This window comes from Pseudomonas sp. Wu6 (assembly GCF_019891515.1).
In the GTDB taxonomy this organism is placed as follows: domain Bacteria; phylum Pseudomonadota; class Gammaproteobacteria; order Pseudomonadales; family Pseudomonadaceae; genus Aquipseudomonas; species Aquipseudomonas orientalis_A.
On sequence record NZ_JAFLXH010000006.1, the window covers coordinates 113,014 to 169,994 of the forward strand.

The window sequence follows — 56,981 nt, forward strand, 5'->3', positions numbered from 1 at the left end:
TGGTCGTGCAGGCTGACGAAGGTCAGCGCGGCAAACAGCAGCATCGCGCCCTGGGCAAAATTGAACACGCCGCTGGCCTTGTAGATCAGCACGAAGCCGATGGCGACCAGCGAGTACAGGGTGCCGGCGAGCAAACCGCCAAGCAGGGTTTCGAAGAAAGAGATCATCAATGCACCGCTCCCAGATAGGCCGCGATCACGTCGGGGTTGGCCTGTACCTGGGCCGGCGTGCCGTCGCCGACTTTGCGCCCGTAGTCGAGCACCACCACATGGTCGGACAGGCCCATGACCACGCCCATGTCGTGTTCGATCAACACCACGGTGGTACCCAGGTCGCGATTCACGTCGGCGACGAAGCGCGCCATGTCCTGTTTCTCTTCGGCGTTCATGCCGGCCATGGGTTCGTCGAGCAGCAACAGGCTGGGCCCGGCGATCAGCGCACGGCCCAACTCCACGCGCTTTTGCAGGCCATAGGACAGGTTGCCCACCAGCACATCGCGATGGGCTTGCAGCTCAAGAAACTCAAGGATGCCCTGCCCGCGCAGGCGAAACGCCTCGGCTTCACGCCGCGCGCGGGGCAGGCCGAGGGCCTGTTCGATCAGGTGGGTGCGCATATGCCGCGACAGGCCGGTGAGGACGTTGTCGAGCACGCTCATTTTCTTGAACAGCGCATTGTTCTGGAACGTACGGCCGATGCCTCTGCGGGCGGCGCCCAGCGGGTCGATCCGCTGCAAGTGTTGCGCCTCGAACACAATCTCACCGGCATCGAAACGGTAGACACCGTTGAGCACATTGAGCAACGAACTCTTGCCCGCGCCGTTGGGGCCGATCAGCGCGCAGATCTCGCCGCGCTGCACCTCGAACGACAGCGCATTGATCGCCTTGACGCCCTTGAACGACAGCGAAATATCGCGTACCTGCAAAATGGCCTGGCTCATGCAATGTCCCGTTTTAATTCGGCCAGCCAGGTGGGCTCGGCGGTGGTTTTAAGCGGCTGCCAGATATAGCCCAGGCGCTGAAACCCGAGCAGCTTGCGCACACGGTTTTTCAGCAACCGGCGCAGACCGCCCTGTGGATGGGCGATGGCCCATTCACACAGGCGTCGGCGCCAGGTGCCCTGGGCGGCGAGGCGGCTTTCGATCTCGTCGGCCAGGTGCTGCAAACGCTCGGGTGACAGCAGCAGGCCGGTGGGGGCGACTTCGCTGCGGTCGCGTCGCGCCGAGGCCAGGGTCTCCGGAAACGCCAGGCCGTGGCCGCTGTTGAGCCATTGCTCCAGCACCACGGCGAGACCGCCTTGCCACTGGGTGCCCTCCTCGCTCCACAACACGGTTTCAGCGCCGGGCTGCCACCAGCGTTGCAGGCGTTGCGCCGGGTCGGACGGGCCGAGCAGTTGAGCGAAGTCCACGCGCTGGGTGAATGCCCAATCGGCTTGCCGACCCTGGACGCAGGCGTGGCTGGGGTGGAGGCGCCAGAGCTGTTGCTCCAGGGCTGGCGGCTCCAGATTATCGGCCAGCGTCAGCACCTGCCCGCCCACGGATTGGGCAGCCAGCGCCAGCAACAGCAGGTTCGGCTCAAATGCGCCGCTGAGCGCCAGCCGCGACTGTTCGCTGAAGCCTTGCTGGCGCAAGCCATCAGTCGCGCGTTCGACGTCACGCAACACATCGATCCAGCGCCAGGCATGCCATTGGCCCTGGCGTTTGTGGCGCAGGGCAACCTGCAAGGGTGTGAGCTGCGCCCAGTGGTGCAGGCGTTCCAGGGCGGCTTTGGGTTCGGGCACGCTCATAGGGATGACTCCTATTGGATGTTTGAGCGTGCGGTGGTCCGCTGGCTGAAATGTTCAAAACGACACAGGGCAAATGTGGGAGGGGGCTTGCCCCCGATAGCGGTATGTCAGTTAAACCACTGTTGACTGACCCACCGCTATCGGGGGCAAGCCCCCTCCCACAAGGGTTTTGTGTGAACCGGACAGGTCGCGGTAGCCGGCGCCGGGGTGATTGGCGCCCAATCTCGGGCCCTCGCCAAACAGCTTCTCGCGCAACGTGCCCTGGGCGTATTCGGTCTTGTACACGCCACGCTTCTGCAGCTCCGGCACCAGCCACTCCACGGCGTCGACAAAGGTCTCGTGGGTCAGCGCATACGCCAGGTTGAAGCCGTCCACATCGGTCTCCTCGACCCACTCCTGCAGCAGGTCCGCCACCGTCTGCGGGCCGCCGACAAACAGCGGGCCGAAGCCGCCGATGCCAACCCAGTTGGCCAGTTCATTCGGCGTCCAGACCTTGTCGGGATCGGCCGTGGAAAAGGCTTCCACCGCCGACTGGATGGCGTTGGTGTGCACATGCTTGAGCGGCTCGTCGGGTTTGAACTGGCTGAAATCGATACCGGTCCAGCCGGAGATCAGCGCCATCGCGCCTTCGTAGCTGACATAGGACTTATAGTCATCGAACTTGGCCTTGGCCTGCGCGTCGGTCTCGCCGACGATCACCGTCTGCAGGTTGAAGATGAGGATTTTGCGCGGATCGCGCCCCGCCTCGGCCGCACGCCGGCGAATATCGGCGACGGTCTTTTTCAGCAGCACCTTGGACGGCGCCGCCACGAACACGCACTCGGCCTGTTCGGCGGCGAATTGCTTGCCACGGCTGGAGGCGCCGGCCTGGTACAGCACCGGCGTGCGCTGCGGCGAGGGTTCGCACAGGTGGATGCCGGGCACCTGGAAGTGTTTGCCCACATGGCGAATCTCGTGAATCTTGCGCGGGTCGCTGAACACCCGGCGCTCGCGATCACGTACTACCGCGCCCTCTTCCCAGCTGCCTTCCCAGAGTTTGTAGCAAACCTGCAGGTATTCCTCGGCATAGTCATAGCGCGCATCGTGTTCGGTCTGGGCTTTTTGCCCAAGGTTCCTGGCGCCGCTTTCCAGATAGGAGGTGACAATGTTCCAACCGACCCGGCCCTTGGTCAGGTGATCGAGGGTCGAGAGCCTGCGCGCGAACGGGTACGGATGCTCGAACGACAGCGACGCCGTCAGGCCGAACCCCAGGTGCTCGGTGACCAGGGCCATCGGTGCGATCAGCGACAGCGGATCATTGACCGGCACTTGTGTCGCCTGGCGGATCGCCGCGTCGCCATTGCCGTTGTAGACGTCGTAGATGCCCAGCACATCGGCGATGAACAGCCCGTCGAATTTGCCGCGCTCGAGGATCTTCGCCAGGTCCGTCCAGTATTCCAGGTCCTTGTACTGCCAGGAACGGTCCCGGGGGTGCGCCCACAAACCGGGCGACTGGTGGCCGACACAGTTCATGTCGAAGGCATTCAGGCGAATTTCGCGAGACATCAAAGCACTCCGTTGAGGTGGTAGTTGCCGACGATCCGGTATTTCACGCGCAGCGGGTCATCGAGCGGCGACGGCAGCGCGGTGCGGTGGCCGGTCAATTCGAACTGCGCATTGCTGGCGGCGATAAGGGCTTCGGCGGCGGCGATCTGTGCCTCGGTGACAGCCACCGGGCTCGGGTCGGTTTCGGCGCGCTCGAACAGGGCCGCAGCCACATCGACACGAATCTGTAAATCGCCGAAGCGGCTGATCACGTAAGGGTCGTCGCTGCGCTCGACAAAGCGGCGGGTGGTTTCCAGCAGTTGGCGTGCGTGGTTCAGTGTGTGGCTCAGTACGGTCATCGGGTCAGCTTCCTCAGTTCCAGGCATGGCGTGCAGGCTTCACGCCGTTGAGCACGAAGTTGCCGATCAGGTGGTATTTCCAGCGCGCCGGGTCGTGCAAGGTGTGGGTGCGCGCGTTACGCCAGAAGCGGTCGAGGTTGTGCTTGCCGGTGACCGAGCGGGTGCCGGCCAGCTCGAAGAGTTTGCTGCTGGCGAGCAAGGCCGTTTCGGCGGACAGCACCTTGGCCTGGGCGACGATCAGCGAGGCGTTGGCGACGGTGTCTTCAGTCGGTTCGGCGAGGGCCAGGTCGACCGCCCTGCCCGCCTTGGCGAGAATCGCTTCGGTGCCGTGCACACGCCACGCCAGGTCGCCAATGGCGGCAATGGTGAATGGGTCTTGCCAGCCGTGATCCTGCTGGCTGTCGATCCAGGGCCGTGCCTGGCGGGCGTGAATCTTCGCCTGCTCCAGCGCGCCCAGCGCAATGCCGGTATCGACTGCGGCCTGGATAATCTGTGAGATCGGGCCGTCGGCGGTGGGTTGATCAAACGCCAGGTGTGCGGGGATGACCGCACTCAAGGGCACGCTCACACCGTCGAGGGTCACGCCACCACTGGCGGTGGTGCGTTGGCCGAAGCCGTCCCAGCTGTCAATCACCGTAAGGCCGGGCGCATCGCGTTCGATAAAGGCAATCAGCGCCTGCCCGTGCTCGTTGTTGCCGACGGTCGGCACGATGTGCGCAAACAACGCGCCGGTGCAGTAGAACTTCTCGCCGTCAACGCGGGCGAAGTCGCCGTCGACGCGAATCTGCGTGTCGAACGTGCCGGCGTTTTTGCTCTTGGCTTCGGAAAAGGCATTGCCGAAGCGATAGCCCGCCAGCACCTTGCCGAAGTAGTGGCGCTTCTGCTCCTCGGTGCCGGTTTGCAGGAGGATATCCACCACGCCGAGATGGTTCTGCGGAATCTGCCCCAGTGAAGGGTCGGCGGCGGAGATCAGCTTGATCACCTCGGCCACGGTCACATACGAAACCTCGGCGCCGCCGTAGGCTTTGGGAATGGTGATGCCCCACAGGCCGCTGGCAGAGAACTCGTCGAGTTCCGCCACCGGCAGGCGCCGCTCACGGTCGCGCTCGCTGGCCTCCAGGGCAAACCGCGCCGCCAGCCGCGTGGCGACCTCGATGGCTTCCGCGTCCGAGCGGATGATATGGGCTGAATGTTGAGGGTGGGCTGACATGGGCCGACTCCAGGCTCCGAATGAATAACGGAGCCTTTGCAGGAGTCGTGCCGTTTATAAATCACCCTGAAAATCAACAGGCTGTAGAAACAAGCGCTGTTTTTCGCGATCTCCGGGCAGCAAAATGTTCAATTGCTGTTGCGCTACCAACAGCTGAACCGGGCGGCGTTTTTATGGAAAGCCTGCAACACGCCGCATCAGATGGTCTGGCTACCAGCGCCAAGTGGCCTGACCTCATACTTGCCCTCGACCACGCTATTGACCGCATGCTCCACCTCAGCCCTCGCCTGTGCTGCGCGCTCAGGGTTATTGGCTTCCCAGCGTTCAATATTTCGCCGCCCGAATTGATCGATAAAGGCGTTCTTCCTGTCGGCCATGATGGTGGTCATTTGTTGTGTGTCAACATTGTGTTCCGGGCTCTTGTCGCGGTACGGGAAGTCCTGACCGCCCGCCACCCAGTTTTCGGTAAAAAATTGCTGGAGTGCGGGCTCGGGCAATACCGATAATCTATAGGCGACTTCAAGAGCAGGCCCGAGCGCCTTTCCGTGGCTCTGGATATTTTTGGCCTCATAGATATCGTTTTCGGTCTTGACCATATCCTTGATGGTGGAAAGAAGCGGCCTGCTGCGCGGGATGGTGCTGATGCCCGTCAGCGAGGGCGGAAAATCGCTGGAGAAGGTGGAATCCTTGCGCTCGAACAAGCTGGTCGATTGCAACGGATTTTCCGGGCGCGCGCCCTGGGTTGCACGTTCAAAGCTCTCCGCCTTGGAAAGCCCGCCAAATCCCAACGTCCCGCTCCCGCCAAAATCAACCGTCATGCCCCTGTATTGGTCGTTGGCCGTGTCGGGTTGAAAATAACCAAAATTGCAAAATGAAAAATTCAGGTAATCCCAGTTATTAATCAACCGCGAGGCAAAGTAGTGCTGCTGCTGTTCCTGCTTGAGTTCTGGCGGCAGCAAGTCATTGAGTTTCTCCAGCACCGAAAACTTGATCAGGTTTTCAGCCTTTACTTTATCCAGCACGCCCGGCGCCTGCCGATGCAGGCCGTCAGGAAAAGCTTGATAAATATCTTCGAGACGGCTGTCCGCTTTGTTATAGGACTGAACGAGCGCATGATAAGAATCGATGACTTTCTTGACGGCTGGCGCGCTGACGAGCGACTTTTCACCTTCGGCCTTGAGTAACTCTGGCATCACCTTGGTATCTAACAGGAATGTACCGAGGTCCTTGAAGCTCGGCTCGACCTTGGACGCAACACACGCAAATTTTGACAAGTCCGCATTCGCGGAAAAGTCCCCTCTGGTGGCTTTATTAAAGTCAAAAAAACCTTCACAACCATTGCACAGCATCATCTTGGGCGCGCCCAAGCCGGTCATCGAGAACAGATTACCCATTACCACTTCTTCAGCGGCGACGTAATTGGTGTAGTAAGGGTTTTTTACGCGATATAGCTCATTATCATGTTCGATAAACTGGGCATCACGCGTGAATAAAATCCCATTACTGCTGCGCTCCACGGGCACTCCACCCGAGAGGTTGACGGGCGCCTTCGGCATCGTCCCGCGAGCGCGCTCTGTATCGGTGTTGGTTGTTGATGTACTCGAAGGCGCGGTCGTCGAGGTATAAGGAACCAATGACGGTGACGTGGAAGAAACTAACATAGCCATGACCTCTGCATAAAATAGACACACTCTAACGATCGCTTCACCCACTCAAAGTCGGCGAAGGGGATTCCAATATCAGCACAGCATTCAATTACTGACCCGACGCATGCTGTATTTACTTTTTCAAGGTTGCTTCCATGGATTGGAAACATAGGTAACAGGAATCCCTTCAAACTGCTTTTTATTCGAAGCCGAATTAAACGACACCCAAAGTCCCGAGCGCGTTTTAGGCATCATCTCCAACACCTTGCCCTTGATAGTGCCGCTGCCAAACGCCTCGTCCTCCAGCACGTCAATAATTTTATCCAGTGCGATACTGCCGGCGTCGGCCTCACCTGCCGGAAGCCGCTGATTCACCCGCACATGAATATGCAGGCCGGCGGTTGAGTCTCCGTAGATCGGGCTGTGCAAATATATTTGCACAGTGTCCTTGCCCGGTTGATAACCGTAAACCTGCTCGATGGAACGCATGCTCACTTCCTTAAAGGATTTAAGCAGGCCAAGGTGTTCTTTTTTAACATCGATGGGATTCACCAAAAACGTGCGCTTTGTACGCCTTTCATATTCGCCTACACGTTCGCGCACATTCACACCCTCACCGGTAATCAGGGGATTTTTGAAAATCTCTTGAAACGCCTGGCGATGTTCAAACAGATCAGGTGGTATCCAGTATCCCACCAGCGCAAAGCCGCCGGTATCACGAGTGCGGGCGCTCAAGTTCAAGGGCTCTGGAAAAATCTCGGGATATTTTTCTATGTATCGCGTATTGGGCATCAATACGATGCCGCCCTGCGAAGTGAACGGCGTTACTGGAAACTGCTCGGGGTGTTGCCGGAAAGCGAGGAACTTTTTGTCGTCAGCCTGCGTAAAAAAATTGTAGATGAAATCAGGCAGCACCTGATTGTGCGTATAGCGAGCGATGCGTGTTTCCAAGCCGGCCTCGGAGACGAGCCCTACTTGAGGCATGTTGTATTTATCGGCGGATTTTTTTGAGCACAATGGGGCTCGGGCCAGGGCGGTTCTATCAACGGGAGGGAGATTGACGCCTTTATCCTCGCGGTAGTTGCGATACCGTAAAGGTGTGGCGAACGTGGCCCGTTTCTTTTCTTCTGCGCCGACCACATGCTCAGCCTCCCAGCTACGCCAGTGTGGCGGGCACTCACTGTTGGACTTGACCGGACTGGCGTGCGTATTGATTAATGACGCATCATTATCTAACGGCGAAGGCGGTCTGGTCATACCAAGTGGGCTTACAGCCATGGGCATCTCCCCTTATTCCAGTGTTCTCCATCTGGAGAACTCGGGAAAAAAGTAATGCACCCAACTTGGGACGTCGCGATGACTAATCCGAGAATCGCGACAGAACTTTCGGTGTTGCTTCAAATCACCACATTGCGAACAAACCGAACAGCCCCGACGCCATCATTGCAATAGACGTGGGTTTGATCGCTGGAAAACATAAAGAACTCACCCGCCGCTATGTGTTTGTTCGTGCCATCCAGCGTCAGGGTCAAACAGCCTTCGAACACAAAGACCTGCACGCTCCAGCCTTGCGGATCAGGTTCAGGACGATAGCGATCACCCGGCTCCAGGCGCATCTCCCACAGTTCGACTTCACGCCGCGCCGTGGCCTTGGCCAGCAACACGGCTTTGCTGCCGGGGATATCACCCGCCCAGGCCAGTTCGTTGATGCGACTGTGGTCGCCGGCGTCCGGCGCCTGGATCAAATCGCTGAACGCCACCTCCAGCGCTTCGGCCACACGGTCCAGGGTGGACAGGCTGACGTTCTTTTCGCCGGCCTCGATGGCCACCAGCATGCGCCGACTGACCCCGGATTTTTCCGCAAGCGCGGTCTGGCTCAGGTCGGCGGCATGGCGCAGGCGCCGAACGTTCTGGCTGACGTGTTGCAGGACCGAAGCCCGGTGTGGATTTTCTTTGTGCACTATATTGCTCAATGGGTAGGTGTGCGCAGTATACTGCCCAGCGTGCGGCGCATTGTGCGGTCCGTGCCTTTCCCTTGCAAGACCGAGCCGCCATGACTGCCCCGAACTCCCCTTCGCGTTTCAATCGCTTCAGCAAAGCCGAATGCATCCTGGTGGTCATCACCATGATCTGGGGCGGTACCTTTTTGCTGGTGCAGCATGCGCTGACCGTGAGTGGGCCGATGTTTTTCGTCGGCCTGCGCTTTGCGGCCGCGGCGATTGTGGTCGGCTTTTTCACCGTGCACACCTTGCGCGAACTGACCCTGCTGGAAGTGAAGGCCGGGGTCTTCATCGGCATGTCGATCATGTTTGGCTACGGCTTGCAGACCATCGGCCTGCAGAGCATTCCGAGCAGCCAATCGGCGTTTATCACCGCCTTGTATGTGCCGTGCGTACCGTTATTGCAGTGGCTGGTACTGGGACGGCGCCCGGCGCTGATGCCGAGTATTGGCATCATGCTGGCGTTTACCGGCTTGATGCTTTTGACCGGGCCGGCGGGCGCTTCTTTCAATTTCAGCCCCGGTGAAATCGCCACGCTGATCTGCGCCATGGCAGTCGCCGCCGAGATCATCCTGATCAGCGCCTACGCCGGCCAGGTGGATGTGCGCCGCGTCACAGTGGTGCAACTGGCTACGGCGTCGATGTTGTCGTTCCTGATGGTGGTGCCGATGGGCGAGGCACTGCCCGGGTTTTCGTGGTTGCTGCTGTTCAGCGCGGTGGGTTTGGGCTTGACCAGTGCGGTGATCCAGGTGGCGATGAACTGGGCGCAGCAGAGTGTATCGCCGACCCGCGCCACCTTGATCTATGCCGGCGAGCCGGTGTGGGCCGGCGTGGTCGGGCGGATTGCCGGCGAGCGCTTCCCGCCGATCGCGATGGCAGGCGCGGCGTTGATTGTGGTGGCGGTGATTGTGAGTGAGTTGAAGACACGCGGACAAAAAGCCGTCGAGTTGCGCGATGAAAGGGAACAGGAACAGCAAGGGTAGGGTCCGAATGTAGCGGTGGCTTGATCGTTCCCACGCTCTGCGTGGGAATGCAGCCCCGGACGCTCCGCGTCCAAGCTCGCAACTTGAGCCCTGCGCCATGGTGACGCAGAGCGTCACAGGAAGCATTCCCACGCAGAGCGTGGGAACGATCTAATGCCAAATGAGCAATTTCAGCCTACCTTGTAGGATCCTGCCACATCTTGCCGTTTGGTGATCGCGAAAGCGGCACGTATGATGCATCCCAAACTCCCGCAGATTAGAAGCCTATGTCCCTGATAGTTCTACTGCTTCTGCCATTCATTGGCAGCTGTCTGGCGGCCTTGCTGCCGCACAACGCACGTAATAGCGAATCCCTGCTGGCCGGCCTGGTGGCTCTGGTCGGCACCGTTCAAGTCGCCCTGCTCTACCCCCAGATCGCCCACGGTGGCGTCATCCGTGAAGAGTTCATGTGGCTGCCCAGCCTCGGCCTGAACTTCGTGCTGCGCCTGGATGGCTTCGCCTGGCTGTTCTCGATGCTGGTGCTGGGTATCGGTACGCTGGTGGCGTTGTATGCGCGTTACTACATGTCGCCGGACGATCCGGTGCCGCGGTTCTTCGCGTTTTTCCTGGCCTTCATGGGCGCCATGCTCGGGCTGGTGATTTCCGGCAACCTGATTCAGATCGTGTTTTTCTGGGAACTGACCAGCCTGTTTTCCTTCCTGTTGATCGGTTACTGGCACCACCGCGCCGATGCGCGACGGGGTGCGTACATGGCGCTGATGGTCACCGGCGCAGGGGGTTTGTGCCTGCTGGCCGGGGTGATGCTGCTGGGGCACATCGTCGGCAGCTATGACCTGGACCAGGTGCTGGTGGCGGGCGATCAGATTCGCGCGCATTCGCTGTACCCGGTCATGCTGGCCCTGGTGCTGATCGGCGCCCTGAGCAAAAGCGCACAGTTCCCCTTCCACTTCTGGCTGCCCCACGCCATGGCCGCGCCGACACCGGTTTCGGCCTACCTGCACTCGGCGACGATGGTGAAGGCCGGCGTGTTCCTGCTGGCCCGCCTGTGGCCGTCGCTGTCCGGCAGCGAAGAGTGGTTCTGGATCGTCGGCGGTGCCGGCGCGCTCACCCTCCTCCTCGGCGCCTACTGCGCCATGTTCCAGAACGATCTCAAGGGCCTGCTGGCCTACTCCACCATCAGTCACCTCGGGCTGATCACCCTGCTGCTGGGCCTCAACAGCCCGCTGGCCGCCGTCGCGGCAGTGTTCCATATCCTCAACCACGCCACCTTCAAGGCCTCGCTGTTCATGGCGGCGGGCATTATCGACCACGAAAGCGGCACGCGGGACATCCGCAAGCTCAGTGGGCTGGTGCGCCTGATCCCGTTCACCGCGACCCTGGCGATGGTGGCCAGTGCCTCGATGGCCGGCGTGCCGTTGCTCAATGGCTTCCTGTCCAAAGAGATGTTTTTCGCCGAAACCGTATTCATCTCGTCGACAAAATGGGTGGAAATCATGCTGCCCGTGATCGCGACCATCGCCGGCACCTTCAGCGTGGCCTATGCGTTGCGGTTCACCGTGGACGTGTTCTTCGGCCCACCGGCCACCGACCTGCCGCACACCCCCCACGAACCGCCACGCTGGATGCGCGCACCGGTTGAACTGCTGGTGTTCGCCTGCCTGCTGGTGGGTATCTTCCCGGCGCAGATGGTCGGCTCGATCCTGGCCGCCGCCGCCTTGCCGGTGGTGGGCGGCGCGCTGCCTGAATACAGCCTGGCGATCTGGCACGGCTGGAACGCGCCGATGATCATGAGCCTGGTGGCGATGTCCGGCGGTGTGGTGCTGTACCTGATGCTGCGCAAGCAACTCAAGCGTGGCCGTTTCACCTACCCGCCGCTGATTGGCTACTTCAACGGCAAGCGCGGCTTCGAGCGTTGCCTGGTGGTGATGATGCGCGGGGTGCGCAAGATCGAAAAACGCATCAGCACCAAGCGCCTGCAAACCCAATTGTTCCTGCTGGTGACCGTGGCGGTGATCGGCGCCCTGATCCCGATGCTCAACAGTGGCCTGACCTGGGGTGACCGGCCGAAGATTCCCGGCTCCATCGTGTTCGTCACCCTGTGGGTGCTGGCGATTGCCTGCGCGCTGGGCGCCGCCTGGCAGGCCAAGTATCACCGGCTGGCAGCCCTGACCATGGTCAGCGTGTGCGGCCTGATGACGTGCATTACCTTCGTGTGGTTCTCGGCGCCGGACCTGGCCCTGACGCAACTGGTGGTGGAAGTGGTCACCACCGTGTTGATCCTGCTCGGCCTGCGCTGGCTGCCACGGCGGATCGAAGAGGTGTCGCCACTGCCCAACACGCTGCGCAAGGCGCGGATTCGCCGGGTGCGCGACTTCCTGCTGTCCACCGTGGTGGGTGGCGGCATGGCGCTGTTGTCCTACGCGATGCTGACGCGCCAGACCCCCAACGATATCTCCTCGTTCTACCTCAGTCGCGCCCTGCCCGAGGGCGGCGGCAGCAATGTGGTGAACGTGATGCTGGTGGACTTCCGCGGCTTCGATACCCTTGGCGAAATCACCGTGCTCGGCGCCGTGGCGCTGACCGTGTATGCCCTGCTGCGGCGCTTCCGCCCGTCGAAAGAAAGCATGGAACTGCCGCCGCAACAGCGCCAGCTGGCGCCGGACGTGGCCACCGACCTGGTCAACCCGCGCCAGGCCAGCGACACCGCCCTGGGCTTCATGATGGTGCCGGCGGTGCTGGTGCGCCTGCTGTTGCCGATCGCGATGGTGGTGTCGTTCTACCTGTTCATGCGCGGCCATAACCAGCCGGGCGGCGGTTTTGTCGCCGGGTTGGTGATGTCGGTGGCGTTTATCCTGCAATACATGGTGGCCGGCACGCAGTGGGTCGAGGCGCAGATGAGCCTGCGGCCGATGCGCTGGATGGGCTTCGGCCTGTTGGCGGCGACGCTCACCGGGCTCGGCGCGTTGTTTGCCGGCTACCCGTTCCTCACCACCCATACCTGGCATTTGAGCTTGCCTGTGCTGGGCGACATCCATGTCGCCAGCGCGCTGTTCTTCGATGTCGGCGTGTACGCCATGGTCGTCGGCTCGACCCTGCTGATGCTCACCGCCCTCGGCCACCAGTCGGTGCGCGCGCATAAACCGAGCAACCAGCCCAAAGCCGTCGTCAACCCACAAGGAGCTGCCGCCTGATGGAAGAAGTCATTGCAATTGCCATTGGGGTCCTGGCGGCCTCCGGCGTCTGGTTGATCCTGCGCCCACGGACGTTCCAGGTGGTGATGGGCCTGTGCCTGTTGTCATACGGGGTCAACCTGTTCATTTTCAGCATGGGCAGCCTGTTTATCGGCAAGGAGCCGATCATCAAGGACGGCGTGCCGCAAGACCTGCTCAACTACACCGATCCCCTGCCCCAGGCGCTGGTGCTCACGGCCATCGTGATCAGCTTCGCCATGACCGCGCTGTTCCTGGTGGTGCTGCTGGCCTCCCGCGGCCTGACCGGTACTGACCATGTGGACGGCCGGGAGCCCAAGGAATGAATTGGGTCAACCAACTGATCGTTGCGCCGATCCTGCTGCCGTTACTGACCGCAGCGCTGATGCTGATGCTCGGCGAGAAACGCCGCCCGCTCAAAGCCAGGATCAATCTGTTCTCCAGCATCATCGGCCTGGGCATCGCCGTATTGCTGCTGTACTGGACACAACAAGGCGGCCCCGGCTCGATCGGCGTGTACCTGCCGGGCAACTGGCAAGTGCCGTTCGGTATCGTGCTGGTGGTGGATCAACTGTCGGCGCTGATGCTGGTGCTGACCGGGATCATCGGCGTCAGCGCGCTGTTGTTCGCGATGGCCCGCTGGGACCGTGCCGGCACCAGTTTCCATGCGCTGTTCCAGGTGCAGATGATGGGCCTGTACGGTGCCTTCCTCACCGCCGACCTGTTCAATCTGTTCGTGTTCTTCGAGGTGTTGCTGGCGGCCTCCTACGGCCTGATGCTGCACGGTTCCGGCCGCGCCCGAGTGTCGTCGGGGCTGCATTACATCGCGATCAACCTGCTGGCGTCGTCGTTGTTTTTGATTGGCGCGGCGATGATCTACGGGGTGACCGGCACGCTGAACTTCGCTGACCTGGCGCTGAAAATCCCGCTGGTGCCGGAGGCCGATCGCGGCCTGCTGCACGCCGGCGCGGCGATCCTGGCCACCGCGTTCCTGGCCAAGGCCGGCATGTGGCCGCTGAACTTCTGGCTGGCGCCCGCCTACTCATCGGCCAGCGCGCCGGTGGCGGCGATGTTCGCGATCATGACCAAAGTCGGCGTGTACACCGTGCTGCGCCTGTGGACCTTGCTGTTTTCCGGCCAGGCCGGCGCTTCGGCGTTGTTTGGCGGTGACTGGCTGGTGTACGGCGGCATGGCGACCATCCTCTGCGCGGCGCTGGCGATGCTCGCGGCGCAACGCCTGGAACGCATGGCGAGCCTGAGCATCCTGGTATCGGCCGGCATCCTGCTGTCGGCCGTGGGGTTTGCCCAGCCCAGCCTGACGGCCGGGGCGCTGTTCTATCTGGTCAGCTCCACCCTGGCGTTGAGCGCGCTGTTTTTACTGGCGGAATTGATCGAACGCTCGCGCTCGGCCAATGACCTGCCGCTGGACGAGGAAATCGACGCCCTGCCCAAGGCCATGGAATCCCTGCATCCACGGCCCGGCGTCAACCTCGACGATGAACAGAAAGCCGTGATCGGCCAGGTGATCCCCTGGACCATGGCGTTCCTGGGCCTGAGCTTTATTGCCTGCGCGCTGCTGATCATCGGCATGCCGCCCCTGTCCGGGTTTATCGGCAAGCTCAGTCTGCTGCATGCGCTGGTCAATCCGCTGGGTCTGGGCAACGCGGTGGATGAACCCATCCGCCCGGCGGCCTGGGGCTTGGTGGCGCTGTTGATCCTGTCGGGGCTGGCCTCGCTGATCGCCTTCGCCCGGCTTGGCATCCAGCGTTTCTGGACCCCGGAAGAACGGCCCTCGCCCCTGCTGCGCCGCTATGAATGTGTGCCGATCTTCCTGCTGCTGGGCCTGAGCATCGCGCTGACCTTCAAGGCCGAGCCACTGATGCGCTACACGCTGGCCACCGCCAAGAGCCTGAACAACCCGGAAAGCTACGTCATGGCGGTGATGGCGACGCGTCCGGTGCCGAGCCCGGAAGCCCAGGCAGCCGCCCTGGAGGTGCAACCATGAAGCGCCTGTTTCCCGCCCCGTGGTTGTCGCTGGCCCTGCTGGGGTTGTGGCTGGTGCTGAACCTGTCCATGAGCCCCGGCAACCTGCTGCTCGGTGCACTGCTGGGCCTGCTTGCACCGCTGATGATGGCGCCACTGCGCCCGCAGCCGATCAGCCTGCGCCGTCCGGGCGTAATCCTGCGCCTGTTCCTGCGGGTGGGCCGCGACGTGATTGTCTCCAACCTGCAAGTGGCCTGGGGCGTCTTGACCTGCGGCTCACGCCCGCCGCGCGCGCGCTTCATCAAAATCCCCATCGACCTGCGCAGCCCCAACGGCCTCGCGGCGCTGTCGATGATCACGACGGTCGTTCCCGGCACGATCTGGTCGGAACTGGCGCTGGACCGCAGCGTCCTGCTGCTGCATGTGTTCGACCTGGACGATGAGGCGCAGTTTATCGAGCATTTCAAATCCGCCTACGAACGGCCCCTGATGGAGATCTTCGAATGAGCGCCCTGCTCTCCAATGCGATCCTGTTGAGCCTGTTCCTGTTCTCCCTGGCGATGGTGCTGACGTTGATCCGCCTGTTCAAGGGCCCGTCGGCCCAGGACCGCGTACTGGCGCTGGATTATCTGTACATCCTGGCGATGCTGATGATGCTGGTGCTGGGCATCCGTTACGCCAGTGACACCTACTTTGAAGCGGCGCTGCTGATTGCGCTGTTCGGCTTTGTCGGCTCGTTCGCCCTGGCCAAATTCCTGTTGCGTGGGGAGGTGATTGAATGATGCCGTTATGGATGGAAGCCGTCGTCGGAATGCTGCTGGTCCTGAGCAGCGTGTTTGCGCTGATAGGGGCGCTCGGGTTGTTGCGCATGAAGGATTTTTTCCAGCGCATGCACCCGCCGGCGCTCGCCTCGACACTCGGCGCGTGGTGCGTGGCGTTGGCATCGATCATCTACTTTTCGGTACTCAAGTCCGGGCCGGTGCTGCACGGGTGGTTGATTCCGATTCTGCTGTCGATCACCGTGCCGGTGACCACCCTGCTGCTGGCGCGCACGGCGCTGTTCCGCAAGCGCATGGCCGGTGACGATGTCCCGGCCGAAGTCAGCAGCCGCCGCTGAGCGCTGAAGAGAACACACTCCAAATGTGGGAGGGGGCTTGCCCCCGATGGCGGTGGGTCAGTTACCGATGAGCTGACTGATCCACTGCTATCGGGAGCAAGCCCCCTCCCACATTTGGAACTGTACTAGGCGAAAGATCGGATTCGCTCGGCCAATTCTGCCAGTTCGGCATCATCCGCCCGCACGTGGTCGTGGGACGAGATATAACCTTCATAAGCCTCAAAAAACTTATCCAATTTCGAGCTAAACGGCTTGAACGCACTGTCCTGCCCCGTCCCATGCATGGGAAACAACTTCGCATGCAGATGATCAACCCCATACCCTTCCAGCATCATCCCCGTACGCGCCACATCGGGAAACGCTCGGTCGATCAGCAAGGCGGTTTTCTTGGTGGCCACGATCAGATCAGCCAGCACCTCATCCGACTGCGCAATCGCATAACTGCCGTAATGTTGCTTGGGGATGACCACGCTAAAGCCTGGGGTGTTGGGGAAAATCGAGAGGAACGCCATGTGATGTTCGTCCTCCCACAGGATATGGGCTGGGGAGGTTTTCACTCCATTTGAATCACCGCCAATTTCGTCTTGGGTTTGGTCGTGTTAACCATCTAAAGCTAGGAGCGAACAAGCGTCAAACTCAATGGGCATTTTGGAAAATATCCTAAAATCTGGATATTGCCGCATCGCCACGCACGGAAATTTCTGACAGCGTTTTAGGGTTGCCGCTGGGAAGCTGGCTGCCTAATCTTCAGTGGTCGCTGTAAATTCAGCGACCGGGTTTCGCAGCCCGGTTAAACTCTAGACGCACAGCGTCCACCTCAAGATAGCGGGCGCTTTTTTATGCCTGATGTTATGGCGGCTGTGCGCGGGATACCTTCGGGTATGCCGGGTGCCTAGAGTCCCGGTCTGCGAACCTGCGTACAGCTGCCACCCCAATATCGTTTCGCAGCGATGGGTGGTGACTCCAATACTCTAGGAGCTCTGCCATGATTAAAGACAGCCCAAATCCGCCGTCAGATTCAACCGCGTTTCACACTGCCGCTCATCGAGCAATAAATCACTACCTGAACCCGTCTGAAAAACCAGATCCATCTGCTGAGGATCATGGTGTGTTTACCGTACGTGAAGGATTAGACGCCGAGACGTTGCTGGTCAACGCGTCGGAGGATCTTGCGTCGGTTCAAGCGCTGGCAAGTCATTTGGCTTTTGAGATCGAAGGCACCACGCGTAGCGTGGCCTTGGGAATTTGCCGGATGCTGGAGGGGATTCAGCTGATGGTGGATAAAACGCTAAACCTCAAAGATATACCCGTTCAAAGATAGATCTGAATCTGAAGACTGAACAAAGTGAGCACGGTCAAAAGTGGGAGGGGGCTTGCTCCCGATGGCGGTGGGTCAGTTGCTGATGAACTGACTGAACTACCGCTATCGGGGGCAAGCCCCCTCCCACATTTGGAGCGAGGTACCGATCAGGCCTGATCAGCCAACCGCCACGTCGTCCCGCCCTTCCCGTCTTCCAGGACCACACCCATCGCAGTCAGTTGGTCACGGATACGGTCGGATTCCGCCCAGTCTTTACCAGCCCGAGCCGCCAGACGCGCCTGGATCAAGGCATCCACTTGCGCCGCATCCACACGCCCTTCAGCGCCGGCTTGCAGGAAGTCATCGGCCTCCATCTGCAACACGCCCAGCACGCTGGCCAGCTCTTTCAAGCGTGCCGCCAAACTTGCCGCTGCGTCGATATCCGTCTCGCGCAGACGGTTGATCTCACGCACCATCTCGAACAACACGGCGCAGGCTTCGGGAGTGCCGAAGTCGTCGTTCATGACTTCGGTGAAGCGTGCCACGAAGGCTTCGCCGCCGGCCGGGGCCACAGCTGGCAAGCCTTTCAACGCATGGTAGAACCGCTCCAGGGCGCCCTTGGCGTCCTTGAGGTTGTCTTCCGAGTAGTTGATGGCGCTGCGGTAATGGCTGGACACCAGCAGGTAACGCACCACTTCCGGATGGTACTTTTCCAGCACGTCGCGAATGGTGAAGAAGTTGTTCAAGGACTTGGACATCTTCTCGCCATTGATGCGGATCATGCCGCAGTGCATCCAGGCGTTGGCGTAAGTCTTGCCGGTGGCGGCTTCGCTCTGGGCGATTTCGTTTTCGTGGTGCGGAAACTCCAGGTCGCTGCCGCCGCCATGAATGTCGAAGGTCTCGCCCAGGCAGCAGGTGGACATCACCGAGCATTCGATGTGCCAGCCCGGACGCCCGGCGCCCCACGGCGACTCCCAGCTCGGCTCGCCGGGCTTGGTGGCTTTCCACAGCACGAAGTCGAGCGGGTCCTGCTTGGCTTCGTCGACTTCGATGCGTGCGCCGATGCGCAGGTCTTCGATCCGCTTGCGCGACAGCTTGCCGTAGCCCATGAACTTGGCGACGCGGTAGTACACGTCGCCATTGCCCGGGGCGTAGGCGTAGCCCTTGTCGATCAGGGTCTGGATCATCGCGTGCATGCCAGGGATGTGGTCCGTGGCGCGCGGCTCCATGTCCGGCTTGAGGATGTTGAGGCGTGCCTCGTCCTCGTGCATCGCAGCGATCATGCGCTCGGTCAGCGCGTCGAACGACTCGCCGTTTTCATTGGCGCGGTTGATGATCTTGTCGTCGATGTCGGTGATGTTGCGCACATAGGTCAAGTCATAGCCGCTGAACCGCAACCAGCGGGTCACCAGGTCGAAGGCAACCATGCTGCGGCCGTGGCCGATGTGGCAGTAGTCGTAGACGGTCATGCCGCACACGTACATGCGCACCTTGTTGCCATCCAGCGGCTTGAAGACTTCTTTGGTCTTGCTGAGTGTGTTGTAGATCGTTAGCACGACAGTTCCTTAAACAGAATCACTGGCCCCACGAATCACGCAAGGTCACGGTACGGTTGAATACCGGCCGACCAGGTTTGGAGTCCTTGATATCCGCGCAGAAGTAACCTTCGCGCTCGAACTGGAACCGGTCTTCCGGCTGTGCGTCGCCCAAAGAGGGTTCGGCACGACAACCGGTGAGCACTTGCAGGGAGTCAGGGTTGATGTTGTCGAGGAAACTGGCGCTGTCTTCGGCCTTTTCAGGATTCGGCGAACGGAACAGACGATCGTACAAACGCACTTCGCACTCGATGCTGGCAGCGGCCGGCACCCAGTGGACCACGCCCTTGACCTTGCGGCCTTCAGGGTTCTTGCCCAGGGTGTCGGGGTCGTACGAGCAGCGCAGTTCGACGATGTTGCCGTCGGCGTCCTTGATCGCTTCATCGGCACGAATCACGTAGCTGCCACGCAGGCGCACTTCGCCGTTCGGCTCCAGGCGCTTGTAGCCTTTTGGCGGCTCTTCCATGAAGTCATCGCGGTCGATGTAGATTTCACGGGCGAACGGCAGCTTGCGCACGCCGAGTTCTTCTTTCTGCGGATGACGCGGCAGTTCGAGGTTTTCGACCTGATCTTCCGGGTAGTTGGTGATCACGACTTTCAGCGGACGCAGCACGCACATGGCGCGCGGGGCATTGGCGTCGAGGTCCTGGCGGATGCTGAACTCGAGCATGCCGAAGTCGACCACGCCGTCGGAGCGGTTGGTGCCGACCATGTCGCAGAAATTGCGAATCGACGCCGGGGTATAGCCGCGACGGCGGAAGCCCGACAGGGTCGACATGCGTGGGTCATCCCAGCCATGCACGTGCTTTTCATCCACCAGTTGCTTGAGCTTGCGCTTGCTGGTGATGGTGTAGTTCAGGTTCAGGCGGCTGAATTCGTACTGGCGCGGCTGGGCCGGCACCGGCAGGTTGCTCAGGAACCACTCGTACAGCGGACGATGGCTCTCGAACTCCAGGGTGCAGATGGAGTGGGTGATGCCTTCGATGGCGTCCGACTGACCGTGGGTGAAGTCGTAGTTGGGGTAGATGCACCACTTGTCACCGGTCTGGTGGTGGTGGGCATGGCGGATGCGGTACATGATCGGGTCGCGCAGGTTCATGTTCGGCGAGGCCATGTCGATCTTGGCGCGCAGTACGCGGGCGCCGTCGGGGAATTCGCCGGCGCGCATACGGTTGAACCAGTCCAGGTTCTCTTCCACCGAACGGTCGCGGAACGGGCTGTTCTTGCCCGGTTCGGTCAGGGTGCCACGGTATTCCTTGGCCTGTTCCGGGCTCAGGTCGTCGACGTAGGCCTTGCCGGCCTTGATCAGCTCGACGGCCCAGTCGAACAACTGGTCGAAATACTTGGAGGCATAGCGCACTTCACCGGACCACTCGAAGCCCAGCCACTTGATGTCGCTTTCGATGGCGTCGATGTATTCCTGGTCTTCCTTGGCCGGGTTGGTGTCGTCGAAACGCAGGTGCGTGACGCCACCGAACTCCTGGGCCAGACCGAAGTTCACACAGATCGACTTGGCGTGACCGATGTGCAGGTAGCCGTTGGGCTCTGGCGGGAAACGGGTGACGATCTGCGTGTGCTTGCCCGAATCCAGGTCCGCCTGGATGATCGGGCGCAGGAAGTTGACCGGGACAGCAGGTCCGGCCTTGGCATTCGGGGTAGGGTCGACAGTGGGCTTGCTCATAGGATCCTTGAACAGACAGGTTCGTGGCCGGATGGGGCCAGATAAAACAAAGGGCTCATAATAGCCGATGCAGTCAAGACACTGACAGGCCGGGACCGAAAACTGCTGTTTAATTACTGCTTTTCTGGCCGGGGCGGTAAAAAACCACCTCGAAATTCCTGCGGGGCACGCTAAACTGCGCGCCTTGGCCGTCGTTTAAGCCAGACAGGTAAGGTGCCCCGGGCACTCAAACCCACGAATTCCCTGAAAAGAGTAGTGAACATGACTCAAGTCAAACTGACCACCAACCACGGTGACATCGTCATCGAGTTGAACGCCGAGAAAGCGCCGATCACCGTCGCCAACTTCATCGAGTACGTCAACGCCGGCCACTACGAAAACACCGTTTTCCACCGTGTCATCGGCAACTTCATGATCCAGGGCGGCGGTTTCGAGCCAGGCATGAAAGAGAAGAAAGACAAGCGCCCAAGCATCCAGAACGAAGCGGACAACGGCCTTTCCAACGACAAGTACACCGTCGCCATGGCCCGTACCATGGAGCCGCATTCGGCCTCCGCGCAGTTCTTCATCAACGTGGCTGACAACGCTTTCCTCAACCACAGCGGCAAGAACGTGCAGGGCTGGGGTTACGCGGTATTCGGTAAAGTCACCGAAGGCCAGGACGTCGTCGACAAGATCAAAGGCGTGTCCACCACGTCCAAAGCCGGTCACCAGGACGTTCCAGCCGAAGACGTCATCGTCGAGAAAGCCGAGATCGTTGGGTGATATTGCTGATTTCAGACTTGCATCTGGAAGAGGAGCGCCCGGACATTACCCGGGCGTTTCTGGATCTGCTCCATGGCCGCGCCCGTGGTGCCCAGGCGTTGTACATTCTGGGGGACTTCTTCGAAGCCTGGATTGGCGACGATGGGATGACCGCGTTCCAGCGCTCCATCTGTGACGCGCTGCGCGAACTGAGCGACAGCGGCACCGCGATTTTCATCATGCACGGCAACCGCGATTTCCTGATCGGCAAGGCGTTCTGCAAAGCCGCAGGCGCCAGCTTGCTCAAGGACCCGAGTGTCGTGCAATTGTACGGCGAGCCCGTGCTGCTGATGCACGGCGACAGCCTCTGCACCCGCGACCTCGGCTATATGAAGCTGCGGCGCATCCTGCGTAACCCGATTGTGCTGTTTATCCTGCGCCACCTGCCCCTGGGCACACGCCACAAGCTGGCGCGAAAGCTGCGCAGCGAAAGCCGTGCACAGACGCGCATGAAGGCCAACGACATTGTCGATGTCACCGCCGAAGAAGTACCGCGAGTGATGCAGCAATTCGGCGTGCGCACCCTGGTCCACGGCCACACCCACCGCCCCGCCATTCATAAGTTGCAGATTGGCGACCAGGCGGCCAAGCGGATTGTGCTGGGGGATTGGGACAAGCAAGGCTGGGCGTTGCAGGTGGATGAGCAAGGCTTTCAACTGGCGGCGTTTGACTTCGTCAATCCGCAGTTGGCCCTTCCCGGCGCTTGATCCGCAACACCACTGATCCCATGTGAACAGAGATCAAACTGTGGGAGGGGGCTTGCCCCCGATGAGGGAGTGTCAGTTGATGCATCTGTGACTGACCCACCGCTATCGGGGGCAAGCCCCCTCCCACAGTTGATTGCGTTCCAATCTGTTCGGATCAGTGGCCGCTTGCTTCCGGCCCGGCTTTCGCGCCAAACGGCGGCTTGGCCAGCCATACCAGCAACAATCCGCAGTTGACCCTGCCTGGCGCTTGATACCTGACAACACACATCCAATGTGGGAGGGGGCTTGCCCCCGATGAGGGAGTGTCAGTTGATGCATCTGTGACTGACCCACCGCTATCGGGGGCAAGCCCCCTCCCACAGTTGATTGCATTTCAGCCCTGGGCAGTCAGTGCCCCGAAGCCGCAGGCCCGGCCTTCGCGGTAAACGGCGGCTTGGCCAGCCACACCAGCAACATCAAGCCCGCGAAGATCCACCCCATCAAGGTGAAATAGTCCACGGTGGACATCATGTAGGCCTGGCTGGTGAGGATCTGGTCCAACTGCGCATACGCTTTGTGCCCCGCCCCGCCGAGGGCCTGTATCGCGTCGCGCGTGGTCGAGTCATAAGTGGTCATGTTCTCGCTCATGTACGCATGGTGCTGGTCGGCGCGGCGAATCCAGATCCAGGTGGTGAGCGAGGCTGCGAAGCTGCCGCCCAAGGTGCGCAAGAACGTTGCCAGCCCCGCGCCGTCGGCAATCTGCTGCGGCGGCAGGTCGGACATCAGGATGCTCAAGGTCGGCATGAAGAACAGCGCCACGCCGATCCCCATGAACAGCTGCACCAGGGCGATGTGGGTGAAGTCCACCTCATTGGTGAAGCCTGCGCGCATGAAGCAGCTCAAGCCCATCGCCAGGAACGACAACCCCGCCAGCAGGCGCAAGTCGAATTTGTGCGCGTATTTGCCCACGAACGGTGACATCAGCACCGGCAGAATGCCGATCGGCGCCACCGCCAGGCCGGCCCAGGTGGCGGTGTAGCCCATCTGGGTTTGCAGCCACTGCGGCAGGATCAGGTTGATGCCAAAGAAGCCCGCGTACCCGCCGATCAACACAATGGTGCCGATGCGGAAGTTGCGGTAGGCGAACAGGCGCAGGTTCACCACCGGGTGCTTGTCGGTCATCTCCCAGATCACGAACACCGCCAGGGCAATCGCCGAGATCACTGCACCGATAATGATGAAGTTGGATTCGAACCAGTCCAGGTCATTGCCCTTGTCGAGGATGATCTGCAAGGCGCCGACACCGACGATCAGGCTCAACAACCCCACATAGTCCATCGGCTGGTAGCTGGTGACCACCGGGCGTTTCTTCAACTGCGCACGCACCACCATCACCGCAAAGATGCCGATCGGCACGTTGATGAAGAAGATCCACGGCCAGCTGTAGCTGTCGGTGATCCAGCCGCCGAGGATCGGTCCCGCAATCGGCGCCACCACCGTGACCATCGCCAATAGCGCCAGCGCCATGCCGCGCTTGGCCGGTGGGTAGACCGCGATCAGCAGCGTCTGGGTCATCGGGTACAACGGCCCCGCCACCAGTCCCTGCAGCACGCGAAAGCCGATCAACTCGGGCATCGAGGTGGAAATACCGCACAGGAACGAGGCCAGCACGAACAGCATGGTCGCCCACAGGAACAGCTTCACCTCGCCGAAGCGTCGGCTCAACCAACCGGTGAGCGGCAAGGCAATGGCGTTGCTCACCGCAAACGAGGTAATGACCCAGGTGCCCTGCTCCGAACTCACGCCCAGGTTGCCGGAAATGGTCGGCAACGCCACGTTGGCGATGGTGGTGTCGAGCACCTGCATGAAGGTCGCCAGCGACAGCCCGATAGTGGCCATCAGCAGGCTGGGTGGGGTGAACGAGGCGTTATTGCTCATCAGCGTTGCGCAGCCTTGGGAGCGGCGACGCTGTTGTCATGGATCAACTGGTTGATCATGGCATCGGCCTCGACCAGTTGGCGGTCATACACAGTGGTGGTGAACGAAGCCTTCTGCGGTGGCTGTTGCGCCAGCACCGGGCCGCTCTGGTCGTGCAGGTCCACATTGACCACGGTGCTCAAGCCCACCCGCAACGGGTGCTTGGCCAGTTCTTCGGCGTTGATATGGATGCGCACCGGCACACGTTGCACGATTTTGATCCAGTTGCCGGTGGCGTTCTGTGCGGGCAACAGGGCAAACGCGCTGCCGGTGCCGGCGCCGAGGCTGTCGACGGTGCCGCTGTACTTCACGTCGCTGCCGTAGATGTCCGACTCGATGTCCACCGGCTGGCCGATGCGCATATCACGCAGTTGGGTTTCCTTGAAGTTGGCATCGATCCACAGCTGATCCAGCGGAATCACCGCCATCAGCGCGGTACCCGGCTGAACGCGCTGGCCCAGCTGCACGGTGCGCTTGGCCACATAGCCGGTGACGGGTGCGATCAAGGTGCTGCGCGCGTTGGTCAGGTAAGCCTGGCGCAGTTGCGCGGCGGCGGCTTGCACATCCGGGTGGGACGAAATCACCGTGTCATCCACCAGGGCGTTGGTGGTTTTCAGTTGCTGCTCAAGGTTGGTCAAGGCGTTCTTCGCCGCGGTCAGGCTGTCACGGGCGTGGGACAGTTCTTCCTGGGAGATCGCGCCGCCCTGGGCCAGGGTCTTGCGGCGGTTATAGTTGTCCTGGGCGGTCTGCACGTCGGCTTTCTGCGCGTTGACCTGGGCTTTCATGCCATCGACGTTGCTGTACAAGCCACGCACCTGGCGCACGGTGCGGGCCAGGTTGGCCTGGGCACTTTGCAGGCCGACGGCGGCGTCGTTGGGGTCAAAGTTGACCAGCACCTGGCCTTCGTGGACCAGGTCGCCATCGTCGGCGCCGATGCTGACCACGGTGCCGGTGACCAGCGGAGTGATTTCCACCACGTTGCCGTTCACATAGGCGTCGTCGGTGCTTTCGTTGAAACGCCCGTACAACTCGTACCAGGCCCACACGCCGACGACACCCAAGATGACGATCAGCGCCAGGCCGATCAGCATGACTTTGCGTTTGCGCGGGTTGTTGTCCTTGGGTTGTTCAGTTGCGTTGTTGCTGTCGGCAGTGGCCATGACAAATACCTCAAATTATTCCGTGCGGGTGGCTGGGGTGGTCGCGGCGACGTTGTGGGCGTTGAATCCGCCACCCAGGGCCTGCATCAATTGAATCGACAGGTCGATCTGCGCAGCATTCAGGGTCGCCAACTGACGCTGGGCCTGCAGCAATTGCTGCTCGATGCTGAGCACATCCAGGTAATTACCGATACCGGAGCTGTAGCGTTGCACCCCGGTGTCGTAGGACTGTTGGGCGATGTCGGCGGCATGTTGCTGCGCCTGGATCTGCCGCCCGGTGTCGCGCAATTGCGACAGGGTGGTGCCGATATCGCCCAGGGCTTGCACCAGGGTCTTGTTGTACTGGGCCACGGCCAGGTCGTAATCGGCGTCGCGGGCATCGAGGTCGGCGCGCAGGCGGCCGCCGTCGAAGATCGGCAGTGATACGGTGGGTGCAATGTTGAAGAAGCGGCTGGCCGAACCAAACATCGCGTCCCCCAGCAACGATTCAGCGCCGGCGCTCGCGCTCAGGTTGAGGTTGGGGTAGAAGCGGGTCTTGCTGGCGGCGATGTCCTTGCTCGCGGCTTCCACGCGCCACCGCGCGGCGATCAGGTCCGGCCGCCGGCCAAGCAACTCGGCGGGCAACACGGAAGGCACGGCGACAGCAGCGGGTTTCAATACCGCCGGGCGGGCCAGTTCGTTGCCACGGTCGGGGCCTTTGCCGAGCAATACCGCGAGGGCGATCCTGGCGCTTTGCAGTTGTTTTTCCGCATCGATCAGTTGCGACTGGGCGCTGGCCTCCAGGCTTTCGGTCTGCTGGTACTGGTACTCGCTGTCGATACCGGAACTCAGGCGGCGCTGACTCAGGTCGAGCATCTGGCGGGTGCGCTTGAGGTCGTCCACGGCCAGGTCACGCACGATGTGCGCCTGGCCCAGGTCGCTGTAGGCCTTGGCCACGTTGGCCGCCAGGGTCAGGCGCGCGGCCTGCTGATCGACTTCGGCGGCGCGGGCCTGGCCCAGGGCGGCTTCCCAGGCAGCGCGTTGGCCGCCCCAGAGGTCGAAGTTGTAGTTGAAGCTGGCGCCGATGTTGCGCACCGTCGAGTAGGCATCGCCCTGCCCGCGCGGGTCCTGGTCCCTGGCCAGGCGCGAACGGCTGACACCGGCGCTGGCATCCACAGTCGGCAGGCGCGCGGCGTTGGCGGCATAGGCTGCTGCTTCGGCCTGATGGGCGCGGGCGCTGGCCACTTGCATGTCGGGGCTGTTTTGGAGGGCTTCCTGGATCAGCCCGTCGAGCTGTGGGTCGCCAAGGCTTTTCCACCAGTCGGCGCTGGGCCAGGCGGCATCCGACAGCGTCACGCCGCTCAAGGACTTGCCGGTTTGCAGGGTGTTGGCGTCCAGGCGTTGACCCTGCGTGTCGAGGCCGCTGTAGTTGGCACAACCGGCCAGCGTCATCGCCGCCAGCACCAGGCTGAGTGCGCGTGTGTTCATTGGTTACCTACCCGCAGGATCGTGATGGGGTCACCCGCAGCGATCAGGATTTTCTTGAGGATCCGTTCCAGGGTTTCCAGCTCGCCCGACTCGAGGACGCCGGCCAGTTGGTTGAGGGCCTGGGCGCCGATCTGCGGCAGCATGTCCGCCAGGCGCTGGCCCTCGGCGGTCAGCACCAGTTGCACCTGGCGGCGGTCCAGCTCGGAACGTTTGCGGCTGAGCAAGCCTTTCTGCTCGAGCCGGTCAAGCATGCGCGTCATCGAGCCGCTGTCCAGGGACAAGTGGCGGCACAATTCGGCCGGGGTGTCGACGCCGAACTGGGCCATGATGATCAACACCTTGAACTGCGCGGCGGTGATGCCGTGGGGTTCCATGTGGGTGTCGATGATGCGGTCCTTGAGGATCGCAGCGCGACCCAGCAACAGGCCGAGATGGCAGTTGTGGAAGTTGTCGGGGGTGAAGTGAGGCATTGAAAGTCACCTTATTACTGCCTAGGCAGTGAATGTGTGACGAGATATTACTGCTTAGGCAGCGAATGTCAAATGGAATAGTTAGGTTGCTTGGTAATTGGCCAAAAGCTTGAGTGAAATAAAGAACCAATGTGGGAGGGTGCGAAATTGCACTCCACTTGACCACCTGATTGCATAGGTACTGACCACTCGTTTGCATTGCACTTGACCAGGCGTTTGCATTCGAACAGACCACCGATTGCATCGAATTTGACCAGCACGCTTAGTAAACATGATCGGTAGAGAGCTGCCCATTGCTGCCGCTGCCGCTGGCGACAGGCAGTCATCGGCCATAAGCAGCCAGTAGCTGTCTTCCACTAATGGCATCAATACCTATCGGCTCCCTATTCAGCTGTAAATGAGCTCGCAAACCTCTCCTTTCCCCTTGAAAGACAATCCAAGAAATGCGATATGACGTTTTGCCATTACTGTCGAGAGAGGGAACCGGTATGCCAAGGGATTACGCGAAATACGTTGAAGATGTAACAGAGGACATCAAAACCTGCATAGGAGATATGGCCTGCCAGCCCATATTGTTCGTAGGCTCGGGCTTCACCAAGCGCTACCTGAAGGGTCCTAGCTGGGAGGAACTTTTGAAGGAGCTAGCGACGCGCTGTCCAGAGATCGCACGACAGTTTGCCTACTACAAACAACGCTACCCCGACTTTGTGGATATTGGTACTGAATTCTCCGACAGATACAACGATTGGGCTTGGGGGGCTGGCCAAGATCAATTTCCAAAGGAGCTGTATGATGAAACGAGCTCGCCGCAGGTCTATATCAAATACACGGTGACGAAGATTCTCAAAGAGCTTCTGACAACGGAAAAGCCAGGCCTATCGGATGAGATCGAATTGCTGAAGAAGATTCGGCCACACTCTGTAATTACCACCAATTACGATGAGCTACTGGAGGGCATCTTCCCCGACTATGAAGCTATTGTGGGACAACGGATCCTTTACGCTAACCATTCGAGTATCGGAGAGATTTTCAAGATCCATGGATGCGTCTCTCAACCCGAAAGTATCGTGCTAACGCGTACTGATTATGAAGAGTTCGTCAAGCGTAAAAAGTATCTCTCTGCCAAGCTTTTAGCTTTTTTCGCTGAACACCCGTTAGTGTTCATTGGCTACAGAGCTGAAGACCCGAACATTAAAACAATTCTTGCAGATATTGACGAGATTCTGTCGGAAGACGGCAAGCTCATCCCGAATATTTACATCCTGGAGTGGGAGAATCGTGACCTCTCTGAAGAGTACCCTCGCCGCGAGAGGCTTATTCCAGTTTCTGATCATCGTAGTGTGATCATAAAAAGTGTCGTCGCTAATGATTTTAGTTGGGTCTACTCAGCTTTCGGAGCAAATGAAGCGCTGAAGAATGTGAACCCTAGATTACTAAGGGCTTTGCTCGCCCGCACCTACCAGCTCGTGCGGACTGACATTCCCAGAAACCCTATTCAGGTCGATTACAAAGTGTTGGCTAACGTGACGGAGGCCGATGGGGAACTCGCTAAACTATACGGAATTGCCGATGGCGCCGACGGCCTAGCATTCAACCTTAACTTTCCATATACATTAACCACTCTGGGTCAGGCAATGGGATACCAAGCCTGGCATGCTTGCGATCGCTTACTGAGAACGATTACTGAAACGACTGGAATTGATCTCAAGAAATTCGATAATAAGTATCACTGCGCGATTATGAACGGGGCAGAAGTTCAGTCCCATCGCTATTCGGAAGCTTGCAAAGATATTTTGGAAAAAGTGCGATCGGGAGAAGAGTACATCGAAGACGTGGAGAAGGAGGCGGAGGCCAAGGGCCATCGTGATTGAGAGTGAAAATTGGGAAAACAGAAAAGGGGGACAGATTTATTTCTAGAAAAAAATAAATCTGTCCCCTTCTCACCGCATGGCACAATCGTTACTCATATGAACACTGAGAGAAATATATGTCTGATTCAGGAAATGTCAAAAACACGATTGATGCAGTCACAGGCCTAGTCAAAGAGGTTCCTATTTATCAAGACTTGCTGCAGCCCTCGGCTCGAGAAATTGGGAAAGGATTACACACTGTAGCTAAGACAGTGAACATCGCATTAGCACCTCTTAGCAGTCTAGTTTGGGGTTATGATCAATTCAGTAGATTTGTGACGACAAAAGTAGCGGAAAAGCTTAAGAATACACCAGTTGAAAACATAATACCGCCTAAGCTTAATGTAGCAGGGCCCGCATTGGATGCCCTTCGATACATTGGTCATGAAGAAGCACTTAGTGATTTATATGCCAATCTTTTAGCTGCAGCTATGGATAAAGCAACAGCAGAATCTTCTCACCCTGCATTCGTTGAGATAATTCGCCAGATGACGGCTGACGAAGCGAAAATAATGAAATTGTTTTTAGAAAGAAATGCTTTTCCAATAATAACTGTTCGGGCAGAAGTGAAAGAAAGCACTGCGGGATACGACCACACATTACTAATAAATTTCCTTGGTGAAGATGCGCAGTGCGAACTACCTAGCATGAGCCCTTACTATATAGACAATTTGCGACGTCTGGGGCTTGTCGAGATTCTGCCTGTATATGGCCTACACGACTCTGATGGATATAGCAGATTGGAAAATTGCGAAGAAACCCAAAAAACACTTCTCGGCATTTCAGAAAAAACCGAATATGAAGCTAGAATAATTCGCGGCGGTGTTAAAATCTCTCCGCTGGGGAGGTTGTTTCTAGATGCATGCATTAAACTAAAAGCCTAGCCGTCCGACACCCGAGGATTTGTGTACACAAATCGAGTTGCCGATTACTACCATTCGCAACCGGCAGCCTTCGGCCAAAATCGGACGCTGCGAGGATGTGTAAACGTGTCTAAATATGCCCGAAAAATTTTTCTTTGTGAATTGTGAGCTATTCGATTTGAGACTTTGAATTCATAGTATAAAATAGATTAGCCAATTTCAACGGCGCTACTTAACAAGAAACTCTAAAAATTTCGCGAGCTGAGATATCGGATAATATGCAGCCTCAGCAATAGCTACCAATGTTTTTTTCATACCAAAGACAGCTTCTATCACTGTAACCAGAGTTAAAATCAGAATCAGGAGATTCGTCTTCTGCTGAGCTATCTCTAGCTCTCCTTGCACATATATCAAATTACCCCAACTTTCATCCTTTTCATAAAAAGCATCTTTATTGTGGAGCGAATCATATTGAAATGTATGGATTTTATTGGCTTGGTCCGTAGCTTGGATGTTTACACTTACCCACGCTCCACCTTTAAATCCTATAGTCATTTTGTCCAGCTCCACCTCTATTTTCTCATTCGGGTTTAAGGGTTTAATGAGTAACGAGTTTGGCGAATCCAAAGTCACATTGTCTGATTTAGAGTGCATTGAGAAATTGGAGATTGTGAACTCTGGCGTGGGTGAGGAACCTATATTTGTCAGACGGAAATAAAGCTCATAAGGTTCACCCTGAGTAAATCTAGTTTTTATTCTACGTTGAAAAAAACGCGGATTTATTTTGCGGGGGCAAAGCTCGACTCTTATTTTATAATCTGGCTTATTTGCATCTTCCATGTTTTTACCTGTTTATGATTGGTGCCACTGTAAGCTCTAAGTATTCACTTGACAATAAAAATATATTGAATCATGTGAAACAGCGGGCTTCCCCGCCGTGGCAGTAGGCCATTATACCGTAACAGCGGTGAAAGTGGCTGAGATTTTTAGTCGTTTGATCAGCCTCCGTTCACTCAGTAGAACCACGGCAAATCGTGATTATGACCGAGATGAAATGAGCTGCGGCGGTACATAGTGCGTTGAATTACTAATATTCGACTTTGCTGACAGCGTGGGGTAAGCGGTATTGAAATGGTACAACGTAGATAAATACGTGATTCGAGAGTGCGTGTAATGTGCCGTTTTGGAGCAATCGTTGGCGTAATAGTAGAGTGCCGGAATGTAAGCTATGCCTGTAAGGTGCCGGCCGATTACCGCCGGTAGCGAACGGCAGCTAATGGCCGTTCTCTGCCGATCGTCACAACGGCGTGTGCTGGTCAAGTCGAATGCAAACGGTTGGTCAGCACGGATGCAAATGGCTGGTCAGTGGCAATGCAAATGAGTGGTCAAGTCCATGCAATTACGCAGGAGGGGGCTTGCCCCCGATGGCGGTGGGTCAGCTACAGATTAGCTGACTGAAAGACCGCTATCGGGGGCAAGCCCCCTCCCACATTTGACCCAGTTGGGTTTAGAAGTCGCGCTTGTAGAAGATATCCAGGGAGCTGGCCACGCCTGTGGCCACTTCCAGGTACACCTTCTTGCTCAGCAAATAGCGCAAGGCGATGGTGTTGGCCGGTTCGAACACCCCTACGCCGTAACGCAGGCTGAGTTTGTCGTTGATCTTGCCGCTGGCGACCACGGCAGTGCTGTTGCCGGTGCCTTGGGTATCCAGGTCGAAATCGCGGATGCCGAGTTTATTGGCGATGTCCGAGGTCACCCCGGCGCTGCCCATCAGGCCCAGGCCCAAGGCGGCTTCGGCAAGCATGTTGTTGTCTTCACCGTTGTTGGTGCGCGAACGTCCCAGCACCAGGTAGGACAGCGCGTCCTCCTGCGCCATGGCGGGCTCGGAGAAGATCTGCGTGGTCGGCTGCTCGGCGCTGCCGCTCAGGCGAATACCGGCGGTCACGGTGCGGGACGATTCGACCACCACACGCACCGCTTCGATATCCAGGAACGGTTGGTCCAACGGCCCGGCAAACAACAGCCGTGCACGGCGCACGTTGAGGCGCTGGCCGTAGGCGCGGTAACGGCCGTCGTTGAGCCACAGCTCGCCACGGGTGTCCATGTTGTCGCCGATATGCACATGGCCCTGCACTTTGGCGGTGAGGCCGAAACCGGCGAAGTTGAGTTGGTCTTCCCCCACTTCCACGTCGATATCCATGGCCATGGCCATCGGCGGTTTGCCTTCTTCGGTCTGGCTGCCGACGATCACCGTGTCATCGGACACCTTGACCGTCGAGGGCGGCAGCTCGTGCACGGTGATATCGCCGCGCGGGATGTGCACCTTGCCGGCAATCGCCAGCTTGTCGTCCTTGAGGCTGATCTTCAGGTCGGGGGCCACTTCCAGCTTGGCATAGGGCTCGACGGTGACCGGCAGTTGCGAGCCCTTGAGGCTGAGGTCGACCACCAGGGCGCGGCCCCAGTCGATCTGGCCCTTGAGGCTGCCCTGCCCGGCCTTGCCGCTGTGCCAGCCGCCGTTAAGCTGCACGCTTTCGCCGGCGATCTGCGCCTGCAGGTTCAGGCCCTCGAGGCTGATGGGCAGTTCAGGACCCGAGACTTCACCGTCCACCAGATTAACGTTGCCGTTAACCAGGGGCGCGAGCAAACCGCCGGAGATGCGGCCATTGCCGTTGAGCTTGCCGTTGAGCTTTTCCACCATCGGCACAAAGGGTCGCGCCACGGCGAGGTCCAGGCCGGTGAGGCTGAAATTGCCGGTGATCGGCTTGTTGGCCGGCAGCGGGTTGATCTGCGCCTGCAGCAGCAGTTCACCGAGCTTGCCGCCACGAAAGTTGAGCTGGGTATCGATGCGCTTGGGGTTGAGGGTGGTTTCCAGCTTCAGGGTGTCGTAGGGGAAATCCAGCCATTGGCCCTTGTCCCGCACCCGCAGGTTGCCGCCACCGGCGTCTACCGAGACCACACCCTTCGGGCCGCTGGCCGGCAGGTCGAGTTGTACGTCGGCATTGAGCCTGCCCTGCCAGGCGAAGTCTTTGGGCAGGAACGCCGCGAGACTGTCGATAGGGAATTGCTTGAGGTGGTAGCGCAGCTTCGGCTCGGGCATCAGGCGCTGGTCTTCGCCACACAGGCTGGCGCCACCGGACACCCAGCAGTGCGCGGCGAAGGTCAGCTTGCCATCGGCCAGGCGCTCGATTTTCGCCGGGGCTTGCAGCCGCCAGTCCTGGCCACCGGCTTGTACGTCACCACTGGCCAGGCGCCCACGCCAGTTGCCGTTGTCGAGGTTGCCGTCCAATGCCAGGGCCAGCTTGAGCAACGGTCCGGCCAGATCCAGTTGAACCTTCTGGTTCTTGATATCGCCCTGGGCGCTGGCGGTGAGCGTGCCGACCTGGGTCTCGCCGCTCTGGATGCCGCTGCCCTTGAGGTCAAGCCTGGCGCGCTGGGCGCTGTCCAGTGTGGCGTCGAGGTTGAGGCTTTGCAGGCGGTTGTCGGCCAATGCCAGTTGCTGGCCCTTGAGGGCAAGCTTGCCTTGGGGCGCCTGCAAGGTGCCGGCGACATCGAGGCGGCCATTGACCTGCCCGCGCAGTTGCGGCCAGAGCTGGGCCAGGCGCGCCAGCTTGATGTCGATCTGCCCGGCCAGGCGTTGCTGCAGGCTGCCGCTGCCGTTGATGCGGTTGTCGCCCAGGCGGATGTCCAGGTTGGCAAGGGTCCATTGCTGCCCCGCGCCTTCGGCCTTGGCTGCAAACACGGCGGCCTGTCCGCGCAGGCGACCCTTGAGGTCGAGGTCGGCGTTGAGCTTGAGCTGCTCGTTCTTGAATTCGCCTTTGCTGCGCAGCGGCCCGGCCAGGGTGCCGGGCAATTCGGCGACCCAGTACGCCGGGTTCAATGCCGACAGGTCCAGCGCGGTGTCCCAGGCGATACCGTCGGCAAACCGTACGTTCAGATGGCCCTCGGCCTTGCCTTGGCCGGCGCTCAATTTCAGTTCGGGCAGGAACACTTGCTTGAGGTCGCCGCTGAACGGCGTGACCACCGTGAAGGCGCCCGCCGGGCCGTCAAGGTCGGCCTTGAGGTTGCCCAGATAGTTGCCATCCTTATAGGAAACTTCACCGTTGAAGGTGCGCAAGGCCACCTGCGGTTCATCGATCAGGGGATAGAGGCGGTGCCAGGGGAAGTCCAACCAGTCGATTTTGGCATCGGCGCTGAAACCTTGCTGCCAGTCCAGGTTGGCGCTGAGCTTGAGGCTTTGCTTGTCGCCGGCATTCAGGTCGAGGCCGGCGATCTGCGCACCCTTGGCGTCGACCTTGCCTTGCAGGAGTAAATCCACCGGGCCTTTTTGCGCCGGTAATACGGCTTTGCCCAGCAATTGATAACCCGCTTTAAGGTCGCCCTTGGCGCTCAGGTCCAACTGGTTGAGTTGCAAGGTGTCGGGCAAATCGGCGCTTGGCTTGAACGCCTCGGAGGTGATGCGCAACTGCGCCGGCAGGTTTTCCGCCAGGGGTTGCAGCTCACCGCTGAGCTTGGCCGGCAGGTAGCCGCTGCTGTCGGCGTCGAGCTTGAGGGTCTTGAGCAAGTCGCCGTCGATGTTGAGCGCGACGGTCCAGGGTGCGCCGCCCGGAGCGTAGGGCAAACTGAGCGTGCCGGTGGCCTTGAGCGGCCAATCGCCTGTGGGTTGCAGCAGGCCGGCGAGGTCCAGCACCAGGTCGTCGCGCTGCAGATGAACGGAGTCGATCTGCATGCCGGCGGCGGTCCAATGCGCCGCCAGTTGCAAGCCCTTGAGTGCTTCACTGCCGTTGAACAGCAGGCTGCCGATACGAACATCGCCCAATTGGATAGCAACCGGCAACTTCAGGTTGGGCAGTTGGATCGGCCCGCTGTCGCTTTCTTCGGTACTGGGTGCAACCGTCAGGCTGACCTGGTCCACATCCAACCGGTTGATGCACAAGGTCATGCGCAACAGGCAACCCGGCGACCAGTCAAACGTCGGCGCATTGAGCTCGACGCGGCTGCCGTCCTGCTGCCACAGCAGGTGGTCGGCGCTCCACTGCCCGCCCAGGCGTCCGTGAAAATTCTCCACGCTCAAGCCCGGCACCTGGCCCAGCACCCAGCGACTGCCGGCCTGGGTACCGAGCAGCGTCCACAGCGTCAACAGCAACAGCGCGAGGACGGCGATCAATGCCAGCCCCGCTATTTTCAAACCACGCATCACAGCTCAGGCCCCATGGAAAAGTGCAATCGAACGCCGCCCGGATCTTCCAGGGCATGGGCCAGGTCGAGGCGGATCGGGCCCACGGGCGAGACCCAGCGCACCCCCACACCCACGCCGGTTTTGAGGCTGGGCATATCCAGGGTATTGAACGAGTTGCCCTGGTCGATAAAGGTCGCGACACGCCATTTTTCGGTGATGGAATATTGATACTCGGCGCTCAGCGCCACCATGTAGCGGCCGCCGATGCGGTCGCCACGGTCGTTTTCCGGCGACAGGGTCTGGTATTCATAACCGCGCACGCTCTGGTCGCCACCGGCGAAGAAACGCAGTGACGGCGGCACCGACTGGTAGCCATTGGTGGCACTGCCGCCCACTTGCGCGCGGCCCAGGAACCGGTGGTTATCCCACAAGGTGGTCAGGCCCTTGATCGTGGCGGTGCCATACAGCAGGTTGGTGTCGGAACCGAGCCCTTCCTTGGCGACTTTGCTGTCGAACATCAGGCGATAGCCGTTGTGCGGATCGATGCGGTTGTCGCTGCGCAGGTAGGAGTAGCTGATGCCCGGCATCACCAGGTTACTCAAGCCCGAGTCATTGCCCAGGCGATACTCTTCACGCTGGTATTTGAGCGAGATGACCCGGGTCCAACCGCTGGGCAACTTGCTGTGCCATTCGGGGCCGAGGGTGAGCAGCTTGCTCAAGGTGTCGGTGTTGGCGATCTCTTCATTCTGATAGCCGCCGGCAAAACGCAATTTGTCGGTGAGCGGAGGGTCCAGCGGAATGTCGTACCACAGGCCGACGTTCTGGCGCGGCGCCGACAACTCGGCTTCCCAGCCATAACTGTGGCCCTGGGGATTGACCCAGTGGCGCGTCCAGTTGGCCTTGCCCCGAGGGCCGACGTCCGTCGAGAACCCCAGGCCCAGGCCCATGGTGCGGGGCTTGCGCGTGTCCAGTTGCACGGCCACCGGAATCACGTCATTGCTTGAGGCTGCGGGGCTGGCGTCCACGCGTACGCTTTCGAAGAAGCCACTGGCTTGCAGGTTCTGGTTGAGTTCGGCGATCAGTTCGGAGTCATAGGGTGTACCTGGCTTGAACGGCACCATGCGCTGCAACAGCTCTTCGTCAAAGGGCGTGTCGCCGCTGAAGCTGACCTTGCCCATGCTGTAGCGCGGGCCGCTGTCGTAAATGAGTTCGATGTCAGCCACGCCCGCTTGAGGGTCTACGGCCAGTTTCTGGTGGGTAAAACGCCCGCTGAAAAAGCCATAGCGCGACGCCTGATTCTGGATCAAACGCTTGGCGTCATCGTAATGCCCGTGATTGAGCACCGCGCCGGGCTTGAGGTCATCACTGGCGGGCACGCGAAAGGCCTTGAGGCTCGCCGCCGGGCCATCGACGCGCAAGATCACGTTGCGCAGATGCACCGGCTCGCCGGGGTCGACGGTCAGGGTCAGGCGCGGGTTCTTGCCGCCCTTCACCTCGCTGGCGATCCGGGGCTGATAGAAGCCCAGCGCCTGGGCCGCTTTGCGCGCCTGCTCTTCGGCACCACGGCTGAATCGCAGCAGGGCTTCTTCGTCACGATCGCCAACACTGCCGATGTAGCCTTCAATGTTGGCTTTCAGCGCGTCATTTGAGGGTTTGATCCGCACGTCCAGTTCGCTTTGCGCCAATGCGCCACAGCTCGTGAACAGCAGGATCAAGCTGCTGGTAAATCTTCCTGGAAACTTCATAGGCGCGGATGCTACACGAGCGAGAGAGGTACTTTGAACTCGGATTTATCTGAATAATTCTGTCTCAGGCCGTTGCAACATGTAACGCCTGGGGATTGGGATGAAAAAACACATGCTCCAGGACAGGTCCTACGGCAATTTCACCGATTTCCTCATAGCCCTGGCGCTTGTAGAAATCCAGGTAACGGGAATTGCCCGTGTCGAGCACCACGCCCGATGAGTGCGGGTCTTCGGCGCACCAGTTATGGACCGCCTCAAGCAACTGTTCGCCATAGTGTTGACCTTGCAACTGCGGATGAATACCGAGCAACGGCAACACATGCACCGACTCACCGGGCAGGCACGCCAGCACGGCCTGATGGTATTCCAGGTAACGCCGCGTACCGCGCACGCCGGTGCTCAACCACATGCGAATCTGCCAGGCCCAGCTCTCGGTGATGCCCAGGCGCCGCTGCGGCGGCGCGATGAGGGCGACGCCAATCAAACGGTCGTTGACGAACAGGCCGATGGCCGGAAGTTTCTGAAAGAAGTGCTGCTTGACCAGCTCGCGCACTGTTGCGCGTACCCGCTGTTCATAACCTGGCCGCTCGGCTTCGAAGATGTAGGCGAAGGTCGGTTCGTGACGGTAGGCCTGGTACAACAGGGAACGCGCTTCGCGGGAATAACCGCTGTTGAGCAGGCGAATCTCGGCAACGGCCGTCGAGGTGTCAGGCATAACAATCAATCTCCTGGACGCCATTCAAAAAGATGGCGTTCTTATGGGTACGAACCTGCGCAGCGCCAGTCGTTCCCAGACATTAGCAGCGCATGCGTCCTACCGCCACGCTGGCCCCCGTCCGACTTGTCGGCTAGCATCGCCCTTTTGCCAGACTGGACCGCCGACCATGAAAATCGTCTCCTTCAATATCAACGGGCTGCGTGCCCGCCCTCATCAGCTGGCGGCGCTGATTGAAAAACACCAGCCGGACGTCATTGGCCTGCAGGAAACCAAGGTCCACGACGACCAGTTCCCGCTGGCCGACGTCCAGGCGTTGGGCTACCACGTGTATTACCACGGCCAGAAAGGCCACTACGGCGTAGCTCTCCTTTCGCGCAAGGAAGCGTTGAGTGTGCACAAAGGTTTTGCCACCGATGAAGAAGACGCGCAGCGCCGTTTTATCTGGGGCACCTTCGCCGACGAGAACGGCAACCCGGTCATCATCATGAACGGCTACTTCCCCCAGGGCGAAAGCCGCGACCACCCCACCAAGTTCCCGGCCAAACAGCGCTTCTATGAAGACCTGCAACAGTTGCTGGAAAGTCAGTTCAGCAATGACCAGGCACTGGTGGTGATGGGCGACGTGAATATTTCCCCGCAAGACTGCGACATCGGCATCGGCGCCGACAACGCCAAACGCTGGCTGAAAACCGGCAAATGCAGCTTCCTGCCGGAAGAGCGCGAATGGATGGCCCGCCTGAAAAACTGGGGCCTGGTGGACAGCTTCCGCCACTTGCACCCTGAGGTGACCGACCGTTTCAGCTGGTTCGATTACCGCAGCCGTGGCTTTGAGGACGAGCCCAAGCGCGGCCTGCGCATCGACGTGATCATGGCGTCCAATGGCTTGCTCCCGCGGGTCAAGGATGCCGGCGTCGATTATGATTTGCGGGCATTGGAAAAGCCGTCGGACCATGCGCCGATCTGGTTGGAATTGAGTTGATTCCTGACACTACTCAGTCAACTTGTGGGAGGGGGCACGCCCTGGCCCTCTTGTAGGAGCGAGCTTGCTCGCGAAAAACTCACAGGCACCGCGTTCGTTCAGTAAACACGCGGTATCGTTGACGTTTTTCGCGAGCAAGCTCGCTCCTACAGAGGGCCAGGGCAAGCCCCTTCCCACACTTAGATCTGTGGGGCGTCAGTCATATTGCTGCAATCCAACTGACTTAATCTCGCAGCACTTCCTTTGGCGCAAAAAGGTGCCGGCATGAGGCTGCGCGTTCTGTTACTGCTGACGCTTTTCCCGTTTTTCGCTGTGTCCGCCCCCCTTCCGCTTCCCGATCAAGGCCCGGCATTGCGTATCCAGGGTTCCAACACCATCGGCGCGGGATTGGGCCCGGCGCTGGTCAAGGGGTTGATGGAGCGCCAGGGATTGCAAGGCGTGCACATCGAACCCGCCGAGGGCGCCAATGAACAGCAGGTGATCGGCAAGACCCGTCAGGGTAAAACCGTGAGCATCGACGTAGCCGCCCATGGTTCCAGTACAGGATTTGCCGCGCTGAAAAACCACAGTGCCGACCTCGCCGCATCGTCGCGCCCGATCAAAGACAGCGAACTGGTCGACCTGGAAACCCTGGGCGACCTGAAAAGCCCGGAAGCCGAACAGGTGATCGCCATCGATGGCCTGGCAATCATCCTCAACCCCCGCAACCCGCTCAATACGCTGGACACCGAGCAACTGGCGCAGATATTCAATGGTCAGATCAGCACCTGGGAAGCCCTGGGCGGCAGTGGCGGCGCCATTCATGTGTACGCCCGCGACGACCGGTCCGGCACCTATGACACCTTCAAGGACCTGGTGCTGAACCGCCGCGACACACCGCTGGTGGCGTCGGCCCGGCGTTTCGAATCCAGTGAAGCGCTGTCCGATGCGGTCAGCCAGGACCCTCAAGGCATCGGTTTTATCGGGCTGCCCTACGTGCGCAAGGCCAAGACGGTGGCGGTTGTCGATGGAGACTCGCAACCGATGCTGCCACTGGGCAGCCTGATCGCCACCGAGGATTACCCGCTGTCACGGCGACTGTACGTTTATCTGCCGCCGGCGACGCAGAATCCTTGGGCCAAGGCACTGGTGGACTTTGCCCAGAGCAGCCAGGGCCAAGCGATCGTGGCGGCCAATGGTTTTATCGCCCAGCACGTGCAGGCAATCGGCGTGGAGCCCCGCGCCTCGATGCCCGAGGATTACCAGGCGATTGTGCGCAACGCCCAGCGTTTGACGGTGAACTTTCGTTTCGAGGAAGGCAGCGCCAGCCTGGACAACAAGGCTCGCCAGGATGTGCAGCGGGTGGTGGCCTACCTGAAAAGCCACGGCAAACTGCACAAGCAAGTGACGCTGGTGGGGTTTGGCGATGCCAAGAATGATCCGCAGCGGGCGGCCTTGCTGTCGAAGTTGCGGGCCATGGCGGTGCGCCGGGAGTTGGTGAAAAGCGGCGTGATACTGCGCGATATTCGCGGGTTCGGCGCACAGATGCCGGTGGCGGCGAATACGGCGGATGAGGGCCGGATCAAGAATCGGCGAGTGGAGGTCTGGGTGTACTGAGGCGGGGTTTTGGGGTGTTCAAGCCGGCCTCATCGGGGGCAAGCCCCCTCCCACACTTGGATTTTTGAATACAGTCAAAATGTGGGAGGTGGCTTGCCGCCGATAGCAGGCGACGCGGTCTCACTGCCCGCCGCGCATCATCTCTTTTGGCACATACTTGCCAATCTCGAACTTGCCGATCGCCGCCCGGTGCACTTCATCCGGGCCGTCGGCCAGGCGCAGGGTGCGCTGCATGGCGTACATATAGGCCAGCGGGAAGTCATTGGACACACCGGCACCGCCATGAATCTGGATGGCGCGGTCGATAACCTTGAGTGCCACGTTAGGCGCAACCACCTTGATCTGGGCGATTTCGCTTTTGGCGACTTTATTGCCCACCGTGTCCATCATGTACGCCGCTTTCAGGGTCAGCAGCCGCGCCATGTCGATTTCCATGCGCGAGTCGGCGATCTTGTCGATATTGCCCCCCAGGCGCGCCAACGGCTTGCCGAAGGCGCTGCGGCTGACCGAGCGTTTGCACATCAATTCCAGCGCGCGCTCGGCCATGCCGATCGAGCGCATGCAATGGTGGATACGGCCCGGACCAAGCCGACCCTGGGCGATCTCAAACCCGCGCCCCTCACCCAGCAGCACATTTTCGTAAGGCACGCGTACGTTGTCGAACAGCACTTCAGCGTGACCGTGGGGCGCATCGTCGTAGCCGAACACCGGCAGCGGGCGCAGGATTGTTACGCCGGGCGTGTCCACCGGCACCAGGATCATCGAATGCTGCTGGTGACGTGGCGCGTCCGGGTTGCTCAGGCCCATGAAGATCAGGATCTTGCAACGCGGATCACAGGCGCCGGAGGTCCACCACTTCTTGCCGTTGATCACCCATTCATCGCCCTGGCGTTCGGCGCGGGCGGCCATGTTGGTGGCGTCCGAGGAGGCCACGTCGGGTTCGGTCATGGCGAAGGCTGAACGAATCTCGCCGCGCAGCAGCGGCTCGAGCCAGCGTTGTTTCTGCTCTTGATTGGCGTAACGCACCAGCACTTCCATATTGCCGGTGTCGGGGGCCGAGCAGTTGAACGGTTCCGGACCCAGCAACGAGCGGCCCATGATTTCGGCCAGCGGCGCGTATTCGAGGTTGGTCAGGCCGGCGCCCAGCTCGGACTCCGGCAGGAACAGGTTCCACAACCCCTCGGCTTTAGCCTTGGCTTTGAGCTCGTCCATGATCGCAGTGGGCTGCCAGCGGTCACCTTCGCTGACCTGGCGTTCGAACACCGGCTCGGCCGGGTAGACGTAAGCGTCCATGAATGCGCTGACGCGTTCACGCAGTTCCTGAACCTTGGGCGAATAGGCGAAATCCATGAGCGGCTCCCTTCTCTGAGAGGTTGTTTAGGTCATGCAATCGATGCTAGAACAGCGTTGATAATTTACCTAGCCTATTCTCGGCGTGTATTAACATTCATCACCGATATATGATTGACGTCTGAAGACGTAAAAAATCGCCACCTGATAATAAGAGCGCAACTCACATGAATCTGAGCAAGGTCGACCTCAATCTCTTTATCGTCTTCGACGCGATCTACACCGAAGCCAACCTCACCCGGGCCGGGCAGATTGTCGGCATCACCCAGCCGGCGGTGTCCAACGCCCTGGCACGCCTGCGCGAGACCTTCAACGACCCGCTGTTCGTACGCACCGCCCAGGGCATGGTGCCCACGCCGATGGCGCAGAACATCATCGGCCCGGTGCGCAACGCGTTGTCGTTGCTGCGGGTTTCCGTGCAAGAGAGCCGGATTTTCAACCCGCAACAGGCGGCCAAGACCTATCGCATCAGCATGACCGACCTGACCGAAGCGGTGATTTTACCGCTGCTGTTCCAACGCCTGCGCCGCCTCGCGCCGACAGTGGTCATCGAGAGTTTCCTGTCCAAACGCCGCGAAACCACCAAGGAACTGGCCGCCGGGCGCCTGGATTTCGCCGTGGATGCGCCGCTCAACACCGACCCGCAAGTGCGTCACGTCAAGCTGATGGAAGACCGCTACGTATGCGCCATGCGCAAGGGCCACCCGATGGCGGGCAAGGACAAATTCACCCTGGATGACTACCTGTCGCTGACCCATATCCATATTTCCAGCCGCCGCAACGGCCTGGGGCATGTCGACCTAGCCCTGGGCAAGATGGGCATCCAGCGCAAAATCGCCCTGCGCTCCCAGCACTACCTGATGGCGTCGCAAGTATTGCAGCAGACCGACATGGTCATGACCGTGCCCGAACGCTTCGCCCGTCGCCATGAACTGCACTGGTTCAACCTGCCCGTCAATGACGTGCCGCCGGTGGAAACCCATCTGTACTGGCATGAAAGCACCGACCAGGACCCGGCGAACCGCTGGATGCGCGAACAGATGATCGAGTTGTGCCAGCAAGTCACCGCCCACGAGAAGAAACTGGATAAGCAACAGGCTTGAAGTTGCAGGAGGCCCCAGTGTGGGGGGGGCCTGCCCCCGATGACCATGATGCCGTAGCGCCCACCGCTAACCACGATGCGAAGCGAGCCGCTCTTGATCTGCTTTTGATTTTAGGCGCCCCGTTAAACCACGCTGGCCGAACGCAGGCTTGAATCCGTGGGTAACCCGGCAGGACGCCGGGTTAGCCGCCCCGCGCCATGGATGGCGCGTGGCGGCGGCCCACGGATTCAAGCCTGCGTTCGGGCACACCGAGCCTAGGCGAGGTGCCGAGTGGTGGGGCAAGAGCGTTTTGCTTACTTTTGCGCTTTTCAAAAGTGAGCCGCCGTCAGGGCGGAACCCTAAGCAGCCGTTACCGCAGAAACAGATATGTACTCGGTCCAATCCAACATCCTGGTCGGCTCTGAGGTCGCCATCGGGGGCAAGCCCCCTCCCACATTTGCACCGGGATCGACACAAAAGCCCGGTCAGCCCCGAGGCCGCCATCGGGCGCAAGCCCCTCCCATATTGAATTGTGGAGCACCAGCGAGGGACCCCTTGACGTTCACGTCAACCTGCCATTAGCTTAGCCCCAGGACTTTCTCGAGCACCCCCATGAGCACCACCTACAGCATCTCCGACCTCGCCCGCGAGCTCGACATCACCACCCGCGCCATTCGCTTCTACGAGGAGCAAGGCCTGCTCGCCCCCGAACGCCGCGGCCAGGAGCGCATCTACTCGGCGCGGGACAAGGTCAGCCTCAAGCTGATCCTGCGCGGCAAGCGCATCGGCTTTTCCCTGGCCGAATGCCGCGAGCTGATCGAGCTCTACGACCCCACCAGCGGCAACCACATTCAACTCAACAGCATGCTGGCAAAGATCGCCGAGCGCCGTGAACAGCTTGAGCAACAGTTGCTGGATATCGAACAAATGAAGCTGGAACTGGACACCGCCGAAGAGCGTTGCACCCAGGCCCTGGCACACACCATGCGCCAGGCCGGCCATTAACCAGAAGGTAACCGCCATGACCCTCCCCTCACACGTACGCCTGGTGGAAGTCGGCCCGCGCGACGGATTGCAGAACGAAGCCCAACCGATCAGCGTAGCCGACAAGGTGCGGTTGGTGGACGCCTTGAGTGCCGCCGGCCTGGGCTATATCGAGGTCGGCAGTTTCGTGTCGCCCAAATGGGTGCCGCAGATGGCCGGCTCCGCCGAGGTGTTCGCGCAGATCCAGCGCAAGCCAGGCGTGACCTATGGCGCGCTGGCGCCAAACCTGCGCGGTTTTGAAGATGCACTGGCGGCCGGGGTCAAGGAAGTCGCGGTCTTTGCGGCGGCGTCAGAAGCGTTTTCCCAACGCAATATCAACTGCTCCATCAGCGAGAGCCTGGAGCGGTTTGCGCCGATCATGGCCGCGGCCCGGCAGCACGGCGTCAGCGTGCGCGGGTATGTGTCGTGTGTGCTGGGTTGCCCCTACGAAGGGGATATTGCTGCGGAACAGGTGGCGGCGGTCGCCCGCGAACTGTATGCAATGGGCTGCTACGAAGTGTCCCTGGGCGACACGATCGGCACCGGCACAGCGGGCGCGACACGGCGGCTGTTCGAGGTGGTCGGCGCACAGGTGCCGCGCGACAAGCTCGCCGGGCATTTCCACGACACCTACGGCCAGGCGATCGCCAACATCTACGCCAGCCTGCTGGAAGGCATCCAGGTGTTCGACAGCTCTATCGCGGGCCTCGGCGGCTGTCCTTATGCCAAGGGCGCGAGCGGTAACGTCGCCACCGAAGATGTGGTGTACCTGCTCAATGGACTGGGGATCGACACCGGCATCGACCTGGAGCGCCTGATTGGCGCGGGCCAGCAGATCAGTCAGGTGCTGGGACGGGCAAGCGGATCGCGGGTGGCGAAGGCGCGTAATCTCGGTTGAGTAGCACAGCTGTGACAATGTGTTACCGCAGCCCGACATAACGGGTAACGCGGGAACATAATCCGCCGCCCATCCAAAAAAATAGACCATGGCAAAAAATCAAGTCATTGATTTTAAAGGACTTTAAAAAGTTGGCACGGCTTCTGCTATCTCTATGGCATAACAAGAATAAAAAGCACCAAACCTAATAAAAATAAGACGAAACGACTCTGACATAACAAAAACAACACGGCAGAGACGCAGCTAACAGATTTTTTTGGAGAAGATGTGCTTTGCAGGGTACGGCGTGCCGAAACCCGCAACCGGTTAGAGAAAAATAAAACTACCTCAGGTAGCTACCCACTGGTTGGATCGTTTACGAAAAAGCAGATCAGCGCTCAAAAAAATACGTTTGCTCTTGACCCCGGATGGGGGTCGCCACAACAGCGGTACGGGTCACGGCTACCAAAAACAACAACAGGCCGCCCCTCAATAATAAAAAAAGAGCACGCAACGACAAATTAAAGGGGACCTTCGGGTCCCCTTTGTGCTTTCTGTGTGTTATTGCGAGAGTGTTTGCAACTCTTCGATTGAGATCTCGCGCATGCGGAACTTCTGGATCTTGCCCGTCACCGTCATCGGAAACGCGTCCACGAACTTGAAATGCCTGGGCATCTTGAAGTGGGCGATGCGGCCCTTGCACCAAGTCTGCAGTTCCAGCTCGCTCGCCACCTGCCCCGGGTGGAACTTGATCCAGGCGACGATTTCCTCACCGTAGCGTTCATCGGGGATACCGATGATCTGCACATCGGCCACGGCCGGATGGGTGAAGAAAAACTCCTCAAGCTCCCGTGGATATACGTTCTCGCCACCGCGAATGATCATGTCCTTGTTGCGCCCGACGATGCTCACATAACCGTGCTCGTCCATGGTCGCCAAGTCGCCGGTGTGCATCCATCCCTCCTCATCGACGGCATCGCGAGTGCCTTCTGGGTTATTCCAATAGCCGAGCATCACGCTGTAGCCGCGCGTGCATAGCTCGCCGATGTCACCGCGTGGCACGGTGTTGCCATCAGCGTCGATGATCCTGTTTTCCAGCTGCGGCTGGGTGCGACCTACGGTGGTCACGCGGCGCTCCAGATCGTCGTCGGCGCCGGTCTGCAACGACACCGGGCTGGTTTCGGTCATGCCATAGGCAATCTGAACTTCGCGCATGTGCAGCTCGCCAATGACCCGGCGCATCACCTCGATCGGGCAGGTTGAGCCGGCCATGATCCCGGTACGCAGGCTGGACAAGTCGAACTCGCCCAGGCGTGGGTGATCGAGCAGCGCGATAAACATGGTCGGTACCCCGTACAGGCCGCTGGCGCGCTCTTCGGCGACGGCGGTCAGCGTCAGCAGAGGGTCGAAGCCGTCATTGGGATAGATCATGGTGGTGCCGTGGGTGATGCAAGCGAGGTTACCCATCACCATGCCAAAACAGTGGTACAGCGGCACGGGAATGACTAAACGGTCCTGCGCGGCAAGCCCGAGGCTTTCGCCGACCATGTAGCCGTTATTGAGGATATTGTGGTGACTGAGGGTAGCGCCCTTGGGGAAGCCGGTGGTGCCGGAGGTGTATTGGATGTTCACGGGTTGGTCGAAGTGCAGGCTGGCCTGGCGACTGTGCAAGTGCCCGGGCGGGACATCGGCACCGAGCGCCGACAGTTGCGACCAGGGCATGAATGCGGGCGGCGGATTGGGGTCCAGGCTGATGAGGCCACGCAGGTCGGGCTTCAGCGCCTGGAGCATGGCGTGGTAATCGGAGGTCTTGAACGCACCGGCACACACCAGCCACTGGCAGCCGGATTGCTTGAGCACGTAGTCCAATTCACTACTGCGGTACGCCGGATTGATATTGACCAGGATCACCCCGAGTTTCGCGCTCGCCACCTGGCAGACCAGCCATTCGGCGCAATTGGGTGCCCAGATGCCCAGACGGTCGCCGGTTTGCATGCCCAGGGCGAGGAACGCCCGCGCGTGCAGATCCACCGTCTCGGCCAGCTCCTGCCAGGTGTAGCGCCGCTGTTGGTGGCGGACCACCAAGGCTTCGCCATCAGGATACTGCGCAACGGTGCGATCGAACGCCTCGCCAATGGTCATGGCCAGCAAGGCTTTGTCCTGGGAGCCACGGCTGTAGCTCGGATTCGGTTGATCCATAACGACCCCGGTTGTCTTTTTTGTAGGTTGACGTAAACGTAAACTACGATTGACAGCGCCGCAACGCAAGCTTACGTTAACGTAAAGGTCAGCGCCCTCCCCCGCGCGTTGCCGACACAACAACAAAAGCTCACATTAAGGTGCCTGTCCATGAGTTACCCGTCCCTGAACTTCGCCCTCGGCGAAACCGTCGACATGCTGCGCGACCAGGTGCAGTCCTTCGTGGCCAAGGAAATCGCGCCCCGCGCAGCCCAGATCGATATCGACAACCTGTTTCCCGCTGACCTGTGGCGCAAGTTCGGCGACATGGGCCTGCTGGGCATCACCGTGCCGGAGGAGTACGGCGGCGCCGGCCTGGGTTACCTGGCGCATGTGGTGAGCATGGAAGAAATCAGCCGTGGCTCGGCCTCGGTGGCGTTGTCCTACGGCGCCCACTCGAACCTGTGCGTCAACCAGATCAACCGCAATGGCACCCACGCCCAGAAACTCAAGTACCTGCCCAAGTTGATCAGCGGCGAGCACATCGGCGCCCTGGCCATGAGCGAGCCGAATGCCGGTTCCGACGTGGTGTCGATGAAACTGCGCGCCGACAAGCGCGGTGACGCCTACGTGCTCAACGGCAGCAAGACCTGGATCACCAACGGCCCCGACGCCCACACCTACGTGATCTACGCCAAGACCGACGTGGAAAAGGGCGCCCATGGCATCACCGCATTCATCGTCGAGCGTGACTGGACAGGCTTCAGCCGCAGCAGCAAGTTCGACAAGCTGGGCATGCGCGGCTCCAACACCTGCGAGCTGTTTTTCGATGACGTGCACGTCCCCGAGGAAAACATCCTCGGCGTGCTCAACGGCGGCGTCAAAGTGCTGATGAGCGGCCTCGATTACGAACGCGTGGTGCTCTCCGGCGGCCCCACCGGAATCATGCAGGCCTGCATGGACCTGATCGTGCCCTACATCCACGACCGCAAGCAGTTCGGCCAGAGCATCGGCGAGTTCCAGCTGATCCAGGGCAAGGTCGCCGATATGTACACCCAGCTCAATGCCAGCCGCGCCTACCTCTACGCGGTGGCCCAGGCGTGCGAGCGCGGCGAGACCACGCGCAAGGACGCCGCGGGCGTGATCCTGTACAGCGCCGAACGCGCCACGCAAATGGCCCTTGATGCGATCCAGATCCTGGGCGGCAACGGCTACATCAATGAATTCCCCGCCGGGCGCCTGTTGCGTGATGCCAAGCTGTACGAAATCGGCGCCGGTACCAGTGAGATTCGAAGGATGTTGATCGGTCGCGAACTGTTCAACGAAACCCGCTGAAGGAGCTGCTCATGGCTACCCTGCATACCCAGCTCAACCCGCGCTCGGCGGAGTTCGCCGTCAACAGTGCGGCGATGCGCCAACAGGTCGACGCGCTGCACGCCCTGCTCGCCCAGGTACAACAGGGCGGCGGCGCCAAGGCCCAGGAGCGGCATACCTCGCGCGGCAAACTGTTGCCGCGTGAGCGCATCAATCGCTTGCTCGACCCAGGCTCGCCGTTCCTCGAATTGAGCCAGTTGGCCGCCCATCAGGTGTACGGCGAAGACGTGCCTGCCGCCGGCGTGATTGCCGGTATCGGCCGCGTGGAAGGCGTCGAGTGCATGATCGTCGCCAACGATGCAACCGTGAAAGGCGGCTCCTACTACCCGTTGACGGTCAAGAAGCACTTGCGCGCCCAGACCATCGCCGAGCAGAACCGCCTGCCGTGCATTTACCTGGTGGACTCCGGCGGTGCCAACCTGCCGCGCCAGGACGAAGTCTTCCCGGACCGCGAGCACTTCGGGCGGATCTTCTTCAACCAGGCGAATATGAGCGCTCAGGGCATCCCGCAGATCGCCGTGGTGATGGGCTCCTGCACCGCCGGTGGCGCCTATGTGCCGGCCATGGCCGACGAAGCGATCATGGTGCGCCAGCAGGCGACTATCTTCCTCGCCGGCCCGCCGCTGGTGAAGGCCGCCACCGGCGAAGTGGTGAGCGCCGAAGACCTCGGCGGCGCCGATGTGCACTGCCGGATTTCCGGCGTGGCCGACCACTACGCCGACAACGATGAACACGCCCTGGCCCTGGCCCGCCGCAGCGTCGCCAACCTCAATTGGCGCAAGCTGGGCGAGTTGCGCCGACGCACGCCCGTCGCGCCGTTGTACAGCGGCGAAGAGCTGTATGGCGTGATCCCGGCCGATGCCAAGCAGCCGTTCGACGTGCGCGAAGTGATTGCACGGCTGGTGGACGGTTCGGTGTTCGATGAGTTCAAGGCGCTGTTCGGCACCACCCTGGTGTGCGGCTTTGCGCACCTGCACGGTTACCCGGTGGCGATCCTGGCCAACAACGGAATCCTGTTCGCCGAAGCCGCGCAAAAAGGCGCGCACTTTATCGAACTGGCCTGCCAGCGCGGGATTCCGTTGCTGTTCCTGCAGAACATCACCGGCTTCATGGTCGGCCAGAAATACGAAGCCGGCGGCATCGCCAAGCATGGCGCCAAGCTGGTGACAGCAGTGGCCTGCGCCAAGGTGCCGAAGTTCACGGTGATCATCGGCGGCAGTTTCGGTGCCGGCAACTACGGCATGTGCGGTCGTGCCTATGACCCGCGCTTTTTGTGGATGTGGCCCAACGCACGCATCGGCGTGATGGGCGCCGAACAGGCCGCTGGCGTGCTGGTGCAGGTCAAGCGCGAGCAGGCCGAGCGCGCCGGCAACCCGTTCAGTGCCGAGGAAGAATCGGCGATCAAGCAGCCGATCCTCGACCAGTACGAAACCCAGGGCCATCCGTACTATTCCAGCGCACGCCTGTGGGATGACGGCGTCATCGACCCGTTGCAGACCCGCGACGTGCTGGCCCTGGCGTTGTCCGCTGCACTCAATGCGCCTATCGAGCCGAGCCGCTTCGGCGTATTCCGCATGTAATCGGAGCTGTATTCCATGAGCGATTTCAACACCCTCGAACTGATCACCGACAGCCGTGGCTTTGCCACGCTGTGGCTCAGTCGTGAAGCCAAGAACAACGCGTTCAACGCCCAGATGATCCGCGAACTGATCATCGCCCTCGACCACGTACAGGGCGACCCGTCCCTGCGCTTTCTGGTGTTGCGCGGGCGCGGCAAGCACTTCAGCGCCGGCGCCGACCTGGCCTGGATGCAGCAGTCGGCCGAGCTGGATTACCACACCAACCTGGACGACGCCCGGGAACTGGCCGAGTTGATGTACAACCTGGCCAAGCTGAAAATCCCCACCCTGGCGGTGGTACAAGGCGCCGCTTACGGCGGCGCGCTGGGCTTGATCAGTTGCTGCGACATGGCGATTGGCGCCGATGACGCGCAGTTCTGTCTGTCGGAAGTGCGTATCGGCCTGGCACCGGCGGTGATCAGCCCATTCGTGGTGCAGGCCATCGGTGAACGCGCAGCCCGTCGCTATGCGTTGACGGCCGAGCGGTTCGACGGCCAGCGTGCGCGAGATATCGGCCTGTTGGCGGAAAGCTACCCGCTCGAGACGTTGGAGCAACGGGTGGATGAGTGGATCGCCAACCTGCTGCACAACAGCCCGGCGGCGATGCGTTCGAGCAAAGACTTATTGCGTGAGGTGGGCAGCGGTGCCCTTACCCCGGCGCTGCGGCGTTACTGTGAAAACGCCATCGCGCGAATTCGGGTCAGTGCCGAGGGCCAGGAAGGCTTGCGCGCCTTTCTGCAAAAACGCGCACCCAGCTGGCAATCCAAGGAGCCGCACCCATGAGCCCACTGACAAGCGTGCTGGTGGCCAACCGTGGCGAAATCGCCTGCCGAATCATGCGCACCGCCAAGGCGATGGGCCTGACCACCGTGGCCGTGCACAGTGCAATCGACCGTGATGCGCGGCACAGCCGCGAAGCCGATATTCGTGTCGACTTGGGCGGCAGCAAGGCCACTGACAGTTACCTGCAGATCGACAAACTGATCGCCGCCGCCCACGCCAGCGGCGCCCAGGCGATTCATCCAGGCTACGGGTTTCTATCGGAAAACGCCGGGTTCGCTCGGGCCGTCGAGGCAGCGGGCTTGATCTTCCTCGGCCCGCCCGCCTCGGCCATTGACGCCATGGGCAGCAAGTCGGCGGCCAAGGCGCTGATGGAAACCGCCGGTGTGCCGCTGGTGCCGGGCTATCACGGCGAGGCCCAGGACCTGGAGACCTTCCGCGCGGCCTGCGCGCGTATCGGTTACCCGGTGCTGCTCAAGGCCACGGCCGGCGGCGGCGGCAAGGGCATGAAAGTGGTCGAGGACGTCAGCCAGCTGGCAGAAGCCCTGGCCTCCGCCCAGCGTGAGGCGCTGTCGTCATTTGGCAACGGGCAAATGCTGGTGGAGAAATACCTGCTCAAACCGCGCCATGTGGAAATCCAGGTATTTGCCGATCAACACGGCAACTGCCTGTACCTCAATGAGCGCGATTGCTCGATCCAGCGGCGTCATCAAAAGGTCGTGGAAGAAGCCCCCGCGCCGGGACTCGGTGCCGTGCAGCGCAAGGCCATGGGCGAAGCGGCGGTACGCGCGGCGCAGGCAATTGGTTACGTGGGCGCGGGGACCGTGGAGTTCCTGCTGGATGCGCGCGGCGAGTTTTTCTTCATGGAGATGAACACCCGCCTGCAGGTCGAGCATCCGGTCACCGAGGCGATTACCGGCCTCGACCTGGTGGCCTGGCAGATCCGCGTGGCCCAGGGCGAGGTGCTGCCGATCAGCCAGGCAGAGGTACCCCTGAAGGGGCATGCGATTGAGGTCAGGCTGTATGCCGAAGACCCGGCCACTGATTTCCTGCCCGCCACCGGACGGCTGGCCCTGTACCGCGAGTCCAGGCCCGGCCCGGGGCGCCGCGTGGACAGCGGCGTCGAGCAAGGGGACAGTGTTTCGCCGTTCTACGACCCGATGCTCGGCAAGTTGATTGCCTGGGGCGAGGACCGTGAACAGGCGCGGCTGCGGTTGCTGAGTATGCTCGACGAATTTGCGGTGGGCGGGCTCAAGACCAACCTGGGCTTCCTGCGGCGCATCATTGGCCATCCGGCCTTTGCCGCGGCCGAGCTGGATACCGGGTTTATTCCGCGCTATCAGGCTGAGCTGCTGCCGGTGGCCGGGGCGTTGAGCGATGAGTTCTGGCAGGCGGCAGGTTCGGCCTTTGTGCAAACCTTGCCGGCCGGTGACGGGCCGTGGGCCGCGACCCACGGCTTTCGCGCGGGGCTGCCGGCGCAGGTTTCACTGCATTTGAGCTGTAATGGCCAGGATCGACTGGTCACGCTGGCCGGGCCATCGTCGCCACTCATGGACGAGCAACTGGTCATTGAACACCAGGGTATACGTCGCGCCCATCTGGCCGTGCGCAATGAAGGCACGGTGTACCTGCGCTGGGATGGCGAGATGCAGGCGGTCAGCCTGTTCGACCCGATTGCGGCGGCCGAGGCCGGTCACACCGCTCAAGGTGGCCTTAGCGCCCCCATGAACGGCAGCATTGTGCGCGTGCTGGTGGACATCGGCCAACGCGTCGAAGCCGGTGCGCAGCTGGTGGTACTTGAAGCGATGAAGATGGAACACAGCATCCGCGCGCCCGAGGCGGGCGTGGTCAAGGCCTTGTTTTGCCAGGAGGGCGAGATGGTCGCCGAAGGCAGTGCGCTGGTGGAACTGGAGCCGGCGCACTAGAACTTCGCCATGGCTTGCACGACCACGCCCAGGATGCGGCAATCATCGGTGAACAGCAGTTTGGGGTAAGTGGGATTGAGCGGCACCAGGTAAAGCTGGCCGCTGTCCGCCTGCAACTGGCGAAAGGTCGCCTGGGGGTTGTCCAGCCATTGCGCAACCACCAGTTTGCCGGGCTGCGCCTCGATGGCCGGATCGACCAGGATCAGCATGCCTGCGCTGATGCTCAGGCCGGTGGGCGCAGTCATGGCGTCGCCGATCACCGGCAGCCAGAAGGCGTCGCCGTGGGCATGGTAATCGGTCAATTCAAAGCGTTCCGGCCCATAGCTTGCGCGTGCTTCGCGCAGTTCGCACACACCGCCCCAGTCGTTGACCGGGTAGCGAAAATACGAGTTGTAGTGGTGCTCCAGGGCCGCCTGTGTATCTGCCCGCTCACGAATCTCCAGCGCCACCTCAAGGTAGCCCAGCCCCAACTCCGCCAGCACCCGGTTCATGTCCGCCAGGCTCGGGACGCGGCGCTTGTTGAGCCAATGACCCACGCCGCCCTGGGACATGCCTAGGCGCTCGGCCAGTTCATCCTGCGTGACCTTGCGGTCTTTCATGTTGGCTCGCACCAACGCTATCCAGTTATCCATGGCACTGACAATACGTTGCGTATTTGCCAGGGCAATAAACAGTTTGTAGTAATCCATGAAACGACATAAATACGATACGTACTATCATCGGTACAAGGTTTTCGACACCCACCCAGAGTACCTCCCCTCATGACGACGAGCCCGTATCACCTGCCTGAAATACCTGAAAACACCGAGCTGCACGACATGCGCTGCAGCGGAGCCGCACAGCGCGCGCTGGACTACTATTTGAAAGAAGAGATGTCTGCGCCGGACTCGGACCCGAGCTTTTTCACCCTCAAGCCGGGCATCAGCCAGGAGGAAGCGCTGGTGCACGCCTCCGACCTGCTGCGCAGCGCGGCGGCAACCGCCTACGAGTCGGCGAGCAGCCATCAGGGCAATCAGCGTGACCTGGCATTTTCGGTGGTGTATTTGATTGATATGGCGAAGGCGATGGTGGAGCGGTCGTTGCGAGCGCCGAACGCTCAGGCAAACGGATGACGGGCGCAGGCGAAAAATATTTCTATCGAACGGATAAAAACATTTGACTTGCAAATGATAATGATTATTATTGGACCCAGCTGATCGCGAGATCAGTCGATAGACCAAGAGCCCTTAGGTCGGACTCTTGGAATATCTCCTCATCAGGCTAATCACGGTTTTTGACCCGGCTCTTTGGCCGGGTCTTTTTTTTGCCAGTTGTTCTGGCATGGCTTCAGGCTAATGAAGACTGTGTGTTGCTTGACGGCGCGGATGGTAGCAAAAGACCACTGCGTAAAGAAAGCCGCAGCCAGGCTTCAGCCCATTTCTTCACGATTTAGCGCTTGAGAATCAATCTCATAGACCCTAAGCTGCCGCAGCGTCACGGATGACGCCCCCTCCCCCGTGCAACAATTTTGCTGCCAGTCATTGCCTGCCGCCTGTGTAAGATAGCCGCCACAACCTCATATTCAGGCAACCAGACTATGACCGTGGCTTTGACGTCCATCAAAATCAGCACCGACTTCGACAGCGGCAATATCCAGGTCCTGGATGCCAGCGATGCCTACCAGTTGCTGCTGGCAATCAAACCCGACACCCGTAGCCAACACTACCAGTGGTTCCACTTCAAGGCCGAAGGCATGCATGTGGGGCACACCCACACGTTTCGCCTGAGCAACGCGGGCCGGTCATCCTACAAGCATGCATGGACCGGCTATAACGCCGTGGCGTCCTACGACCACGTCAATTGGTTCCGCGTGCCATCGCGCTTTGATGGCGAAATCCTGCATATCAGCCTCCAGACCCGGGAAAAACACGCGTGGTTCGCCTACTTCGAACCCTACAGCCGTGAACGCCACGACTGGTTGATCGAACAGGCGCTGAAGTACGCCGGCGTCAAGCTGCTGGCCACCGGTAAAAGTGTCGAGGGCCGTGATATCCAACTGCTGCGCCGCGGCAAAGGCGGCGAAGGCCGCCGCAAGGTCTGGATCATCGCCCAGCAGCACCCCGGCGAACACATGGCCGAATGGTTTATGGAGGGCGTGATCGAACGCCTGCGACAGAGCGGTGACGCCGAGTTGAAAAAGCTCCTGGCCGTCGCCGACCTGTACCTGGTGCCCAACATGAACCCCGACGGCGCATTTCATGGCCACCTGCGTACCAACGCCATGGGCCAGGACTTAAACCGCGCCTGGCAGAGCGCCAGCCAGGAACTCAGCCCGGAAGTCCTGTTCGTGCAAGAGCAGATGGAAAAATATGGCGTCGACCTGTTCCTCGATATCCACGGCGACGAAGAAATCCCCTACGTGTTCACCGCCGGCTGTGAAGGCAACCCCGGCTACAATCCGCGTATCGAAGCCCTGGAAAAACACTTCCGCAGTCACCTGAGCCAACTGACCCGTGACTTTCAGACCACCTACGGCTACACCCGCGATCTGCCGGGCGAAGCCAATATGACCCTGGCGTGCAATGCGGTCGGTGAAAAGTACGACTGCCTGTCACTGACCCTGGAGATGCCGTTCAAGGACAACGACGACGCGCCCAACGCGAAAACCGGTTGGTCCGGTGATCGCTCCAGGCAACTGGGCAAGGATGTCCTGAGCAGCGTGGCCGATATCATCGGCCACCTGCGTTGACTATGGGTCAAAGCTGATCAGTGGCGGCTGCCGGTCATGCTTTGCAGCACGCCGTCGCGGCGAATCAACCCGTGGAACAGCGCGGCCGCCAGATGCACCAGCACCGTCAGGAACAGCAGGTAGGCAAGATAACCATGGGCCTTGCGCAACAGCGCAAACAACGGTGCATTGGCCGAGACCAATGCCGGCAGTTGCACGGAACTGCTGAGCATCACCGGGTCACCGGCCGCCGAAATCATTGCCCAGCCCAACAACGGCAACACCAGCATCAAGCCATACAACACCCAGTGAGACGCTTTGGCCGCGAGCACTTGCCAGCGCGGCAAGTCAGCCGGCAGCGGCGGTTGGCGCGTGGAAAAACGCACCACCAGGCGCACGATGACCAGCGCCAGAATGGCGATGCCCAGCGGCTTGTGCAGGTGAATCAGCCACTCGTGACGCTCGGACACCGACGCCGCCAGGCCCGCGCCGATAAACAGCATGGCGATGACCATCAACGCCATCAGCCAGTGCAGCAAACGCGCCAGCGGGGCGAAAAAGCGTGGTTGAACCTTCATGGCTTCGACTCCTGGGAGGCACTGTGCAACGGGCTGACTTCACCGGCGCGGCGCAGGTAGGAACTGGCATAGGCCGCCGAGCGGGCCGCCAGCAGCGGGTCATTGGACGCCTCGATACCGCTGGGCAGAATCAGCGGGTCGAAGTTGATATCGCGGCAATCGCCGTCGGCTTGTGGCTGGCTGCTCTGCAGCACCAGGGTGCCGGCGGTGACTACCTTGTGCGCGCCGGTCCAGGTCTTGCTGGCGTCATCGAGCGGGTCGCCGGGATTGGCCAGCGTCATGTTCAACTGCCAATGCAGCGGCCCCGCAGCCAGGCGCTGCACCAGGTCTTTTTCCAGGAAGTCGCCACCCTCAGGCGCGGTATCGCCCGCTGTATCCTGGCTCTGTGGCACCACGGTCCAGCGCACGGCCTGGCGTTTGCCGTCGGCGCTCACCAGGTAAAACGCGTTGATGCCGTTATAGGTTTCGGTCGCGTAACTGGCCGATGGCCTGGCGGTTTTGACCCAGGCCAGAAACGGTGCTGTCTCCGGGTGGGCGGCAAAAAACGCCGGCATGCTCGCCGGGTTCGGCTTGCCGGTGGCCGGGTCCGGCGCGCCGGCCTTGAGCAATTGGTAGAACGCCTCGGGCGTGCCCACCGGGAACACCGGCATGCTGTTCATCCCGGTGCGCCACTGCTGGCCGTTGGCCTGGCTGAACTGCACGGCAAAACTGCGGATCGGCACACTGCTGTCCGGCGCATAAGGGTTGCCGCTGGGCAAGGCGAAACGCCCGATCACCGGGGTTTTCGCCTCGTTGAACACCTGGGCGCTGGAGTAGGTGCGCACCTCGGGATTGCTCTCGAAGTACCCGGCCACGCACACGCCCTTGGCATGGTTACGCCGAAACCCTGGGTGCACGCCGTTATTGGTTTCCAGGGCATTGACCAGGGTTTTTGGCCGCAGGCGCTGTGGGTCGAGGGTGCCGTTGACGTAGGCAAATGCCCCGGCAACAACGGCAACCACGGCACCGATACCCGCGAGTCGCGCGATCAGGCTCGCAGTGCTTAACGGAGGACGAGGCGGTGGTGAGTGATCTACCATGAATGAACTCCAGGGCCAGAGGCCTTAGGGGGTGAAACATAAGGTCGGAGCATTGAGACGCACGCCGATACACTCTATTCCCTGGCCGCATTTTATTTTTCGGCCCATGGAATAACCTGCGGCGCCGAACGTCTCTCCAGTCACAGCAGCGTAGCAACCAGCCGGACACCCATGCACGAACTCGACGAACAGTTACGCGAACTCATCCCCAGGCTGCGGCGCTTTGCCGTGTCCCTGACCCGTAACGCCAGCAGCGCCGACGACCTGGTGCAGTCAACCCTGGAACGGGCCATCACCGCCTGGGCCGACAAGCGCATCGAAGGCGACCTGCGCGCGTGGCTGTTTTCGATCCTGTACCGACAATTCCTCGATGCCCATCGGCGCAACCGACGCTACGCGCGCATGCTCGAATTCTTCACCGGCCGCGACGATGCGCAGCCCTCGGTGGAGCGCACGGTGATGGCCCAAT

General features: G+C 60.4%; 49 protein-coding genes (2 of these 49 only partly in view). 24 read left to right on the plus strand and 25 right to left on the minus strand.

Annotated features, from left to right (window positions below):
* The 9 genes from J1G34_RS06005 to J1G34_RS06045 form a co-directional block, all read right to left on the minus strand.
* Positions 1–167 carry the start of a branched-chain amino acid ABC transporter permease gene (locus J1G34_RS06005; RefSeq protein WP_065884925.1) on the minus strand. It extends 715 nt beyond the left edge of the window, so the window shows 167 of its 882 coding nt (coding positions 1–167); it begins with the start codon at positions 165–167; its stop codon lies beyond the left edge, outside the window.
* Positions 167–937: an ABC transporter ATP-binding protein gene (locus tag J1G34_RS06010; protein ID WP_065897528.1), complete on the minus strand. Its 771-nt coding sequence runs from the start codon at positions 935–937 to the stop codon at positions 167–169. Before J1G34_RS06010 ends, J1G34_RS06005 begins: the two co-directional genes overlap by 1 nt.
* Positions 934–1,782 carry an acyl-CoA synthetase gene (locus J1G34_RS06015; protein ID WP_222993549.1) on the minus strand — a complete coding sequence of 283 codons (849 nt, stop codon included), beginning with the start codon at positions 1,780–1,782 and terminating at the stop codon, positions 934–936. Before J1G34_RS06015 ends, J1G34_RS06010 begins: the two co-directional genes overlap by 4 nt.
* A 111-nt stretch (positions 1,783–1,893) precedes the next feature.
* A complete protein-coding gene (locus J1G34_RS06020; protein ID WP_222993551.1) occupies positions 1,894–3,327 on the minus strand; it encodes an LLM class flavin-dependent oxidoreductase in 1,434 nt (477 codons plus the stop codon).
* Positions 3,327–3,665 carry an acyl-CoA dehydrogenase gene (locus J1G34_RS06025; RefSeq protein ID WP_065894914.1) on the minus strand — a complete coding sequence of 113 codons (339 nt, stop codon included), beginning with the start codon at positions 3,663–3,665 and terminating at the stop codon, positions 3,327–3,329. Before J1G34_RS06025 ends, J1G34_RS06020 begins: the two co-directional genes overlap by 1 nt.
* A gap of 13 nt (positions 3,666–3,678) precedes the next feature.
* The gene (locus J1G34_RS06030; protein WP_065894913.1) at positions 3,679–4,875 is read right to left on the minus strand and encodes an SfnB family sulfur acquisition oxidoreductase; all 1,197 of its coding nucleotides are present in this window, start codon (positions 4,873–4,875) and stop codon (positions 3,679–3,681) included.
* 197 nt (positions 4,876–5,072) lie between these two features.
* Entirely contained in the window at positions 5,073–6,536 is a 1,464-nt protein-coding gene (locus J1G34_RS06035) for a hypothetical protein (RefSeq protein ID WP_222993553.1), read from the minus strand.
* A 126-nt stretch (positions 6,537–6,662) separates the two neighbouring features.
* Positions 6,663–7,799: a hypothetical protein gene (locus J1G34_RS06040; RefSeq protein WP_141688000.1), complete on the minus strand. Its 1,137-nt coding sequence runs from the start codon at positions 7,797–7,799 to the stop codon at positions 6,663–6,665.
* A gap of 119 nt (positions 7,800–7,918) precedes the next feature.
* Positions 7,919–8,482, minus strand: a complete 564-nt coding sequence (locus J1G34_RS06045; RefSeq protein WP_065894909.1) for a helix-turn-helix domain-containing protein — start codon at positions 8,480–8,482, stop codon at positions 7,919–7,921.
* A 92-nt stretch (positions 8,483–8,574) separates the two neighbouring features.
* Here J1G34_RS06045 and J1G34_RS06050 point away from each other — a divergent pair, with 92 nt between their 5' ends.
* From J1G34_RS06050 to J1G34_RS06080, 7 genes are all read left to right on the plus strand, one after another.
* Positions 8,575–9,504 carry a DMT family transporter gene (locus tag J1G34_RS06050; protein WP_222993555.1) on the plus strand — a complete coding sequence of 310 codons (930 nt, stop codon included), beginning with the start codon at positions 8,575–8,577 and terminating at the stop codon, positions 9,502–9,504.
* A gap of 266 nt (positions 9,505–9,770) precedes the next feature.
* Complete coding sequence (locus J1G34_RS06055; RefSeq protein ID WP_065897519.1) at positions 9,771–12,695, plus strand: monovalent cation/H+ antiporter subunit A; 2,925 nt, start codon at positions 9,771–9,773, stop codon at positions 12,693–12,695.
* A complete protein-coding gene (locus J1G34_RS06060; protein WP_003192163.1) occupies positions 12,695–13,039 on the plus strand; it encodes a Na+/H+ antiporter subunit C in 345 nt (114 codons plus the stop codon). Before J1G34_RS06055 ends, J1G34_RS06060 begins: the two co-directional genes overlap by 1 nt.
* Complete coding sequence (locus J1G34_RS06065; protein WP_065884914.1) at positions 13,036–14,718, plus strand: monovalent cation/H+ antiporter subunit D; 1,683 nt, start codon at positions 13,036–13,038, stop codon at positions 14,716–14,718. The genes J1G34_RS06060 and J1G34_RS06065 overlap by 4 nt, the downstream gene beginning before the upstream one ends.
* Positions 14,715–15,203, plus strand: a complete 489-nt coding sequence (locus tag J1G34_RS06070; RefSeq protein WP_222993557.1) for a Na+/H+ antiporter subunit E — start codon at positions 14,715–14,717, stop codon at positions 15,201–15,203. The genes J1G34_RS06065 and J1G34_RS06070 overlap by 4 nt, the downstream gene beginning before the upstream one ends.
* Positions 15,200–15,478 carry a K+/H+ antiporter subunit F gene (locus tag J1G34_RS06075; RefSeq protein WP_010209507.1) on the plus strand — a complete coding sequence of 93 codons (279 nt, stop codon included), beginning with the start codon at positions 15,200–15,202 and terminating at the stop codon, positions 15,476–15,478. Before J1G34_RS06070 ends, J1G34_RS06075 begins: the two co-directional genes overlap by 4 nt.
* Positions 15,475–15,813 carry a Na+/H+ antiporter subunit G gene (locus J1G34_RS06080; protein ID WP_122561243.1) on the plus strand — a complete coding sequence of 113 codons (339 nt, stop codon included), beginning with the start codon at positions 15,475–15,477 and terminating at the stop codon, positions 15,811–15,813. The genes J1G34_RS06075 and J1G34_RS06080 overlap by 4 nt, the downstream gene beginning before the upstream one ends.
* 125 nt (positions 15,814–15,938) lie before the next feature.
* On the opposite strand, the gene J1G34_RS06085 is transcribed toward J1G34_RS06080, so the two are convergent.
* Positions 15,939–16,325, minus strand: coding sequence for an HIT family protein (locus J1G34_RS06085; protein ID WP_256095236.1), 387 nt, complete (start codon positions 16,323–16,325; stop codon positions 15,939–15,941).
* A gap of 473 nt (positions 16,326–16,798) precedes the next feature.
* On the opposite strand from J1G34_RS06085, the gene J1G34_RS06090 reads away from it, so the two are divergent.
* Positions 16,799–17,134: a DUF6124 family protein gene (locus tag J1G34_RS06090; RefSeq protein ID WP_065894903.1), complete on the plus strand. Its 336-nt coding sequence runs from the start codon at positions 16,799–16,801 to the stop codon at positions 17,132–17,134.
* Between the two features lie 146 nt (positions 17,135–17,280).
* Here the strand turns inward: J1G34_RS06090 and cysS are convergent, their stop codons facing one another.
* Together cysS and J1G34_RS06100 are read right to left on the minus strand one after the other, a co-directional pair.
* Positions 17,281–18,669: a cysteine--tRNA ligase gene (cysS, locus tag J1G34_RS06095; protein WP_065936462.1), complete on the minus strand. Its 1,389-nt coding sequence runs from the start codon at positions 18,667–18,669 to the stop codon at positions 17,281–17,283.
* A gap of 19 nt (positions 18,670–18,688) precedes the next feature.
* Entirely contained in the window at positions 18,689–20,389 is a 1,701-nt protein-coding gene (locus tag J1G34_RS06100; RefSeq protein ID WP_065897513.1) for a glutamine--tRNA ligase/YqeY domain fusion protein, read from the minus strand.
* A gap of 261 nt (positions 20,390–20,650) precedes the next feature.
* Between J1G34_RS06100 and J1G34_RS06105 the strand changes: the two genes are divergently transcribed.
* Together J1G34_RS06105 and lpxH are read left to right on the plus strand one after the other, a co-directional pair.
* Positions 20,651–21,154 carry a peptidylprolyl isomerase gene (locus J1G34_RS06105; protein WP_057721741.1) on the plus strand — a complete coding sequence of 168 codons (504 nt, stop codon included), beginning with the start codon at positions 20,651–20,653 and terminating at the stop codon, positions 21,152–21,154.
* Complete coding sequence (gene lpxH / locus J1G34_RS06110; RefSeq protein WP_065897511.1) at positions 21,151–21,900, plus strand: UDP-2,3-diacylglucosamine diphosphatase; 750 nt, start codon at positions 21,151–21,153, stop codon at positions 21,898–21,900. The genes J1G34_RS06105 and lpxH overlap by 4 nt, the downstream gene beginning before the upstream one ends.
* A gap of 387 nt (positions 21,901–22,287) precedes the next feature.
* Here the strand turns inward: lpxH and J1G34_RS06115 are convergent, their stop codons facing one another.
* Genes J1G34_RS06115 through J1G34_RS06130 form a run of 4 tightly spaced genes read right to left on the minus strand, consistent with a single transcriptional unit; the run spans position 22,288 to position 26,953 of the window.
* A complete protein-coding gene (locus J1G34_RS06115; RefSeq protein ID WP_065897509.1) occupies positions 22,288–23,817 on the minus strand; it encodes a DHA2 family efflux MFS transporter permease subunit in 1,530 nt (509 codons plus the stop codon).
* Complete coding sequence (locus J1G34_RS06120) at positions 23,817–25,016, minus strand: HlyD family secretion protein (protein ID WP_065933946.1); 1,200 nt, start codon at positions 25,014–25,016, stop codon at positions 23,817–23,819. The genes J1G34_RS06115 and J1G34_RS06120 overlap by 1 nt, the downstream gene beginning before the upstream one ends.
* Before the next feature lie 15 nt (positions 25,017–25,031).
* Positions 25,032–26,483 (minus strand): efflux transporter outer membrane subunit, encoded by a 1,452-nt coding sequence (locus tag J1G34_RS06125; RefSeq protein ID WP_122482712.1) that lies wholly within the window; start codon positions 26,481–26,483, stop codon positions 25,032–25,034.
* Positions 26,480–26,953: a MarR family winged helix-turn-helix transcriptional regulator gene (locus J1G34_RS06130; protein WP_065896753.1), complete on the minus strand. Its 474-nt coding sequence runs from the start codon at positions 26,951–26,953 to the stop codon at positions 26,480–26,482. The genes J1G34_RS06125 and J1G34_RS06130 overlap by 4 nt, the downstream gene beginning before the upstream one ends.
* 443 nt (positions 26,954–27,396) lie before the next feature.
* Here J1G34_RS06130 and J1G34_RS06135 point away from each other — a divergent pair, with 443 nt between their 5' ends.
* Positions 27,397–28,824, plus strand: a complete 1,428-nt coding sequence (locus tag J1G34_RS06135; RefSeq protein ID WP_222993559.1) for an SIR2 family protein — start codon at positions 27,397–27,399, stop codon at positions 28,822–28,824.
* A 116-nt stretch (positions 28,825–28,940) separates the two neighbouring features.
* Positions 28,941–29,747, plus strand: coding sequence for a DUF4393 domain-containing protein (locus J1G34_RS06140; RefSeq protein WP_222993561.1), 807 nt, complete (start codon positions 28,941–28,943; stop codon positions 29,745–29,747).
* Positions 29,748–29,954: 207 nt separating this feature from the next.
* On the opposite strand, the gene J1G34_RS06145 is transcribed toward J1G34_RS06140, so the two are convergent.
* From J1G34_RS06145 to J1G34_RS06160, 4 genes are all read right to left on the minus strand, one after another.
* A complete protein-coding gene (locus J1G34_RS06145; protein WP_222993563.1) occupies positions 29,955–30,566 on the minus strand; it encodes a hypothetical protein in 612 nt (203 codons plus the stop codon).
* Positions 30,567–31,233: 667 nt separating this feature from the next.
* Positions 31,234–34,920, minus strand: a complete 3,687-nt coding sequence (locus tag J1G34_RS06150; protein ID WP_222993565.1) for a translocation/assembly module TamB domain-containing protein — start codon at positions 34,918–34,920, stop codon at positions 31,234–31,236.
* Complete coding sequence (locus J1G34_RS06155) at positions 34,920–36,647, minus strand: autotransporter assembly complex protein TamA (protein ID WP_065894895.1); 1,728 nt, start codon at positions 36,645–36,647, stop codon at positions 34,920–34,922. Before J1G34_RS06155 ends, J1G34_RS06150 begins: the two co-directional genes overlap by 1 nt.
* 64 nt (positions 36,648–36,711) lie before the next feature.
* On the minus strand, positions 36,712–37,362 hold the full coding sequence (locus J1G34_RS06160; protein ID WP_065894894.1) for a GNAT family N-acetyltransferase: 651 nt from the start codon (positions 37,360–37,362) through the stop codon (positions 36,712–36,714).
* A 169-nt stretch (positions 37,363–37,531) separates the two neighbouring features.
* Here J1G34_RS06160 and xthA point away from each other — a divergent pair, with 169 nt between their 5' ends.
* On the plus strand, positions 37,532–38,344 hold the full coding sequence (xthA, locus tag J1G34_RS06165) for an exodeoxyribonuclease III (RefSeq protein WP_065884896.1): 813 nt from the start codon (positions 37,532–37,534) through the stop codon (positions 38,342–38,344).
* A gap of 264 nt (positions 38,345–38,608) precedes the next feature.
* Positions 38,609–39,940, plus strand: a complete 1,332-nt coding sequence (locus tag J1G34_RS06170) for a substrate-binding domain-containing protein (protein WP_222993567.1) — start codon at positions 38,609–38,611, stop codon at positions 39,938–39,940.
* A 120-nt stretch (positions 39,941–40,060) separates the two neighbouring features.
* Here the strand turns inward: J1G34_RS06170 and J1G34_RS06175 are convergent, their stop codons facing one another.
* Positions 40,061–41,290, minus strand: coding sequence for an acyl-CoA dehydrogenase (locus tag J1G34_RS06175; RefSeq protein WP_065884894.1), 1,230 nt, complete (start codon positions 41,288–41,290; stop codon positions 40,061–40,063).
* 167 nt (positions 41,291–41,457) lie between these two features.
* Here J1G34_RS06175 and J1G34_RS06180 point away from each other — a divergent pair, with 167 nt between their 5' ends.
* The 3 genes from J1G34_RS06180 (at position 41,458) to J1G34_RS06190 (ending at position 44,293) form a co-directional block, all read left to right on the plus strand.
* The gene (locus J1G34_RS06180) at positions 41,458–42,393 is read left to right on the plus strand and encodes a LysR family transcriptional regulator (protein ID WP_027606275.1); all 936 of its coding nucleotides are present in this window, start codon (positions 41,458–41,460) and stop codon (positions 42,391–42,393) included.
* A gap of 591 nt (positions 42,394–42,984) precedes the next feature.
* Positions 42,985–43,377, plus strand: a complete 393-nt coding sequence (locus J1G34_RS06185) for a MerR family transcriptional regulator (protein ID WP_057721728.1) — start codon at positions 42,985–42,987, stop codon at positions 43,375–43,377.
* 16 nt (positions 43,378–43,393) lie between these two features.
* The gene (locus J1G34_RS06190) at positions 43,394–44,293 is read left to right on the plus strand and encodes a hydroxymethylglutaryl-CoA lyase (RefSeq protein ID WP_065884893.1); all 900 of its coding nucleotides are present in this window, start codon (positions 43,394–43,396) and stop codon (positions 44,291–44,293) included.
* Between the two features lie 540 nt (positions 44,294–44,833).
* Here the strand turns inward: J1G34_RS06190 and J1G34_RS06195 are convergent.
* Positions 44,834–46,471 carry an AMP-binding protein gene (locus J1G34_RS06195; protein WP_222993569.1) on the minus strand — a complete coding sequence of 546 codons (1,638 nt, stop codon included), beginning with the start codon at positions 46,469–46,471 and terminating at the stop codon, positions 44,834–44,836.
* 150 nt (positions 46,472–46,621) lie between these two features.
* Between J1G34_RS06195 and J1G34_RS06200 the strand changes: the two genes are divergently transcribed.
* From J1G34_RS06200 to J1G34_RS06215, 4 genes are read left to right on the plus strand one after another with little or no spacing between them, the layout of a single operon-like run.
* Entirely contained in the window at positions 46,622–47,785 is a 1,164-nt protein-coding gene (locus J1G34_RS06200; RefSeq protein ID WP_122562095.1) for an isovaleryl-CoA dehydrogenase, read from the plus strand.
* A gap of 11 nt (positions 47,786–47,796) precedes the next feature.
* Positions 47,797–49,404, plus strand: coding sequence for a carboxyl transferase domain-containing protein (locus J1G34_RS06205; RefSeq protein WP_222993570.1), 1,608 nt, complete (start codon positions 47,797–47,799; stop codon positions 49,402–49,404).
* A 15-nt stretch (positions 49,405–49,419) separates the two neighbouring features.
* Entirely contained in the window at positions 49,420–50,226 is an 807-nt protein-coding gene (locus tag J1G34_RS06210; RefSeq protein WP_222993572.1) for a gamma-carboxygeranoyl-CoA hydratase, read from the plus strand.
* Positions 50,223–52,148: an acetyl/propionyl/methylcrotonyl-CoA carboxylase subunit alpha gene (locus J1G34_RS06215; RefSeq protein WP_222993574.1), complete on the plus strand. Its 1,926-nt coding sequence runs from the start codon at positions 50,223–50,225 to the stop codon at positions 52,146–52,148. The genes J1G34_RS06210 and J1G34_RS06215 overlap by 4 nt, the downstream gene beginning before the upstream one ends.
* Here J1G34_RS06215 and J1G34_RS06220 read toward each other — a convergent pair.
* The gene (locus tag J1G34_RS06220) at positions 52,145–52,780 is read right to left on the minus strand and encodes a LexA family protein (protein ID WP_222993609.1); all 636 of its coding nucleotides are present in this window, start codon (positions 52,778–52,780) and stop codon (positions 52,145–52,147) included. The two genes, J1G34_RS06215 and J1G34_RS06220, sit on opposite strands and share 4 nt — an antisense overlap.
* A gap of 129 nt (positions 52,781–52,909) precedes the next feature.
* On the opposite strand from J1G34_RS06220, the gene J1G34_RS06225 reads away from it, so the two are divergent.
* On the plus strand, positions 52,910–53,260 hold the full coding sequence (locus J1G34_RS06225) for a DUF6124 family protein (RefSeq protein WP_065894887.1): 351 nt from the start codon (positions 52,910–52,912) through the stop codon (positions 53,258–53,260).
* A gap of 464 nt (positions 53,261–53,724) precedes the next feature.
* On the plus strand, positions 53,725–54,876 hold the full coding sequence (locus J1G34_RS06230) for a M14 family metallopeptidase (RefSeq protein WP_222993576.1): 1,152 nt from the start codon (positions 53,725–53,727) through the stop codon (positions 54,874–54,876).
* Between the two features lie 17 nt (positions 54,877–54,893).
* On the opposite strand, the gene J1G34_RS06235 is transcribed toward J1G34_RS06230, so the two are convergent.
* On the minus strand, positions 54,894–55,433 hold the full coding sequence (locus J1G34_RS06235; RefSeq protein WP_122685885.1) for a cytochrome b: 540 nt from the start codon (positions 55,431–55,433) through the stop codon (positions 54,894–54,896).
* Positions 55,430–56,512: a catalase family peroxidase gene (locus J1G34_RS06240; RefSeq protein ID WP_222993578.1), complete on the minus strand. Its 1,083-nt coding sequence runs from the start codon at positions 56,510–56,512 to the stop codon at positions 55,430–55,432. The genes J1G34_RS06235 and J1G34_RS06240 overlap by 4 nt, the downstream gene beginning before the upstream one ends.
* Positions 56,513–56,683: 171 nt before the next feature.
* Between J1G34_RS06240 and J1G34_RS06245 the strand changes: the two genes are divergently transcribed.
* Positions 56,684–56,981, plus strand: the 5' portion of a protein-coding gene (locus J1G34_RS06245; protein ID WP_065894883.1) for an RNA polymerase sigma factor. Its footprint extends 209 nt past the window's final position; only the first 298 of its 507 coding nucleotides appear in the window; it begins with the start codon at positions 56,684–56,686; its stop codon lies off the right edge, out of view.

What these genes read in the sequence shown, in the direction of transcription:
- J1G34_RS06070 (WP_222993557.1), top strand. Translation starts at nt 14,715, where the DNA reads ATGAAGCGCCTGTTTCCCGCCCCGTGGTTGTCGCTGGCCCTGCTGGGG.
- J1G34_RS06135 (WP_222993559.1), top strand. Translation starts at nt 27,397, where the DNA reads ATGCGATATGACGTTTTGCCATTACTGTCGAGAGAGGGAACCGGTATG.
- J1G34_RS06140 (WP_222993561.1), top strand. Translation starts at nt 28,941, where the DNA reads ATGTCTGATTCAGGAAATGTCAAAAACACGATTGATGCAGTCACAGGC.
- J1G34_RS06160 (WP_065894894.1), bottom strand. Translation starts at nt 37,362, where the DNA reads ATGCCTGACACCTCGACGGCCGTTGCCGAGATTCGCCTGCTCAACAGC.
- J1G34_RS06030 (WP_065894913.1), bottom strand. Translation starts at nt 4,875, where the DNA reads ATGTCAGCCCACCCTCAACATTCAGCCCATATCATCCGCTCGGACGCG.
- J1G34_RS06035 (WP_222993553.1), bottom strand. Translation starts at nt 6,536, where the DNA reads ATGTTAGTTTCTTCCACGTCACCGTCATTGGTTCCTTATACCTCGACG.
- J1G34_RS06015 (WP_222993549.1), bottom strand. Translation starts at nt 1,782, where the DNA reads ATGAGCGTGCCCGAACCCAAAGCCGCCCTGGAACGCCTGCACCACTGG.
- J1G34_RS06230 (WP_222993576.1), top strand. Translation starts at nt 53,725, where the DNA reads ATGACCGTGGCTTTGACGTCCATCAAAATCAGCACCGACTTCGACAGC.
- J1G34_RS06075 (WP_010209507.1), top strand. Translation starts at nt 15,200, where the DNA reads ATGAGCGCCCTGCTCTCCAATGCGATCCTGTTGAGCCTGTTCCTGTTC.
- J1G34_RS06055 (WP_065897519.1), top strand. Translation starts at nt 9,771, where the DNA reads ATGTCCCTGATAGTTCTACTGCTTCTGCCATTCATTGGCAGCTGTCTG.
- J1G34_RS06050 (WP_222993555.1), top strand. Translation starts at nt 8,575, where the DNA reads ATGACTGCCCCGAACTCCCCTTCGCGTTTCAATCGCTTCAGCAAAGCC.
- J1G34_RS06150 (WP_222993565.1), bottom strand. Translation starts at nt 34,920, where the DNA reads ATGCGTGGTTTGAAAATAGCGGGGCTGGCATTGATCGCCGTCCTCGCG.
- J1G34_RS06040 (WP_141688000.1), bottom strand. Translation starts at nt 7,799, where the DNA reads ATGGCTGTAAGCCCACTTGGTATGACCAGACCGCCTTCGCCGTTAGAT.
- J1G34_RS06200 (WP_122562095.1), top strand. Translation starts at nt 46,622, where the DNA reads ATGAGTTACCCGTCCCTGAACTTCGCCCTCGGCGAAACCGTCGACATG.
- J1G34_RS06120 (WP_065933946.1), bottom strand. Translation starts at nt 25,016, where the DNA reads ATGGCCACTGCCGACAGCAACAACGCAACTGAACAACCCAAGGACAAC.
- J1G34_RS06235 (WP_122685885.1), bottom strand. Translation starts at nt 55,433, where the DNA reads ATGAAGGTTCAACCACGCTTTTTCGCCCCGCTGGCGCGTTTGCTGCAC.
- J1G34_RS06240 (WP_222993578.1), bottom strand. Translation starts at nt 56,512, where the DNA reads ATGGTAGATCACTCACCACCGCCTCGTCCTCCGTTAAGCACTGCGAGC.
- J1G34_RS06180 (WP_027606275.1), top strand. Translation starts at nt 41,458, where the DNA reads ATGAATCTGAGCAAGGTCGACCTCAATCTCTTTATCGTCTTCGACGCG.
- J1G34_RS06225 (WP_065894887.1), top strand. Translation starts at nt 52,910, where the DNA reads ATGACGACGAGCCCGTATCACCTGCCTGAAATACCTGAAAACACCGAG.
- J1G34_RS06185 (WP_057721728.1), top strand. Translation starts at nt 42,985, where the DNA reads ATGAGCACCACCTACAGCATCTCCGACCTCGCCCGCGAGCTCGACATC.
- J1G34_RS06175 (WP_065884894.1), bottom strand. Translation starts at nt 41,290, where the DNA reads ATGGATTTCGCCTATTCGCCCAAGGTTCAGGAACTGCGTGAACGCGTC.
- J1G34_RS06170 (WP_222993567.1), top strand. Translation starts at nt 38,609, where the DNA reads ATGAGGCTGCGCGTTCTGTTACTGCTGACGCTTTTCCCGTTTTTCGCT.
- xthA (WP_065884896.1), top strand. Translation starts at nt 37,532, where the DNA reads ATGAAAATCGTCTCCTTCAATATCAACGGGCTGCGTGCCCGCCCTCAT.
- J1G34_RS06090 (WP_065894903.1), top strand. Translation starts at nt 16,799, where the DNA reads ATGATTAAAGACAGCCCAAATCCGCCGTCAGATTCAACCGCGTTTCAC.
- J1G34_RS06215 (WP_222993574.1), top strand. Translation starts at nt 50,223, where the DNA reads ATGAGCCCACTGACAAGCGTGCTGGTGGCCAACCGTGGCGAAATCGCC.
- J1G34_RS06195 (WP_222993569.1), bottom strand. Translation starts at nt 46,471, where the DNA reads ATGGATCAACCGAATCCGAGCTACAGCCGTGGCTCCCAGGACAAAGCC.
- J1G34_RS06105 (WP_057721741.1), top strand. Translation starts at nt 20,651, where the DNA reads ATGACTCAAGTCAAACTGACCACCAACCACGGTGACATCGTCATCGAG.
- J1G34_RS06220 (WP_222993609.1), bottom strand. Translation starts at nt 52,780, where the DNA reads ATGGATAACTGGATAGCGTTGGTGCGAGCCAACATGAAAGACCGCAAG.
- J1G34_RS06145 (WP_222993563.1), bottom strand. Translation starts at nt 30,566, where the DNA reads ATGGAAGATGCAAATAAGCCAGATTATAAAATAAGAGTCGAGCTTTGC.
- J1G34_RS06010 (WP_065897528.1), bottom strand. Translation starts at nt 937, where the DNA reads ATGAGCCAGGCCATTTTGCAGGTACGCGATATTTCGCTGTCGTTCAAG.
- J1G34_RS06125 (WP_122482712.1), bottom strand. Translation starts at nt 26,483, where the DNA reads ATGAACACACGCGCACTCAGCCTGGTGCTGGCGGCGATGACGCTGGCC.
- J1G34_RS06190 (WP_065884893.1), top strand. Translation starts at nt 43,394, where the DNA reads ATGACCCTCCCCTCACACGTACGCCTGGTGGAAGTCGGCCCGCGCGAC.
- J1G34_RS06025 (WP_065894914.1), bottom strand. Translation starts at nt 3,665, where the DNA reads ATGACCGTACTGAGCCACACACTGAACCACGCACGCCAACTGCTGGAA.
- J1G34_RS06060 (WP_003192163.1), top strand. Translation starts at nt 12,695, where the DNA reads ATGGAAGAAGTCATTGCAATTGCCATTGGGGTCCTGGCGGCCTCCGGC.
- J1G34_RS06155 (WP_065894895.1), bottom strand. Translation starts at nt 36,647, where the DNA reads ATGAAGTTTCCAGGAAGATTTACCAGCAGCTTGATCCTGCTGTTCACG.
- J1G34_RS06210 (WP_222993572.1), top strand. Translation starts at nt 49,420, where the DNA reads ATGAGCGATTTCAACACCCTCGAACTGATCACCGACAGCCGTGGCTTT.
- J1G34_RS06020 (WP_222993551.1), bottom strand. Translation starts at nt 3,327, where the DNA reads ATGTCTCGCGAAATTCGCCTGAATGCCTTCGACATGAACTGTGTCGGC.
- J1G34_RS06080 (WP_122561243.1), top strand. Translation starts at nt 15,475, where the DNA reads ATGATGCCGTTATGGATGGAAGCCGTCGTCGGAATGCTGCTGGTCCTG.
- J1G34_RS06085 (WP_256095236.1), bottom strand. Translation starts at nt 16,325, where the DNA reads ATGGCGTTCCTCTCGATTTTCCCCAACACCCCAGGCTTTAGCGTGGTC.
- J1G34_RS06065 (WP_065884914.1), top strand. Translation starts at nt 13,036, where the DNA reads ATGAATTGGGTCAACCAACTGATCGTTGCGCCGATCCTGCTGCCGTTA.
- J1G34_RS06205 (WP_222993570.1), top strand. Translation starts at nt 47,797, where the DNA reads ATGGCTACCCTGCATACCCAGCTCAACCCGCGCTCGGCGGAGTTCGCC.
- J1G34_RS06130 (WP_065896753.1), bottom strand. Translation starts at nt 26,953, where the DNA reads ATGCCTCACTTCACCCCCGACAACTTCCACAACTGCCATCTCGGCCTG.
- J1G34_RS06115 (WP_065897509.1), bottom strand. Translation starts at nt 23,817, where the DNA reads ATGAGCAATAACGCCTCGTTCACCCCACCCAGCCTGCTGATGGCCACT.
- J1G34_RS06100 (WP_065897513.1), bottom strand. Translation starts at nt 20,389, where the DNA reads ATGAGCAAGCCCACTGTCGACCCTACCCCGAATGCCAAGGCCGGACCT.